The organism is Bariatricus sp. SGI.161, from assembly GCF_050313695.1.
In the GTDB taxonomy this organism is placed as follows: domain Bacteria; phylum Bacillota; class Clostridia; order Lachnospirales; family Lachnospiraceae; genus JAFBIX01.
Genome location: NZ_JBNPLX010000012.1, coordinates 57,672 through 106,936 on the forward strand (window position 1 = coordinate 57,672; position 49,265 = coordinate 106,936).

General features: G+C 40.9%; 41 protein-coding genes and 3 pseudogenes. 7 read left to right on the plus strand and 37 right to left on the minus strand.

Features of this window, described 5'->3' with window-relative positions:
- Positions 1-220 precede the first annotated feature (220 nt).
- From ACQRBH_RS08925 to ACQRBH_RS08940, 4 genes are all read right to left on the minus strand, one after another.
- The gene (locus ACQRBH_RS08925; protein ID WP_154322118.1) at positions 221-538 is read right to left on the minus strand and encodes a winged helix-turn-helix domain-containing protein; all 318 of its coding nucleotides are present in this window, start codon (positions 536-538) and stop codon (positions 221-223) included.
- A gap of 94 nt (positions 539-632) precedes the next feature.
- Complete coding sequence (locus ACQRBH_RS08930) at positions 633-1,055, minus strand: flavodoxin (protein WP_154322117.1); 423 nt, start codon at positions 1,053-1,055, stop codon at positions 633-635.
- Positions 1,056-1,083: 28 nt separating this feature from the next.
- Positions 1,084-1,635 carry a DUF3793 family protein gene (locus ACQRBH_RS08935; RefSeq protein ID WP_154322116.1) on the minus strand — a complete coding sequence of 184 codons (552 nt, stop codon included), beginning with the start codon at positions 1,633-1,635 and terminating at the stop codon, positions 1,084-1,086.
- Positions 1,620-1,925: a DUF2325 domain-containing protein gene (locus tag ACQRBH_RS08940; protein WP_427761415.1), complete on the minus strand. Its 306-nt coding sequence runs from the start codon at positions 1,923-1,925 to the stop codon at positions 1,620-1,622. Before ACQRBH_RS08940 ends, ACQRBH_RS08935 begins: the two co-directional genes overlap by 16 nt.
- 342 nt (positions 1,926-2,267) lie before the next feature.
- Between ACQRBH_RS08940 and ACQRBH_RS08945 the strand changes: the two are divergent.
- Positions 2,268-2,570, plus strand: a pseudogene (locus tag ACQRBH_RS08945) (metal-dependent transcriptional regulator); the annotation flags it as partial.
- A 107-nt stretch (positions 2,571-2,677) separates the two neighbouring features.
- Here ACQRBH_RS08945 and eno read toward each other — a convergent pair.
- From eno to ACQRBH_RS09015, 14 genes are all read right to left on the minus strand, one after another.
- Positions 2,678-3,970 carry a phosphopyruvate hydratase gene (gene eno / locus ACQRBH_RS08950; protein ID WP_427761416.1) on the minus strand — a complete coding sequence of 431 codons (1,293 nt, stop codon included), beginning with the start codon at positions 3,968-3,970 and terminating at the stop codon, positions 2,678-2,680.
- A 1,007-nt stretch (positions 3,971-4,977) separates the two neighbouring features.
- Positions 4,978-5,475, minus strand: coding sequence for an alpha/beta fold hydrolase (locus tag ACQRBH_RS08955; protein ID WP_427761417.1), 498 nt, complete (start codon positions 5,473-5,475; stop codon positions 4,978-4,980).
- A 1-nt stretch (position 5,476) separates the two neighbouring features.
- Positions 5,477-5,968 carry a methyltransferase family protein gene (locus ACQRBH_RS08960; RefSeq protein WP_427761418.1) on the minus strand — a complete coding sequence of 164 codons (492 nt, stop codon included), beginning with the start codon at positions 5,966-5,968 and terminating at the stop codon, positions 5,477-5,479.
- Between the two features lie 80 nt (positions 5,969-6,048).
- Positions 6,049-6,696 (minus strand): class I SAM-dependent methyltransferase, encoded by a 648-nt coding sequence (locus ACQRBH_RS08965; RefSeq protein ID WP_427761419.1) that lies wholly within the window; start codon positions 6,694-6,696, stop codon positions 6,049-6,051.
- 33 nt (positions 6,697-6,729) lie between these two features.
- Positions 6,730-7,347, minus strand: a complete 618-nt coding sequence (locus ACQRBH_RS08970; protein ID WP_427761420.1) for a class I SAM-dependent methyltransferase — start codon at positions 7,345-7,347, stop codon at positions 6,730-6,732.
- Positions 7,348-7,509: 162 nt separating this feature from the next.
- Positions 7,510-9,261 (minus strand): ABC transporter ATP-binding protein, encoded by a 1,752-nt coding sequence (locus ACQRBH_RS08975; protein ID WP_427761421.1) that lies wholly within the window; start codon positions 9,259-9,261, stop codon positions 7,510-7,512.
- Positions 9,254-11,011, minus strand: coding sequence for an ABC transporter ATP-binding protein (locus ACQRBH_RS08980; RefSeq protein WP_427761422.1), 1,758 nt, complete (start codon positions 11,009-11,011; stop codon positions 9,254-9,256). Before ACQRBH_RS08980 ends, ACQRBH_RS08975 begins: the two co-directional genes overlap by 8 nt.
- A 306-nt stretch (positions 11,012-11,317) precedes the next feature.
- Positions 11,318-11,953: a TetR/AcrR family transcriptional regulator gene (locus tag ACQRBH_RS08985; RefSeq protein ID WP_427761423.1), complete on the minus strand. Its 636-nt coding sequence runs from the start codon at positions 11,951-11,953 to the stop codon at positions 11,318-11,320.
- Between the two features lie 199 nt (positions 11,954-12,152).
- Complete coding sequence (locus ACQRBH_RS08990) at positions 12,153-12,410, minus strand: hypothetical protein (protein WP_427761424.1); 258 nt, start codon at positions 12,408-12,410, stop codon at positions 12,153-12,155.
- A gap of 110 nt (positions 12,411-12,520) precedes the next feature.
- Positions 12,521-13,339 (minus strand): class I SAM-dependent methyltransferase, encoded by an 819-nt coding sequence (locus ACQRBH_RS08995; protein WP_427761425.1) that lies wholly within the window; start codon positions 13,337-13,339, stop codon positions 12,521-12,523.
- Between the two features lie 189 nt (positions 13,340-13,528).
- Positions 13,529-14,986, minus strand: coding sequence for an ABC transporter ATP-binding protein (locus ACQRBH_RS09000; protein ID WP_427761426.1), 1,458 nt, complete (start codon positions 14,984-14,986; stop codon positions 13,529-13,531).
- A gap of 16 nt (positions 14,987-15,002) precedes the next feature.
- On the minus strand, positions 15,003-15,740 hold the full coding sequence (locus tag ACQRBH_RS09005) for an energy-coupling factor transporter transmembrane component T (RefSeq protein ID WP_427761427.1): 738 nt from the start codon (positions 15,738-15,740) through the stop codon (positions 15,003-15,005).
- Positions 15,740-16,324 carry an MptD family putative ECF transporter S component gene (locus tag ACQRBH_RS09010; RefSeq protein WP_427761428.1) on the minus strand — a complete coding sequence of 195 codons (585 nt, stop codon included), beginning with the start codon at positions 16,322-16,324 and terminating at the stop codon, positions 15,740-15,742. The genes ACQRBH_RS09005 and ACQRBH_RS09010 overlap by 1 nt, the downstream gene beginning before the upstream one ends.
- A 962-nt stretch (positions 16,325-17,286) precedes the next feature.
- Positions 17,287-18,780, minus strand: a complete 1,494-nt coding sequence (locus ACQRBH_RS09015) for a hypothetical protein (RefSeq protein ID WP_427761429.1) — start codon at positions 18,778-18,780, stop codon at positions 17,287-17,289.
- Between the two features lie 225 nt (positions 18,781-19,005).
- Between ACQRBH_RS09015 and ACQRBH_RS09020 the strand changes: the two genes are divergently transcribed.
- Positions 19,006-19,791, plus strand: a complete 786-nt coding sequence (locus ACQRBH_RS09020) for a ParA family protein (protein ID WP_278999702.1) — start codon at positions 19,006-19,008, stop codon at positions 19,789-19,791.
- A pseudogene (locus ACQRBH_RS09025) lies at positions 19,781-20,389 on the plus strand (ParB/RepB/Spo0J family partition protein); the annotation flags it as partial. The gene ACQRBH_RS09020 and the pseudogene ACQRBH_RS09025, both read left to right, overlap by 11 nt.
- Positions 20,390-20,600: 211 nt before the next feature.
- On the opposite strand, the gene ACQRBH_RS09030 reads toward ACQRBH_RS09025, so the two are convergent.
- The gene (locus ACQRBH_RS09030) at positions 20,601-23,939 is read right to left on the minus strand and encodes an InlB B-repeat-containing protein (RefSeq protein ID WP_427761430.1); all 3,339 of its coding nucleotides are present in this window, start codon (positions 23,937-23,939) and stop codon (positions 20,601-20,603) included.
- Between the two features lie 224 nt (positions 23,940-24,163).
- Between ACQRBH_RS09030 and ACQRBH_RS09035 the strand changes: the two genes are divergently transcribed.
- Entirely contained in the window at positions 24,164-25,207 is a 1,044-nt protein-coding gene (locus ACQRBH_RS09035; RefSeq protein ID WP_278999704.1) for an FAD:protein FMN transferase, read from the plus strand.
- A gap of 88 nt (positions 25,208-25,295) precedes the next feature.
- On the opposite strand, the gene ACQRBH_RS09040 is transcribed toward ACQRBH_RS09035, so the two are convergent.
- A complete protein-coding gene (locus tag ACQRBH_RS09040; RefSeq protein ID WP_334303746.1) occupies positions 25,296-25,544 on the minus strand; it encodes a Fic family protein in 249 nt (82 codons plus the stop codon).
- A gap of 43 nt (positions 25,545-25,587) precedes the next feature.
- Between ACQRBH_RS09040 and ACQRBH_RS09045 the strand changes: the two genes are divergently transcribed.
- Positions 25,588-26,034, plus strand: coding sequence for a helix-turn-helix transcriptional regulator (locus ACQRBH_RS09045; RefSeq protein WP_418903207.1), 447 nt, complete (start codon positions 25,588-25,590; stop codon positions 26,032-26,034).
- Here ACQRBH_RS09045 and ACQRBH_RS09050 read toward each other — a convergent pair.
- The 5 genes from ACQRBH_RS09050 to ACQRBH_RS09070 all read right to left on the minus strand — a co-directional run bounded on the left by ACQRBH_RS09050 (position 25,988) and on the right by ACQRBH_RS09070 (position 31,416).
- Positions 25,988-26,863 (minus strand): ParB/RepB/Spo0J family partition protein, encoded by an 876-nt coding sequence (locus ACQRBH_RS09050; protein WP_278999705.1) that lies wholly within the window; start codon positions 26,861-26,863, stop codon positions 25,988-25,990. The genes ACQRBH_RS09045 and ACQRBH_RS09050 overlap by 47 nt on opposite strands.
- Positions 26,864-27,854: 991 nt before the next feature.
- Positions 27,855-29,246 (minus strand): tyrosine-type recombinase/integrase, encoded by a 1,392-nt coding sequence (locus tag ACQRBH_RS09055; protein ID WP_278999706.1) that lies wholly within the window; start codon positions 29,244-29,246, stop codon positions 27,855-27,857.
- Position 29,247: 1 nt separating this feature from the next.
- A complete protein-coding gene (locus tag ACQRBH_RS09060; RefSeq protein WP_278999707.1) occupies positions 29,248-30,237 on the minus strand; it encodes a helix-turn-helix domain-containing protein in 990 nt (329 codons plus the stop codon).
- 120 nt (positions 30,238-30,357) lie between these two features.
- The gene (locus tag ACQRBH_RS09065) at positions 30,358-30,534 is read right to left on the minus strand and encodes a helix-turn-helix domain-containing protein (protein ID WP_003864535.1); all 177 of its coding nucleotides are present in this window, start codon (positions 30,532-30,534) and stop codon (positions 30,358-30,360) included.
- A 270-nt stretch (positions 30,535-30,804) separates the two neighbouring features.
- Positions 30,805-31,416, minus strand: coding sequence for a class I SAM-dependent methyltransferase (locus tag ACQRBH_RS09070; protein ID WP_278999736.1), 612 nt, complete (start codon positions 31,414-31,416; stop codon positions 30,805-30,807).
- Positions 31,417-31,711: 295 nt separating this feature from the next.
- Here ACQRBH_RS09070 and ACQRBH_RS09075 point away from each other — a divergent pair, with 295 nt between their 5' ends.
- Both ACQRBH_RS09075 and ACQRBH_RS09080 read left to right on the plus strand, forming a co-directional pair.
- The gene (locus ACQRBH_RS09075) at positions 31,712-32,554 is read left to right on the plus strand and encodes a tyrosine-type recombinase/integrase (protein ID WP_004452852.1); all 843 of its coding nucleotides are present in this window, start codon (positions 31,712-31,714) and stop codon (positions 32,552-32,554) included.
- Positions 32,554-33,704 (plus strand): annotated as a pseudogene (locus tag ACQRBH_RS09080) (IS91 family transposase). Before ACQRBH_RS09075 ends, ACQRBH_RS09080 begins: the two are co-directional and overlap by 1 nt.
- 355 nt (positions 33,705-34,059) lie before the next feature.
- Here the strand turns inward: ACQRBH_RS09080 and ACQRBH_RS09085 are convergent.
- The 12 genes from ACQRBH_RS09085 to ACQRBH_RS09140 all read right to left on the minus strand — a co-directional run.
- A complete protein-coding gene (locus ACQRBH_RS09085) occupies positions 34,060-35,778 on the minus strand; it encodes an ABC transporter ATP-binding protein (RefSeq protein WP_427761431.1) in 1,719 nt (572 codons plus the stop codon).
- Positions 35,772-39,050: an energy-coupling factor transporter ATPase gene (locus tag ACQRBH_RS09090; RefSeq protein ID WP_427761432.1), complete on the minus strand. Its 3,279-nt coding sequence runs from the start codon at positions 39,048-39,050 to the stop codon at positions 35,772-35,774. Before ACQRBH_RS09090 ends, ACQRBH_RS09085 begins: the two co-directional genes overlap by 7 nt.
- 16 nt (positions 39,051-39,066) lie before the next feature.
- On the minus strand, positions 39,067-39,771 hold the full coding sequence (locus ACQRBH_RS09095; RefSeq protein ID WP_278999713.1) for an energy-coupling factor transporter transmembrane component T: 705 nt from the start codon (positions 39,769-39,771) through the stop codon (positions 39,067-39,069).
- Positions 39,768-40,346, minus strand: coding sequence for an MptD family putative ECF transporter S component (locus ACQRBH_RS09100; protein WP_278999715.1), 579 nt, complete (start codon positions 40,344-40,346; stop codon positions 39,768-39,770). The genes ACQRBH_RS09095 and ACQRBH_RS09100 overlap by 4 nt, the downstream gene beginning before the upstream one ends.
- A gap of 169 nt (positions 40,347-40,515) precedes the next feature.
- A complete protein-coding gene (locus ACQRBH_RS09105; RefSeq protein ID WP_154322089.1) occupies positions 40,516-41,493 on the minus strand; it encodes a helix-turn-helix domain-containing protein in 978 nt (325 codons plus the stop codon).
- 44 nt (positions 41,494-41,537) lie between these two features.
- Entirely contained in the window at positions 41,538-43,157 is a 1,620-nt protein-coding gene (locus ACQRBH_RS09110; protein ID WP_278999716.1) for an FAD-dependent oxidoreductase, read from the minus strand.
- A gap of 73 nt (positions 43,158-43,230) precedes the next feature.
- Complete coding sequence (gene ahpC / locus ACQRBH_RS09115) at positions 43,231-43,794, minus strand: alkyl hydroperoxide reductase subunit C (RefSeq protein WP_278999718.1); 564 nt, start codon at positions 43,792-43,794, stop codon at positions 43,231-43,233.
- Between the two features lie 212 nt (positions 43,795-44,006).
- Positions 44,007-46,526 (minus strand): ABC transporter permease, encoded by a 2,520-nt coding sequence (locus ACQRBH_RS09120; protein ID WP_278999719.1) that lies wholly within the window; start codon positions 46,524-46,526, stop codon positions 44,007-44,009.
- A 1-nt stretch (position 46,527) separates the two neighbouring features.
- Positions 46,528-47,229, minus strand: a complete 702-nt coding sequence (locus ACQRBH_RS09125) for an ABC transporter ATP-binding protein (protein ID WP_278999720.1) — start codon at positions 47,227-47,229, stop codon at positions 46,528-46,530.
- Positions 47,230-47,313: 84 nt separating this feature from the next.
- On the minus strand, positions 47,314-47,940 hold the full coding sequence (locus ACQRBH_RS09130; protein ID WP_278999722.1) for a TetR/AcrR family transcriptional regulator: 627 nt from the start codon (positions 47,938-47,940) through the stop codon (positions 47,314-47,316).
- 89 nt (positions 47,941-48,029) lie between these two features.
- Positions 48,030-48,383: a heavy-metal-associated domain-containing protein gene (locus tag ACQRBH_RS09135; protein WP_427761433.1), complete on the minus strand. Its 354-nt coding sequence runs from the start codon at positions 48,381-48,383 to the stop codon at positions 48,030-48,032.
- A gap of 1 nt (position 48,384) precedes the next feature.
- Positions 48,385-49,265: ABC transporter permease (locus ACQRBH_RS09140; protein ID WP_427761434.1), on the minus strand; the 881-nt coding region annotated here is incomplete at its 5' end.

Genomic DNA, 49,265 nt, shown 5'->3' on the forward strand with positions numbered 1-49,265 from the left:
CTCTCCCTTCTGCGAATGTTCCAAAATGTAGGCATTTCTTCTGGAATATTCCAAAAGGATTTATCCATACATTTCGGTACATAATTCACGTCTCTTTTTCCATATTCCAAATTGTACACTTTTTGAAATATGCTCTACTTACTCTGTACGTAGCAAAACAGCGAAACGCAACCCACAGAAAAAGAAATATCCCAGAAGATTTTCTCCTCTGGGATTATGCTTATGTAACCAACTTATATCCTCGGTTTACAACCGTCTGAATTATCTCCGGACAATTCAGTTTCTTTCTGATCTGGCAAATTATATTATATACAACATGTTCACAATTCAGCATATCCTCTTTCCAAACAGCCTGATATATTTGTTCTGTTGACAATACCCATCCTGGATGTTTTGCAAGAAGAAGGAGAACATCAAATTCTTTCGGATAGAGAAAAATTTCTTTTCCTGATAATCTGACAACATAACACTGAGGATCAATTTGTAAATCTCCTTGTTGAATCATAGGCACTCGTTCTATATTTATTCCAACTTTCATACACCCCCTAGTAACTTTTATTTTAGAGATAAATGGTATCAAACAGCATATTATTTCAATCTCAATCCATAGTTATTGTCAGAAAACATATCTTTTAATTCAATGCTACTCCAAGCTCTTTGCATGCACTCAGTCCTTCTTCATCCGGAGTTTCATTACATATCACACTGTCGCATACAAGTTCGGCTCCTGCACTTCTACATGTTTCCTCCCAGTTACGCATCCATTCACCGTCACCCCATCCATAGGAACCGAAGAGTGCAATCTTTTTCCCTGACAGCTTCGTTTCGCAGGCATCAAACAACGGTTGAAACTCATCCTCCTCAAGTACTTCTGCTCCCATTGCCGGGCAGCCAAATGCAACTGCATCATAAGAATCCATCATAGATGCATCAAATTCTGAAACCTGAAATAAGGCTGCATCTGCCCCTTTTTCCTTTGCACCCTCCAGAACTGCTGAAGCCATCTGCTCTGTATTTCCAGTTCCACTCCAATAAACTACTGCTATTTTACTCATTTTTTTACCAACCTTTCTGTTTTCTATATCAAACAGCTACTGTGAGCTGTTCAATGCTTTTTCCATTTGCCCATTGAGTGCAATATACACTTGTACATTTTCTATACCGTTCAAACTGCTTTTTCGCATCTTGCTCATTACCATATACTTTCCAACATCCGATACATTTATATCCTTCAGCCCTGTTTTCAATAAATCCTTTTACATCTTCTGATGGATACCCTAAAAACAGGCCTATCTCGTGTGGAAATTCTTCCGCTTCATTTAGTCGTCTGCTCAATTGAGCAATACATTTTCCCAGATCCTCTACGGAATATCCGTATTCTTCTAAAAGATCTGAGGTCTCCTTTACAGCAAAATCCTGTTTCAGCTTACCAGGTCTGTAAATATAAAGAAGAACTCTTTCTTCTGATAGGCGTAAAGGAATAATACGAACTCCTTTTGGCACAAGCCTGCGATTCAAAGAACGCAGGGTATCCAATAATTCTTTCTTGCCCGAGTAAGGGCAATTAAAAAGATTACCCGTTTTCAATCCGGCAAGTGTAGGGGAACCATGGCGAATAATCATTTCATCGGACATACCATTTCCTCCTGTTTTGCGTTTTCTTCCAATATATTTTTCAATGCCGACAAGGAACTTGTATGTGATCGTACAACCTTTACATCCTGTCCTTTCGTCTCAGATAATGCATTACGCACCATTTTATGAGATACTGTACCTGTAAAAAGTACAAGCAGATCCGGATTGCCGATTCCTTTCAGGCTGCTGTTCTGCTTTGGATATACCTTTGCATCACATCGATATTCCCGACACAAGTTCTTATACTGACGCACCATACATTCATTTCCACCAATAATTACTACGCTCATAAGCATTCCTCCTTTCATTAGCTTCGACTAACCGACTATTTTAAATAAAACGCCTTCCAAGGCGTACTCATTTCCTTTCATCTCCTTTTGGGGTTAGTTTTTTCTAACTATCTGTATGATATCCAATTTTCTTTGTATCGTCAACGATTTTTGTTTATATTGAAAAATCTTATCTTCTAGAAAAAAGCAGATTGCTTTGCTGCCAACAATCCACTTTTCTCTCCTATTCCAAATTTTTCAATGCTTCTTCCTATTCTCGCCCAATTAATTTTGCCATCAATGTCAATATTATCAACGCTTTTGTGCTATCACATTGCATAGCGGTTGAAATTCTTCCACTAAATCAGAGGACAGGTTCGTTCAATAGATATTGCAAATGAAATGAATTTCACAAAACCAAGTGTCAGTGTTGCCATGAAGAACCTTCGAGAAAAAGGATACATAACGATGGACAGCACCGGATACATCACGCTGACCGAAGCAGGCAGGCAACGCGCCGAAGATGTATTAGAACGGCATACTATACTTGCTGATTTACTAATGCATATCGGCGTAAGTAAAGAAACCGCTTTGGCTGATGCCTGTAAAGTCGAACACGATTTGAGCGAGGAAAGCTTTGAAGCAATTAAACAAGTGCTCCGTTCCTTAAAATTTTCATCCGACAACAGTTACCTCAAGCAAAAAGGAACCCAAATTGGATCCCTCTTCGCTTGTATGTTTTGTATGTGGTTTATCAAAAATAGGTTATTGTCTTATTTCACATTGAATGCACTATCACCAGGATAAACAGCATTTTCGCCAAGTTCTTCCTCAATACGTAGCAATTGATTATATTTTGCCACTCTCTCACTTCGACTGGGCGCGCCTGTTTTTATCTGGCAAGTGTTGAGTGCCACCGCTAAATCTGCAATAGTAGTGTCTTCTGTCTCTCCAGATCTGTGGGACGCAATTGCAGTATAACCGGCTTTATGTGCCATCTTAATCGCTTCCAGTGTTTCCGATACAGAACCGATTTGGTTTAATTTTATCAAAATAGAATTACCGCAACCAAGTTTTATTCCTTTTGCAAGTCGTTCCGTATTTGTAACGAATAAATCATCTCCTACAAGCTGGATTTTATCTCCCAGTTCTTTAGTTAGTAACTGCCAGCCTTCCCAATCTTCCTCATCCAGTGCGTCTTCAATGGATATAATCGGATATTTCTCCACCAATGCTTTCCAATGCGCAATCAGAGATTCCGAAGTAAAATGTGTTCCCGCTTTCGGAAGTATGTACTCTCCCTTTTTCTCTCCCTTCCACTCACTGGAAGCTGCGTCCATGGCCAATTTAAAATCTTTTCCCGGCGTATATCCCGCTCTTTCAATTGCCTTTAAAATATATTCTATTGCTTCCTCATCGCTTGAAAGATTTGGTGCAAAACCGCCTTCATCACCAACAGATGTGGCAAGCCCCTGTTCTTTTAAAAGTCCAGCCAGTGAATGGAATACCTCTGCACACCATCTTAGTGCCTCTTTGAAACTAGATGCTCCTACCGGCATGATCATAAACTCTTGTACATCTACGGTGTTCGCTGCATGGGCACCTCCATTTAAAATATTCATCATAGGAACCGGCAGTCGATTTCCTGAAACACCTCCCAAAAAGCGATATAATGGAACTCCCAGAGAAAGAGCTGCCGCTTTGGAAGTGGCAATTGACACTGCCAAAATAGCATTTGCTCCCAAGTTCGATTTGTCTTTTGTACCGTCAGCCTTTATCATAGCTTGATCAACCGAATAAATATCAGACGCATCCATTCCGATAAGTGTATTGCAGATGACTGTATTTATATTTTCTACTGCTCTTGTTACACCTTTTCCCAAATATCTCGTTTGATCTTGATCTCGAAGTTCCAACGCTTCAAATTCTCCCGTGGATGCTCCGCTAGGCGCCGTTCCTCTTCCTACGGTACCATCCTCAAGCGTTACCTCTGCTTCTACTGTAGGATTCCCTCTAGAGTCAAGTATTTCTCTTCCAATTACTTTTTTAATCTTCAAATCACTCACGTATCGATTGCTCCTTTCTTTTTCCACAGAATTCTTTGTTCGGGATATTCCTCCCGGAAGGGGAGTTAATCCTTCCGGTTAGAGCAGTCTCAGCAGCACCGCTCAATGAGGAGTCCACATGATTTACTCACAAAGAAGTTAGTTATTTCTAACTACAAATTATAGTATCAATTTTCTTTTGGTTCGTCAACCAAAAAACAGCGTGTAAATTGAGAGTATTTCTCACTATGTCAAAAATCCTTGTATTATCAAACACATAGGACACATAAGCCATGTAACCAACTAGATAAATTGAAATTATGCATTTAACTTTTGGTTAAATAGCTCAGAAAAACGTACATATCCACGCACTTACAGCACAAATGAGAATATAAATAACAAAATGTATCATATGTTCCTTCTTGTTATACCCAAACATATGTGGTCTCACTATGCCTTTAACCTCTGGATAAAAATAGGAAAAGAAGTTTGAGTGACAGAGCAGCACCCAATCAAAAAAGACAATATCATAATTTCCATGATAAGCAAAATACTTGCAAACTGCAAAAAGCTTGGAATAAATCCCCGCGTTCCATTAATTGCAAATACGCATATCGCCGTGTAACCAAAATAAGTAACAAGACCGATTGTCTTGAATTTCTTTGCTGTATTACTTATATTTTCCTGCGTTGTCATTCCAAGCTCAATTGCTCTGTTTTACACATCTTTCCCATATAAATGAACCATATTGACGGCGCCGTTTCGAATACCTGACAAACATAACAGATACAATAATAGGCATAATCCTAATCCTTCAATTACTACTGCCATTTTCTATTTTCCTTCCTCGTATCATTTCCGCATATTTCTCCGGGTTATCATCCAAATAATTCAAGTGTCCATATCTCTCTTTAATAATTATTTCCGTATTCGGAGATACTTTCTTCAGATGTTTTATATTATCCTGATTGTGCTTTTCTTTTCCCCCATAAAGAACCATCGTACCAGACGGAAGTCCCTCGGAAATTTCAAGAGAAACAAAGTCTTTCACAGTCCATATTTCGAGCGCATCTTGTCATCTGTCTTGCCCAATAACGGGAATATGTACAACGCAAGAAATCAATATTACATCTGGATATCATCATAAACACATAAAACTGCACACTAAGAATCAGCCGCTCTTTTTCACCGATTCTGTAACTTTTCAACCCGTCAAGTATCAATCTGTCTGTTTTAATGTTTCCTCTATTCAAGAGTAACACTGCAAGCTGTGCGCCAATTGATGTTCCAAGTACCACATCAAAATCATCTAATCCCTTTGCAACTAGTCCTTTCTCTATTTTTTTAATCTCCTGTTCAAAGCTAATAAATTTAGTGCCTTTATCATGTGCATCATACGTCACAGCCACAACACAAAATTCCGGAAGGTACTTTGACAATGGAACAAAACATTCGCTATTCATAAATAATCCCGGGAGACAAAGCAATTTCTTAGTTTTATCTTTATGTAAAGTATAAATTTTCATTCTATTTTCTCCTCCTTGGAAAAGGAATGCAACGATTTACCCGCCTGCAATATTCTTTATATTCTTCTCCGTATAATTCATACAACCATTTTTCTTCTGTATTTTTCATCAAAATTGTCATGAATATCCAGTATATCAATGGCAAAATCAGCAGGATTAGATTATTTGCCATAAACAGTGTTCCGGTGCACAGCAACATAATGCCGGAATAACAGGGATTACGTACCCACGCATAAATTCCGTCTGTGCAGAGTTTATTCCGTGTAATGTATTTGTCAATGCGGAAAGCAGCACTGTACCACACCCAAAATCCAAACAGGGCAATCACTATGCCAAGGATAACAAATGGAATTTTCAAAAAAGATACTTTTCCTAAATTCAACAATCCATTTAGCGATAGTACTATTCCAAGCACCGTAATCAATATAATTGAGACACCGTAAATTGGTCCCACACCATAAATCGGTAGATGCTCTCTTTTCTTTTTTTTCAAATATATTCACTCCTTCCATTTTGAGAAAAACAATACAATCAGCCAAGCAACGATTACCACTCCCTATTTATATCTGTCATTTATACAGATTTTCTCATAACGCTATGTAATCTAAATCCTTTCCTCTGTTCAAACAGTTCCAATTTCAATCCGGATTCCTGACAGAACCGTTCAAAGTCCTTTCGTCCATAGCAGGCAACATCCCCTTTTCCCATCAAATGCACTAACGGTATTTCCACCGCATTGATTAATTTCAGCATTATCGGCCCCGCTGTCATATCACGGATGATCAAACGTCCGCCCGGCCTGAGCACCCTTTCGCAGCTTCTGAAAAAATCCACAGGATGAGGATAATGATGAAAACTCATGGAACAGGTTATTGCATCAAATGAATTATCTTTAAATGGTAAGTTCTCACAATCACCACAGACAAATACTGCATTTTCCGTCTTCTTTGCTGAAGCAACCTCTATCATCTTAGGTGAAAGATCTATTCCCGTATAATGCTTTTCCGGATACTTTTCTGCTAGTAATGCAATTACCGCACCGGTTCCGCAACCTGCATCCAAAACATCTGTAAACTCCTCTTTTTCCAGTTCCGCAAGTATGTCCGGGTAATCCTTGCGGCATAGATTATATACACTGGGATCATCATTATCAAATTGTTCTGCTGCCTTTTCAAACTCCTTCAATGTCATCGATTTTAATTCTGTTGCCGATTTCGCCATAATTATTCTATCTCCTTTTTCATACTGAACCATTCATCGTTTTTGTGCTATCACATTGCATAGCGGTTGAAAGCCTTCCTCGATTAAGGAATGCTTTTGAATACTAAATCCTTTCTCTGAAATAAAGGAAATCAATTCTCCTTCATCCCATTTATGATAGGTTTTAAACCCTGTAAGCTTTAAGATTTTCATGCGGATCCCCGTTTTTCCGTCAGGCAGCGATACAAAAGTTGGTGCAAACAGATACCCCTGGTCTTTTAGTACCCTATGTATTTCTCTCAGTGCTTTTTCCGGCTCCGGCATAATATGCAGAGCATTGGCTATCATGACTGCATCAAAGCTGCTATCCGCATAGGGAAGATTCGTCGCATCCTGCACAGAAAAATAAAGTTTCTTTGATGCCGACTTTTTCTTTGCTTCCGCAATCATCTGCTCCGAAAAATCAGTTGCTTCCCAATGAGCAGTCTTGGGTGCTAGGGGAAATGATAATTGTCCGGTTCCACAAGCCAGTTCCAACACTGTCATTTTACGGTTCAAAATCGGTTCTACTTCCCTGCAGATTGCCTCATACATTTTTTTATTATTCTTCATGAACGGTGTATAAAATCCCGCCATTTTCTGCCAGTATTCAATATTATTGTCCTGCATCATGCATCATCCTTTTTGTTAGTTTATTCTAACCCATTATACCACCTTGCTATATGAAATTCCAAAATTGATTTGATAATATTTATCATTAAAATGAGCCGGGAGTGTTATTTCTCAGCTCATTTTATTACAGGCAAGAGAAAACAATATAGATAAATATCTGTTTTACAGCTTCCAACTTGCTGCCAGCTCTCTTGACTCCACAAAACGCTTATAAATTCCTTCCTGTTGCATAAGTTCCTCATGCCTTCCCTGCTGCACGATTCTTCCCTGGTCGAGCACCAGAATCCGGTCCGCATTCCGTACCGTTTTCAGTCTGTGAGCTATCATAAAGATGGTCTTTTCTTTCATCAATGCATCAATGGCTTCCATCAATTCCTTTTCATTCTCCGGGTCCACATTTGCTGTAGCCTCATCCATAATGATTATAGGGGCATCCTTCATGATTGCTCTGGCAATACTGATTCTTTGCTTTTCACCTCCGGAAAGACTTGCTCCGCCCTCTCCAATCACAGTTTCATATCCATCCGGAAGCGCCATGATAAAGTCATGACAGCAGGCTTTCTTTGCCGCTTCTATCACTTTTTCCATAGGCGCATCTTCCTGTCCGAATCGGATATTATTGGCAATGGTATCCTGAAACAGATACACATTTTGGAATACGAAACTAAAATTCTTCATTAAGCTGTCCATACTGTAACTTCGCACATCTTCCCCGCCAAGGGTAATATTTCCTTTATCCACATCCCAGAATCTTGCAATCAAGTGGCAGAGCGTTGTCTTTCCGCCACCACTTGGTCCTACAATTGCCGTTGTAGTTCTCTCAGGAATATGTACGGACACACCATCAATAATCTTTGACTTCTTTCCTACGGAATCTTTATCATAGTAAAAATCTACATGATTAATATCTACATCATAATTCTTTGGCGTAATGTCTTTTCCTTCAATATCCATCTCCGGTAAATCAAGGATTGCCTGTGCTTTATCCACGCCCATATCTACTGCTCGTAAAAGAGATGAATAATTTCCTGCAGTTCCTAAACTGTCCAACACTAAGAAGGAACAGATGATCATACCGACACAATTTAAAAGTTCCATACTTCCCTGCATATAAAAATAAATAGATAACAAGGTCATCACTACCCCTGTCAGCTTGATAATGCCACCTTCAATCTGCATCAGCGGCACAAATGCCAATTCCATTTTCGTATTGATACTGCGGTTTTCATCAATGGCCTTATTCAGTTTCTTAGAAGTTCTTCCGGTCAGGTTATATCCGCGCACCTCCGAGATTCCCTGTACATACTCCAGCACTTTTTCTACCACATCGGTATCGGATGCTATCTTAATCGGCGCAAGCTTCTGACTTCTTTTCTGTAAAACACTGTTTAATCCGAAAAATAGCAGAATTCCGACAACCGCAACAAGACCAATTCTCCAGTCGAAGCAGAGAACCATAGCTGTAATAACAAGTGTGGTCAAAATTCCCTGGGTTGTCATCATGACAACTCCTGTAGCAACGTCTGCAAGTTGCTCCATGGTATTCGTGGTGACGCTTGTAATCTGACCAAGGCTGTTCTGATTGAAATAACCCATGGGCAGGTAACGCATATGCTCAGCTATTTCAACACGTTTACCGGCTGCGGTATAATACCCCGCTTCGCACTGCAACATTGTAATATAGTATTTAATAATGGAACCAATAACCACACTAAGCAATAAGATGCCAAAGCACTGCCAAAGGAGTACAGAAGTCACCTTATTTTCAATAATTCCGTTAAGTAAAAGCATAATTGCCGGAATTTTCACAGCTTCCATCAGCGCAAACAGCACGCCTAAAGCCAGTGATTTATAAAATTTTCCTTTATTGACCTTCCCGCAAAAATCAAAGAATTTTATAAATATCTTAAGCATATGCTTCACCTCCCATATCCTTTACTCCAATATGGGATTTCCACATCTTGGAATAAAGTTTTCCATTTTCCAGTAGTTGCTCATGGGTACCTTCTTCTGCAATTCTTCCATCCTCCACAACAAAAATCCTGTCTGCATCTGCGATAGTAGAGAGTCTGTGGGCAATTACAATTAAGGTCTTTCCCTGAACAAGCTTTGCCACGGAAGACTGAATCACTGCTTCATTTTCCGGATCTGTATAAGCGGTTGCTTCATCCAAAATCACAATCGGTGCATCCTTTAACATAGCTCTGGCAATAGAAATTCTCTGTCGTTCTCCGCCGGACAAATGTCCTCCGGCACTTCCCACCACGGTATCATAGCCGTGTTCCAGTCCCATGATAAAATCATGGCAGCCACTTTTCTTTGCAACCTCTTCCACCTGGGCATCCGTTGCATTTAAGTTACCCATACGGATATTTTCCCGAATGGTATCATCAAACAGATAATTATCCTGGGATACATATGCAACTTTCCGGTTGTATTCTTCCAAAGGCAGATTACGGATATCCACGCCACCAATTTTAGTACTTCCGTCCTTCACATCCCACAGAGATGCAATCAGTTTTGCAATCGTAGATTTTCCACTGCCGGAAGGTCCTACCAACGCATTGACAGTTCCTTCTTTTATCTGTAAATTCACACCGTGAAGTACTTGCTTTTCCTTGTATCCAAATATAACATTGTTAAGTGTAACCGAATAATCCTTCACAACTTCCTGAGCATTAGCAGGACGTTCCATTTCCTCCCAAGAGAGAATCCCTGCAACCTCTCCAACAATGGTACCGACTCTCGCAATAGCATCACCATAACTCATTGCAGTGATGATTGGGGAAACCAGACCTAAAGATAAAATCAGACACATAACAAGCTCTGCAAATGTAAGACTTCCGTTCATATAAAACATTCCACCAACAGGCACTACTGCTAAAGAAGTACAAGGTGCAAGTACCATGGCAATACAAAAGAATACGTTACATCTTCGCATCCACTCCACGTAACAATCAGCGCCTTCCTTTGCGGCAACCTCGAATTTTTCATAGGATTTCTGTGCCTTACCAAAAGCCTTAATCACCTCAATACCATTGATATACTCTACTGCTGTATCATTCAGTATCTTTGTTTTATTTACTGTATTCTGATAACTTTCTTCATAACCAAGCATCATTCCCATGTAAGCAAACAATCCAAGCACAAGAGTAACCAGAGAAACCAGTCCCATTCTCCAGTCGATAATCAGAAGATAGATAAACACCGTCAAAGGTGCCATGAGATTTGCCGTAAATTCCGGTAATACATGGGCCAACGTTGTTTCAATGCTGTCAACCCTCTCTACCATAATATTTTTCAAAGAGCCGGATGGTGTATCTTTTACCAATCCCAACGGAACTTTTGCCAACTTATCACATAACCTCTTTCGAATTGTGGCTAACACATGGAAGGTTGCTTTGTGGGAACAGGAAGTAGATATACCATGAAAGGTAACCCTGCCTATCCAAAATACCGCCATGATGATTCCATCCCTTAAATAGTACTGCCAGTCACGGTTCCCTCCAACCAGTTTTGTCACTATATCTCCCATAATGACATAGGGAATAATACTGCAGGCGACTCCGATGATGGCAAATATGACACTTGCAATGTACAGGCTCTTTTTCTCACCTGCGAATTCGGCAAGCCAACTCATCGTGCTTCTTTCCTTTTGTTTCATTGCGATTCCTCCTTGTTTTGCGGAGCAAAATGCGACTGCTTACAGGAGCAGAAGAATTTTCCTCCTTGTTTTAGTTAGTTTTTTCTAACCTACGATTTATTTTTAAGAGAAACCCAAAATGAGTTTCTCTTATTTGCTGTCTATTCAGAGCCATGCGAATTTATACAAATAAGACCGATTAAGCTTGCTTAAATAGGACTGATTTTATAAATTCATATGGCGAGAAGCCATTCATGAGCAAAAGGAAAGCCTCTTAGAGGCGGTTTTGCGAATGAGGCTCTGAATAGACTATTTACAAATCTATAATTATCCTCCGAACTTTACACCTAATAGCTGTTCCCACCCTGCAGTATGAAATTGTTGCAACTGCTGTATATACTCTTTTGCCTCTTCCTTTGGCATATCATGAACAATCGTTTCAAATACACCTGTAAAAAGCCCGCTGGAAACAATATGAATCAAGTTCTTGTTAATTGGTTTCACTTTGATTCCCATCTGTTTTAATGTTCCAATATACGCAAAAGAAGATTCCGTTTCTCGTAGTACCAGCTGATGAATAAAATCTACATATTTTGTTCCTTCTGCACAGAGAATAAGTAATTTAAATTCATCATGATGATCATACATATAGTTGACCATCTGAAACATCGCATCCTCAGATATATCCGTCATCTTCCTCGTTTGCTCTTCACCCGACAGCTTGTTAAAATTTCCAAGGGTTGTATCGAATAAACTTAAAACATGTTCTGCCTGTTCGCCTACCAATGCATCAAACAGTTCTTCCTTACTCTTATAATAGCCATAGAAAGCCCCTGTCGTCACCCCGGCTGACTTCACAATATTACGCAAAGAAGCTAATTGAAACCCTTTGTCCAGGAATTCCTGTTTCGCTGCTATATGAATTTTTTCCAGTGTGGATGTTACATTGTCCTGATTCACCATTTACCTCCAAATATAACAGTGTTATATAACGCAGTTATAAGCATAGCTTTGATATTAGGCATTGTCAAGATAGATAATTGAGTAAATTTATCAAGTATTAATCTCGCTTGCCCTGCTTATTCAACTGTAGCCTTTTCATCTGTCATCTCTGTTCTTCTCAAACAAATAAAACCAACTGCCCCATTTCTACAACCGGAACTTAAGCACTTAACCAGTTTATGATTTCCTCTTCAGATTTAGCAAATGCCTCCATGCATCCTTTTTTATGCTTGCCAAAGCTTTTATACATGAAACCGATAAGCGGAATCAACCGATATAGTTTCTTTTCCCGTTCTTTGTTGGGCATCATGCCTGTCAAGTGGCTCACGTTCGGACAAACAATCACTTTAAAGTCATGAGTATAATTCTTGCGTTCCAGATATGATTTCAACACATTCACGGAATATTCCGCAGCCATGCCTCATCTGCACTTCCTATAAATTCCGATTTATTGGTGCAAATATTATGCTGTCAATTATGAATCCAGTCTTCCCAAAAGTAGCTATCATTAGATTAGTTGCATCTAACTCAGTTGCCAGGCATATTCTTCTTTTCCATTACCAATATTTTATTGGACAGATTACGGATAAACGGTATTTTCCCAAGCACTTTATAAGCAGGAGAAAATACTTTCATCCCTTCGGTCAGACTCACATCTTTTTGATTGGTAAATTCCGGAATAAGCTTCTGCAGTTCTTTTCCGTTTTTTACTCCCCATGTAAATTTCGCCTGACTTCCCTGTATGGATTTTTCCTTTACATGAGCCGACACAAAGGGGGACATTGTTTCCACAAATACAGTAGCCTTCTCAAATTTTTCATAGACAATATGGAAAATCTGCTTCACATCCTCTTCCTGCAGATACATCGTGAGTCCCTCAACCACAACAAGAACCGGTTCATCGTGATAACAGATTTCTTCTGTATAGGAAGCGTCCGTGGCAGATTTTGCGATTTGGAATACAGGTCCGTCTTCTTTCAAAAAACGGTTCCTTATTTCGATAGTTTCCGGCAGATCAATATTGTACCAGTACTTATATTGTCCTTCCACGCGATAGCATCTTGTATCCATTCCGCAGGCGATATTCACCACAATCGTACCCGGATGACTGCTAAGAAACTCTTCAACCATGCCATCCAGCAGAATTGTCCGTGCGATTACTCCAGAACTCATCATACTGTCCTTATCTGCGTTGGAAAAATCATAGTCCAGCCGCGACACGATTTCCACTGCTGCTTTGTCATAAATATAGGGATGTTCTTTCTCTGATTCTTTTGCTCTTGCATACATTGTCTGGAGCATGGTCTCAGGTACACCACTCACAGATATTTTTTCTTTTTTATCCATTTCACTCTTCCTTTCATCATAACAAATGCTATGTTCTATCAAAAGAACCCACATTCATCCAATCTTTCGTATACCTTATCAAAAGCTCCTCGTGTTGCAGCTCATGCCTGAGTATATCTGGATTTATGAATTGCTGTGAAGAATCCGCACTGGTTAAGACCGGAACCTTCCAAAATTCCTGTTCCACTACTAATCGCAGGCAGGAAGGAAAAAATGTTCTATCATATCCGTCCCTTCCTGATTCAATTCGTAAAACTCTTGAACGCTTCCCTTCTCCAAATCAAGAATATGAGTACAACACCTTATAATGAGCTCCGGATCATGTGTCACAATGAATATAGTCTTTTGACCTTTTAGTGATGTGATTAACTTGGCTGTCTGTTCCATATGACAATAATCCAGTCCGCTGGTAGGCTCATCAAAAACAAGGATAGACTTATCTGCCAGAATTGCAGATGCAATGGCAACTCTTTGCTTTTGCCCTCCGGATAAGCTCATTGGATGACGCTCTGTAAGCCCCTCCAAATCAAGGCTTTTTAACACGTCAGACACGTTCTGGCAATTTTCGTCTGCCATTCCAAGCTGTACTTCTTCCTCAACAGACTCACAAAATAACTGATGATTTACATCCTGCATAACCATATAACATTGCTTCAACAATTGCTTACGATGCAGAATCTTTTCGCCAATCATCACCTTTCCTTTAAATTTCTTTTCCAATCCACACAGACAGCGCGAAAATGTAGATTTCCCGGCTCCGTTTTGACCTATTACGGCAATCACTGCACCCTCCTGCAACGAAATCTCAGGAATATTGATCGCATCTTCTTTTTCATAAGAAAAAGAAAAATCTCGAAGTACCATTTTCTCCACATTGCCAGGTACCGATTTTACATCTCTGTGTAGATTCATACGCAGAGTACGCAGTCCCATATCAGAAAGTGTTTCTTCTGAATAATTCTTAAACTCATCCATGGAAATATCAAGGACAATTTTTCCTGCTTTCATATAAACTACCCTGTCGCACAGTTCTGTCAGCCAATATAATCTATGTTCTGCTATCACAATGGTTTTACCCTCGGATTTCCAGAGCATTAGGGTCTTTTTCAAATCCTCTATGGCGTTTACATCCAGATTAGAGGTCGGTTCATCCAGCACAAATATGTCAGGATGAAGTGCAGATACGGATGCACAGGCAACTTTTTGTTTTTCTCCACCGGACAGATTAAAAATATCCCTGTCAAGTAATTGTTCCATATCCAATTCCCTGACTGTCTGTCTCATTCGCTCCCGTATTTCCTGTTCAGGTAATCCCATGTTCTCACATCCAAAAGCAATTTCACTGGTGGTATCGACGCAAAAGAACTGACTTCTTGGATTCTGAAAAACACTTCCTACTATTCTGGCCGTGTCATATAACTCTTCCTGCTTCACGTTCAAACCATTTACCAGTACATCTCCCTGAAGCTCTCCCTCGTAATAATGTGGAATCAGGCCATTCAAAAGACGAGTGATTGTTGTTTTTCCACAGCCGGATTCTCCACAGAGCAGAACACATTGTCCATCCGGAATCTGAAGTGACACATTTACCAGAGATGCCTCCTCTGTATTTGCATATTGAAAACAAATATTATTTAGCTCAATCATGATGTCACCTCTCCTATCATAAAATTCCTATTGTCTGAAATAAAAGAAGTACCAATGGTACAAGGCATAACAGTATCACCAAAATATCTTGTATATGTAATCCAATCCTGCATATGTTGGTTCTATGAACGGTTCCGCCCAATCCCCTTGTCAAAGCCGCTGCCGAAAGCTCCTCACCGATTTTTACACAACACGTCATTAACGGCACGATTCTATATTCAAACATTTTGGAGAAATTTCTTCCGCCAATACGAATATCTCTCATCTTCATTGCAGCGTTGATAGAAGCAAACTCGTCAATAACTGTTGGGAAGAAACGAAACATGACAGAAAGTGGTATGATAATTTTCTCACTTAAATGCATCCTCTGCATCGCCGCTGTAAATTCACTTACGGTAGTTGTGGAAATCATATAGGCTCCCATCATCATACAAGGCAGGAATCTGGCAAGGATACCACATATTCCAAGAAGCAGAAAATTTATGATACCACTGGTTTTTTCGCCCCAAAACACAAACGCCAAAAAGGAAGCTGAATATATCAGGATATATCCAATCGCAGTTTTATACTTTTTCGCGGTTAATAAAAATACCGCCGGTAAAATACAAAAAATCGGGGTCAGAAGCTGTAGCTTTTCTCCGCCCATATAGCCTAAGACAAATACTGCCATGGTAAAAAGGAGAAGCAACTTCGTTCTGGGATCCAGTACAAGCCCTCGATTTTGCACACTGGTTTGTAAAATTCCTTTTCCCATTATGCAATGCCTGCCTTAATAAAATGCTTTTTCAACAATTTCTTTCCAAAGAGTGCCCCAATCACACCTGATACAAAACAGCAGACCAACAACACAGGCGCAGTCCACGGCTGCATTATGTTTGTCAGCGAAGTAATATAATCCTGACCAAAACTCTGTCTTGTAGAAAAATATTTATCCGGATTTAAGTATAAAGGCAGGAAGTTACCAAAAAGGAGAATATGGAAAATACCATTTCCTATCACAGTTTTGATTGCGCTTTGATAATCACCACTCTTATCAACAAAATCAGCAATCAGTCCGAAAACAAGGCCGAATATTGCCGGCCAGAATCCCATACCGGTAATCCATAAATACACACCAATGATAATTCCCATAATCGTTACCATGCCAAATTTTTTCACTTTTGTCATAAACAGCATCATTGGAATACCACATACAATTGGTCCTATAATGGTTAGCAGCGGCATCATAATCGGTATGTAGCCCAACATCGCAACAGCTGTCAAAAGAACACAATAAATTGCGCCATAAATACCAATGTTAATTAAATCTTTTCCTTTGAGTTTTGTTTCACTCTTCATAATATTACCTCTTTCCTTTTTAGTTAGTTTTTTCTAACCATAGTTGCTAAATAAAAGCGGATGTTATAACATCCACTTTTATTCGTCTGATTAGATATATAACATTGTTATACTATCACTCTTTTCTCAAAACTGTCAATAAATCCAGTTGCCCGTAAATGAACAAAATTTCTCAATATAAGAGTTCTGAAACAAGCCTTATGGTTATTCACTTTTTCAACAAAATCACTCTCTATTCTTTAACACTTCCGCTAAATTTACTTTTTTAAGCTTTGAAGTCAATAAGCCATTCATTACAAAATACAGCACCAATACTGCAACATACACAATCACATACATCCGCCATGGATAATTCCTTTTCCCATAGTTCTTCGAAAAAATTTTTTCCCAAGAGCCAGATGTATTTATCAATGAGTTTTCCATTCTACCATAAGCTTATCTTTATTCATCAATTTTTTGATATTTTTCTTTTCCCCCACTGTAAAACAGCCTCTGAGCGTTTCGTTATATAGAGGGATACAAATAAGAGCAAGATCCACCCGTGTTTAACAGTAGTGCCATTTTGGCAACTGTTACACTTACGGGTTTTCATCTTGATGGGGATTCCGGTCTTCGTTCCACTACGGTCCGCGCTAAACGCAGGTCCACTGGACCTGCAGCGCCCCCATGCCCTCGTTTTTGACATCACAGATGTCTTTTGGCTTCCAGTGAAAAAGTGGTCGCAGCAACAATAGTACAAATGGAAGGGACAGCCATTTATACCTATGTTGGCATCACAATGTGATGAAAGATTCCGATAGGCTCTCGGAATCTTTAACCTGCCGACCATGATTCATCGGTCGGATGAACCTTGAGAAGTAAATATTATCCAGAACAGTACAGACGTGTAATAAAATTTGAAAAATGGCGCACTTTAATAGACCATGCGTCAGAAATGGATTATACTGGTATTGCTTATTCAGTTAAGCGGCTTGCTCAAAAAGGTCTTTTAGGCGGGACGATTTTGGCAAAGCCCATGCATCAAGATGTTGACACATCATGATGGCGAAAAGGCGGCAGTACCACATCTTAGATGACCGGTGTCTGCCGTCTTCTAATTTATAGTCGATCTTTTCTCGCTTATTACACCTCTCGGATGACGTCCTTGCGTTGTATTCCAGCTTCCATTCCTTACTGCTTCTGGGCGGGTCATTAAAAAGCCTTGGATTATCCTTTAGAACAAGATGAACGGTACGGCCGTATATAGCATCCGAACAGGGGTGTTCACAGGTGCAGGTCGGTGAGCCTCCGGCAAAACTGATTTTAGGACATTTGAATTTCGTTCGCCCCTTGGCAGTTTCTGTGCCGTCCCGGCGCATTCGAAAACCTTCTTTACAGATGGGGACACCATCGTCTCCGATCGTAAAGTCATCTTTATAAACCGGTGGACGCCCGCCCTTTCCGTTCAGGTCAATGAATGGCTGAATACCATGGTCACGGCAGTATTCGTAGTAGGCCATGGCGTCATGTGCCGATTCGAGCAAAAGCTTGGTGACATGGGCTTCCGGAAGGAACTGCTGCATGGAGAAATAGTTATACAGAAATCCATGTGAATCATGTCGGGAAGCCGGCCCCAGGAGCGGGAACACAGGGAGATCGCATTCCGAATCGGAGGCAGTGAGCATGTAGAGATCATATCCGAAATAGTGACGGTCTCTGTGGGAATCCCAGCCGATGTTACAGTCCGGTTGGTGATAAATGCGGTTGCATTTACAGTCGCGGATCCCTTTTTCAAGGCAATCACAGGTGCGGGTTTTTCGTTCCCGTGCGCCGGTATAAACAGGTGTTCCATCACCAGCGACAGCAAGATTATTGAGGTCAATCAGCCCCCTTTTAACGGATTTATCCAGAAACTGGGAGCAGAAGATATCAAAAAGACGTTTAGCAGGAGAGAAATCCCTGGGTGGTTCAATTTCGAATTTTGCCAAAAGGTCATACACCGTTACCTTCTCGACCGGAGAAGCTTTTTCACCCTTCTTTTTCGGCTTTTTTGGCTTCTCCTTTGGAGGATGGAGCGGATCTGAAATGTTGTTCTTATCTGAGAGCCACAGACGCCGGGTAAAGTCGTAGAAAGTTCCGACACCTGGTGTGTCACCGACCATAAAGCCGGAGAGGATAGCGAAAAGATAATTCTGCTTCAGGGAAGAAGCCCAGGAAGTAAGGGAAGTGACCTTGAACTTCATGGAAAGCAGGTAAGAACGCAGCATGTCGGAGGGAAGCCTTGGTTCCGGGCCGAACACGGAATAACGATCCTGCATGATCTGATCCACAGGTGAAAGATCCAGGTTCCAGAACTGTTCCATCACTTTCCAAGTAGCAGTATCAAAGGAAGTATCTGCATCTGGATAATACTTACGGAGTTGAGTCAGGACACGGTCCTGATAGGCGGGATGTCCGCCGATGTTAACAGGTTTCAAAGTGTGCACCTCCAATCAAGAGCGTATTTGCTTCTTAATTGAAGGGCGCGCCTCGCCGCCTCTGGCGAGGTGGAGTCGACAAGGCGCGCCGCACATTTTTACCCTCATGTCAACTGTTTTTTGTAGAAAATGTGGGGGAATTAAAAAAATGGGACCTCTGAAAGCCATTATTTATGCGGCTCAGAGATTCCGAGAGTCTATAAATAAGAAACGGAGGAATGAACGATGTGTAAAGTAATTTCTGTTACAAACCAAAAAGGCGGTGTCGGCAAGACAACGACAACAGTAAACTTAGGAATCGGGCTGGCGAAAGAAGGAAAAAAGGTGCTTTTGATTGATGCGGATCCCCAGGGAAGCCTGACAGCCAGTCTGGGGTATGTGGAACCGGATGATCTTGGTACTACCCTGGCAACAATCATGCTGGCAGTTATTAATGAGGAAGAAATAAAACCGGAAGATGGAATTCTTCATCATGAAGAGAATGTGGATCTGTTACCGGCAAATATTGAATTGTCAGCCCTGGAAGTAACTCTTGGAAATGTGATGAGCAGGGAAATGATCATGAAAGATTATATAGAAATGATGAGAGAACGATACGATTATATTTTGATTGACTGTATGCCCAGCCTTGGAATGATGACGATCAATGCTCTGGTTGCTTCGGATGCAGTGCTGATTCCAGTACAGGCAGCATATCTGCCGGTGAAAGGTCTCCAGCAGTTGATCAAAACCATTTCTATGGTAAAGAAAAGGCTGAACAGGAAATTGCAGATCATGGGAATTCTGCTGACAATGGTAGATTTCCGCACAAATTACGCAAAGGATATTTCAACGATGCTTCATGTTACATACGGATCAAAGATTACGATTTTTGAAAATGTAATACCCTTATCCGTAAAAGCGGCAGAAACAAGTGCAGAGGGAATCAGCATTTATGCCCACTGCCCTAAGAGTAAAGTATCCAACGCATATAAAAGTCTTACACAGGAGGTTTTGGAAAATGAAAAATAGAAGCGGTGAGAAAATCAAACTGACAAGTATTGATGAACTATTGGGAGTTGTAAATGAAGAGTCTGCAATGGAGATTGAGATTGATAAAATACATCCTTTTGCCGGACATCCATTTAAAGTGATTGATGATGAAAAAATGCAGGATCTGATTGAAAGTATCCGGGAAAATGGTGTACTTACTCCTGTTCTAATTCGTCCTGATGATCATGATGGTTATGAAATGATTTCCGGACACCGGAGAATGCACGCAGCTCAATTAGCAGGTCTTGTAACCATACCGGCAATCGTCAGGGAAATGACGGACGATGATGCAGTGATTGTTATGGTGGATGCCAATATTCAGAGGGAGGAGCTGCTTCCGAGCGAAAAGGCATTTGCTTATAAGATGAAGCTGGAAGCAATGAAACTTCAAGCTGGAAGACCATCCAAAAATAATTCTGGTCAAAATGACCAGAATTTATCGGGAATGGTTTCAAGAGATATTTTAGCTCAACAGGTGGGAGAAAGTTCAAAACAGATTTAACGTTTCATCCGATTGACAGAACTTATCCCAGATTTACTTGAAATGGTAGATACGAAACGTCTTAACTTCACGATTATTTTTATAGCTCAATTCTACGCCTCCGTATTTCACACTAACTTATAAAATTTTTTCTGCCGGTTAATGTTGGTAACCAATATATAGTATAACACATTAACCCTCTGCAAAAGCTACCACCAACAGCTTTTCATGCATACTTTGGTATAACAAAAAGAAGCATCTGGATCCTACTCCAAATGCTTCCTTTTCTGCTATATGATTTATAATCTTATTTTCGTTTTCTGACTGCTACACCTACTCCTGCGAGTACTCCACAAGAAATAACTGCAAGCGCGATCCAGAGTAATACATTTGCGTTATCACCTGTCTTTGGAACATTTTTGTTGTTCTTTGCTACAACGTTCTTTACAACCGGTTTAACATTATTTGTATTATTGCTTACTTTTTTGTCTGTAACGTTCTTATCCCCGTTTGGATTTGAAGGGTTTGTCGGATCTGTAGATGCAGAATTATTTTTACTGATCGTAAATACTGCTTTTCCTGTTGATCCTTCATAGTTTCCGATACCAGTTACAGTTATTGTGTAATTTCCTTCTTTTACAAATTCTGCCCCTGCGAAATCTTTTGTCTCGGCATCCTCACCATATACATAAGAAAGTGTATAATCTGTTCCTTCTTTCAGTACTTTATCTCCGTCTTTTACTGTAACTTCCGGAGTTTTGCTCTTTCCATCATATTTTGCTGAAGATGGATCTGCTACAACCGTCAGTTCTGCTGCCTTTGGCGAGATAGTAAATGTTACGTTCAGGTTCATGCCTGCGTATGTTCCAAGACCGTTAACTGTTACTGTATACGTACCTGCATTTACCGGAGTTTCTGACAATTCATTTCCTTCTGAATCTTTGTAAGTCAGTGTATAATCTGTTTCTTCTGCAAGTACTTTATCTCCTGCTTTTACAACCGGACCATTTACGGCTTTGCCGTCATAAGTCTTATCCAGTGTACCTTCTAATGAAAGAATATTTTCCACTTCTGATGTTACATATTTGTCTAACGGTGGTGTTGCGTCAATTCCTTCTTTCCAGTACAGACCGCTCAAAGCATCATCTGTTCCGTAATTATCGCTTACTTCTCCATCTTTGATATAACGATCCGATGTTATAACTCTGATGTTATCTCCGATTGCTTTTCCTGCTTCTTTGTTTTTTGCTTTACTTGCAGTAGCTCCCTGAAGGAATGCTGATGCAGTCTCAATCGTACCATTTCCGGTTACGGCATTTCCACCATTTCCCCAGAATGTCTTACCACCAATAGCTACAAGTTTTCCATTTCCGGTAATCTTTCCGCTCTTAATATCAATTGCAGTTCCACCGTCATTTTCGTTGATCATACCTTCTCCGCCGGTTGTAACCAGTATTGCCCCGTCTGCCAGGCGCAGTGTTCCATCTACGCGAAGTGCTGTCTGTCCGATTCCGTCTCCATCTCCGGCACCTTTAATAAATACCTGACCTTTGATCGTCACATTACCTGTTGCTGTTACAACCGGTTCTGATGTGTTGCGGTCTGTCCGATCCCCATTTGCCAGATAATTTGCACGAGAATAGATAGCTGCATTTTCTAATATTGCCCCATCTGCCAGACGCAGCTGTCCGCAAATAGAAGAACCTTTTGTAAATGCATTCTTATAAGCGTCATAATTCATAGAGAATGTACCGCCGCTCTGGACATCGATAATTCCCTGAACAACTGAATCTGACAATGTCAGCTTACCGCCGTTTTCTACTACAATACGTACACTGCTGAGAATTTCCATATTCGTCAATGTAAGATTACATCCATTCGGAATATAAAGTGTCTGTGGGATATCTCCACTCATCACCTTCTTCCACGGCAGATCGTATCCCAGATAGCCATATGTACCGCTCTCTTTTGAACCGAACCAGGCTTCTAACCCTGCCGGCACGCGTACGCTTTCTTCTTCACCTTCTACATTCGTTCCGAATTTGCTGATTGCCCATGGTTCCATGATATCCCATGCATACAATCCGCTGTCATATTTCTTAAAATTCTCTTCTTTCAGACGTTCTGCAAGAGTTTCATCTCCTGAATAAACTCTGAACGGCAGTGTATTGCTGACTGCAGTTCGTCCCTGATCATCGGTAATGGATACTGAGACCAGATATGTCCCCGCATCTTTCGGTGTTCCGTTAAGTGTCAGATTACTGCTGATCGTCATATAAACACCTTTCATACCGCTGTCGCTGTCTGCAGGAGTTCCGTTTGCTGTGTCCGGAACGATATCTACTTTACATTTACTTCCGTCTAATTTAATCTTTGATAAGTTATCCAGCTCTTCCCAGTCATTGTCTGCAGGCTCTGTTCCTTTGTTCACAAGGGCGCCATACACTTTTACTGAGCTGTTCTTATTGCTGGATGATCCTCCGACACTTGCACTTGATACACCATCGTAGTTCTTCTGTCCTACAATAGCTGCCTCGAACGAACCATCAATCTTTACATGAAGATCATATGGATCTCCCTGTCCATCGTCTTCTACAAGAGACGCATTGTCATCTTTGATAACAAGTTTGAATGTCAGATCCTCGTATCCATTTGCTGTAATGGTAATGATATCACCACTTTTCAGAACCGGAATTGTCGGATTTGCACTGTACTCTCTTGCTGCACAGACTAATTTATTGCTGCTGGTATTTTTATAATACTGGCCGCCTGACGAAACGCTATAAGATTTTTCCTCCCATGAAGTTCCGTTTACTTTTACATCTGTGATCGCGCTTACATAATCTTCAGCATTTTTAAAAGTGAATTCCCAGTCACTTCCCCAAAGATCTTTGTTGATGCTAACCTGACTCACTTCAATTTTTTTATTTCCGGCTATAGCTTTCTCTTTAAATGTAGCTGATACAGTTACGTTTTCTGCCGGCATCTTAAATGTATAAATTCCTTCTGCATTCTGGACATCAACAGATTTTCCACTTACTCCTTTTACAGTGACTGCAACTACTTCATAATTTTCGTCCGGAGTTGCTGTTACGGTAACTGTGTCACCTTCTTTTATATCTTTTGCGGCATTAAGTGTTATTTTACCATTTACTGCAGGTGTCACGTCAGCAGTATATCTCTTATTGGTTGTCTCCCCAGAATTTGAAACTACTTCCGCTTTATAAGTATCTGTATAATTTACTGTTTCTTTGGTAATTTTAACAGTCAGATCCTTGTATCCGTCTGCCGAAACCTTAACTGTCCATAATTTTCCATCCGGAACTGCCAGTTTCAATGTTTTGTAACTTCCATATGCACCCGTAGCACTGCCAACTTCCCAAATATTTGTATCACTCGAGAAACTGTTGATTGTACTTTTCTTGCATTCTTTATCATTTACAATTACTTTATTAATATTATCCATCCAGGTTGTATCTTCAAACTCCAGATTTAAAACTGTTGTCCAAAGACCACTGGCCGTAACGCTCTTTACTTCTGTCGGTGCCTCTTTTGTCCCCGCTGCCATCGCAGGCGTAACTGCTGTAGAAATAATAACCAGCATGGACAGAATAAAAGATATTACTTTTTTTACATTCTTTTTCATATTTTCCTCCTCGTTAGTATTTTTACATTCTTTTTCCATTCTCACTACCATCTCAATAACAATTAGATATTGAACCCCCGCTCCTTTCATGGTATATTAAATGATAGTTTTGTTAGGTGAATCTAACCTAGGTAGCACAATGCTACCAATATTTTCCTGCCATGTCAATCCAAACTAACACTGTTGAAAATTTTTCATCAATTATAGTCTGAGGAGATTTTGTTATGAAGAAAATTTTATCAATAATACTGATCACTGCCTATCTGGCGTGTGGATGTTCCAGTGCTTCCGGCGCTGGAAAAAACACCTCAAAAAGTACAGCCAGCGAACCGGAAAGCATTGATTTTTTTGCTATGGATACTACCATCAAATTCAGCGCATATGGGGATAAAAAAGTACTAAAAGGTGCAAAGAAAGTACTGACGGATCTTGAAAAGAAAGTATCCGTCACAGATTCCGGAAGTGAGATATATCATATCAATCAGAACGGTTCCGGAACCCTTACCGGCGATGTCTCTGACTTAATGCAGAAGGCACTTCAAATGTGTACCCAGACAGACGGTGCACTCGACATCTCTATCTACCCGATCGTCAAGGCATGGGGATTTACCACCGGTGACTACCAGGTACCGGATGAATCCACGATCCAGTCATTACTTCCTATGGTAGATTACACTAAGGTGGAATTTGATAAGACAACCGGCAACGTAACCATTCCTTCCGGAATGACCATCGACCTCGGAAGCATTGCCAAAGGATATGCCGGTCAGCAATCTGCCCAGTATCTTCGCGATAACGGTGTCAAATCCGCACTCTTAAACCTTGGCGGAAATGTACAGACAATCGGTTCCAAGCCCGACGGTTCTCCATGGAAAGTCGGAATCAAGGATCCGAATGGCGATACGCCTATGATGGTTCTTTCTATCACAGACCAGGCCGTCATTACCTCCGGCGGATATGAACGCTACTTTGAGCAGGATGGGCACACCTACTGGCACATCATGGATCCGGCAACCGGACATCCGGCAGACAGCGGCCTTTGTTCCGTGACAATTGTCGGCGATGATGGCGGAACCTGCGATGCGTTATCCACTTCATTATTTGTTATGGGTCTTGAAAAAGCGGCCGATTTCTGGGGAAAGAGTAATAATTTTGAAGCGGTCTTCGTAACGGATTCCGGTGAAGTCTATATCACAGAAGGCCTGAAAGATAAATTTGCACTAACAGATGATCATGCCGATACAACTGTTAAAGTTATCAGCCGTTAACAAAGAAGGCAGTGAATCAGTTTTGATTCACTGCCTTTTCTATATCGCCATGCGTTCGGAAGAAGCTGCCGGTGGCAGGCTCTGTAGATCAATATCCCATAAATCCATTCTTCCGAATCTGCTCTATGAACGAGATGTTACAAGTACTATTATCCCACCGATGATCAATTCTTCTTATATATCTTTGGTTTCTACTTTTCGGTTTTTCTGGAATTGTCATTTGTACCAACTGAAGTTGCATAGCCGGATTCATGTAATTTTTGCGAAAAGTTTCCTTTGACTTAAGTCCGAGTTTTTCCATCAAAACAGTGCTTGTATATGGCACTTCGTATTCCATAGTTGAACAATGCACCACTTTTGGCGGGTCGTTCAACTACGATGTGAATAAAAACAGAGTCTTGCGACACGATGGAAAGCCGTATATCATTAGCCCATACACAATGATCTGGAATGGTAATTATTACTATGTTGTCGGATTTTACGATGACCGACAGAAAGTTAACGCATTTCGCGTGGACAGAATCAATGCCTGCCCAGAGATCCTGTCGGATGATATTGTTCCGATTCCGGAAGACTTTGATCCTTCTAAGTATTCCGGAGAAGTGTTCAGAATGTACGGAGCTGACAAGGTTGCTGAAGTTTCCCTATTGTGTGATAACAATTTGATGATGCACGTGATTGACCAATTTGGAATTGATGTTGATACTGAAACGGTGGACGATGAACATTTTCGGGCGACAGTTCAGATATATCCATCCTTGACATTTTACAGATGGGTCTTCATTTATCCCAGTATTGTTCCATCCATATTTTTAAGATTGCGATAATTTCACACTTCATCATTTCCGGTGTATAGCTGTTTGGAAAGTATCTGTGAAGCTGTTCATTTGTAAATGTGACCCTTGATATTTCCCCTTTTTTGACCTCACTCAGAATATCTTGCATCTTTTCCAGAGACAGATTTCCTTCTTTACTCAATTTCTTCATCCGTTGCGCCTGTGAGAGAGAAGGAATCGACTGGGCATAATCCATTGCCTCGATCAATTCTTTCTGCTCATTTTCTTTTAAAGCTGCCAGTTCGACAGCCGGATTGAACGAGATCAGTTCATCATCCAACTGCTGTAACAGTTCTGGAATCAGATTCGTAAGAGAAATATATCTCTGGACCTGCTTTGGGCTTTCACCGGTTTCCTCAGCAATAATCTCTACCGTTCGTTTACCTTTTAAATTGTGGTCAATTTGGCTACGCGGTCTTCCGGCAGTTCTTTTCATAGCATCATTTTTCATTTTGTATGCAAATGCTTTCTCACTGTAACTGATCCGTTCTCTTTGTAGATTAGCATCCACCATTTTAATAATGGCTTCCTCATCGTTCATTACCCGTATAATCACTGGTACCTTCCTGTATCCAAGTTGCTGAGCCGCATATTTTCTTCTGTGACCTGAGATAATTTCATAAACTCCATCCGGCACCGGCCTTACAATTAGCGGATTCAATACACCGTACTGTTTGATGCTGTCCTTAAGGAGATTCATTTCCTTATCATCAGTCACTTTAAAAGGATGGTCTTTAAAATATCTGAGTCTTTCAATCTCAATTTCTATGACTTTCTCATCCTCAAACAGCCTGTTTGATTCGTTTCCTTTTCCAGCCATTGAACTCCTCCTTTTCCTGTAATCCAAACAAAAAAATGCCCGTTTAGATTAGATTCTTATATTTGAATCTGATCCAAACGAGCATCCCGTTTGCCATTAGCTACAGCTAATGAAATATTCTATTGTTTCAGCTAATGGATGTTTGCAGAAGTTCCTTTAAGCGAGGGCTTTAACTCCATTTTACCCTGTTTTACATCCCCAATCTGAGGTTTCAACAGGAACGAACCCCGATGTTAGCAGGAAGTCCATTTTTTCCTGTTTGCAAAACAGCATTTTTGATTAGCTGCCAGCTAACGAAAATCAATTCAAATTAGCTGGAAATTCATTCCCTGCTTGTCTTTTCTTATTTCATCACAAAGAAAAAAGCGGCTCATGATATAGCATTTTCTGCTAATCATTACCGCTTTTTTAGTAACCGTCCCCTGCGGGAATCGAACCCACAGCTAGCGCTTAGGAGGCGTGTGCTCTATCCAACTGAGCTACTGAGACATTTATAAGTTTTATGCAATTTTCAAGGCTCGAAGGAATCGAACAATCTGCCGCTTAGGAGAGCTCCAACCTATTGTCACTCTCTGTCAATCTGAGGTAAGGTAAACCCATATGGGACACTATTAAAAACTGTTTCCGATTCAATTTGAGTTATTCTGAATACCCCCTCTGTCAAGCTCTGTAAAGCTCTGAAAGTTAGCTGATTGTTTGCTCCAGCTAATAATTGGGGAATGCCTTGATATTACCATCGATATCTGTTATATGACCACCATGCTTCGTACGTTCGATCATGGTAAACAGTATTCAATTAAACTTCCTATCGAAAGCACAAGATATTTTCTTGTCTATAAATAATATAACGCATACGAGACGGTTTGTCCATGCGTCTTTGACTGGCAAATTTTATTCAGTAAAAATATCTGTAACCTTTTTTGTAACTGAATCTCCATCATTCCATCATCAAATGATGGAGATTCCAATAGATATGATGGAGATAGACTAATTACTTCATCGTCTTCGCCAGTGAATTGAGCAATGCCCGCATCTCTGGATTTGCCAACACTTTTGCCAGAAGTTCCGAATCGACTTCATCAGCAACAGTTGCATTATTATTTTCCTGCTGTACATGCATCTGTGGATCCAGATTCTTTTTCTCATAAAATGCTTCTTCAAAAAGCTCTGCATTTTTCCTTCGGTCATCATCCAGAATATGAGAGTACACATCCGTAACCATATTGACCTGAGCATGACCGGAATCACCCTGTACCGCTTTGATGTCCCCACCATTCAGTTTCAGCTTATAAGTAACGCTGCTATGACGGAAACTGTGAAACACAACCGGTGGGAGATTATAGTCCTCAATCAGTTTCTTTAAAGGACCACGGATTGCTCCATCACCAAGAGGAAGCCCAAAGGTACTTGCCATAACCAGGTTATAGTCCATATATTCATCACCAATGATTTCTTTCATTTCATCCTGTTCAGCTTTCCAGTCTACCAACATATTAGCGACACTCTTTGGTAAGAATATCTTACGCACACTGCTTTCTGTCTTTGGTGTTTTCAGAATACGGACCGTAGAATTCTTCTTATGATTTGTCGGGAATACCAACAACACATCTTTCCCATCCAATGCATTTAAAGATTCTTTTCTTATACGCTGTGATTCTTTGTTGATGAAGACATATGCACGGTTTTCTTCAATTGCCTCAGGAGAAATATCTACACAATCCCAGGTAAGACCAAGCAGCTCACCAAGTCGCAGGGAACATGAGAAAGATAGATTAATTGCAAGCTTTAATCGTTCATCTTCACAGACACTGAGCGCATACATCAATGTATCCGCTGTCCAGATGTCTCTTTTTTGGGATTTATGTTTTGGTACAGTCGCATGAGTACAGGGATTCTTCTCCATCAGTTCCCATTTCACTGCCTGTTCAAAACAGTTTCTGAGCAGCTTATTAACATCCCTGACCGTACTGGACGATACAAATTCATTTCGACTGGTTTTATTTAATGGATTGATAACAGCACGCCTCTTCAAAAGACTCTGATAATATCTTTCGATGAATCGGGTATTAATCTCTGACAGCTTTGCATCACCAATGATTGGAAGAATATAGTTGTTGATAAGAGAGACATTTCCTTCATATGTAGAAAGCGCCCAGTTTTCTTTTCCATACAGTGCAACATACTCTGTAATAAGCTCATCCAGTGTTTTGCATTTACGAACGACAAATGATCCCATCTCTTTTTTATATTCAATTTCTTTTTTTCTTCTCTTTGCTTCGGCTTTCGTTTCATAGGTTTCCCATTTCTGTTTCCTCTCACCTTTTTCATTCGTATAGGAATAGATTACATTAAATTTTCCGTTTCGTTCTCTTATAGATGCCATATTATTGCATACTCCTTTCCAAATCTCTTTGCTCCATCCAGTCCTCAAATTCATCCCGACGGATCCTAACTCGACTGCCAACTTTTATTACTGTGAACTTTCCTTTATCCGCCCACTTGTTGATCATGCTTCTGCTGACCTTTGCCAGATAGGAAGCTTCATCAAAAGTAAGATACTTTATATTTCCATTGCTTCCTCGTATTCCGGTCTGTGATAATTTCTTCCGCCGGAAATTAGCCAGGGCAATATTTTGTTCCTGTGCAAGTTCTTCATAATCATTCGATGGATCCAACTTATACCGATCCTGACCTTCCAGGAATTTTTGAAAACTCTCTTTTGTGATCCTTTTCTTTTCTGCAATCACAATGAATTCAAAAAAATGACTATACTTTGGATTATCAAGAATTGTATATACTGCGCTTCTGGTTGTTCCAAGCAGCTGTGCCATCTCAGGCATCGTAATTGTTGCATCTTCCAGAAGAGCGTCTTTTTCTCTGTCTTCCTTTGTTCGATACCGGGACTGGCTTTTATACCAGTTCTGAAAAGATTCTTTTGGTATTCGTTTCCAGTAATCGACAATAACAGCTTCCATTTGATTTTTCTTGAGTAAATCATAAACAAGATAATCATCAACACCCAACAGATCCGCAACTTCCTTAACGGAATAGGACCAGAATTTCAATTCTTTCCCTGGTTCTTCTCCGGTAACTTTATGGTATTTAATCTGATTGGCGTACCATTTTTCAAAGCTGGCAATATTGATTCGTATCTTTCCGGCAATCTCTTTAGATTCAAAAACATTTTTATGCACCAGCCAGTATCGATCTGTCTTTTTTAATCCCAGCAGCTTTCCCATTTCCGGCACGGTCATCCAGATTCTCTTTTGTGTCGGACGCCGTTTGTAAGGACTGTCTTCTGATATCTTTGAAATGATCTCTTCAACATCGTCCATTTCCGGAACTTCTTTTTGTTTCATAATTGCTGTTGCCATTTATTCTTCACTTCCTGTCTTTTTTAGTGTTAGTGTTTTTTCTTATATCATATCTCAAATCCAGATAAAAATTTAGGATGTCGATTGCAGACAAAATCTGCCTGATCAACACCCTGTTTTTTACTGTTCCAAGTTATCGAGCCAGTCATCGAAACTCTTCTTTGAGATACGATACTTTCCGCCATCCAACTGGATCCACCGGAATTCCTTTTTCTTTAAAAGGTTATAAATAGTAGGTCTGCTGACTCCTAAGATTTCCTGTAACTCTTGAACTGTATAACATCTTTTCTCTGACATTTCTTTATCCTCTTTTCTTTGAAATATGAAAGAAAAATTATTCCTTCATATAACGAAACGCTCAGAGCATGTTTTACAGTGGTCAAAAGCAAATTTTTTTACTTTTTTTCTTGCGAGTTTTTTTAATGCCACTCGTAAGAAACTCGTAACATTAGATTTCTACATTTTTCCTGAAATTAAGTAAAGAAAAAGAGCATATGGAATTGAATCCATACACTCTATGATTACTGGAACTTTATTTCATTTTTAATTCAACAAACTGAAAATTGGCTATTTCGTTGCAACAATACTTATCCAATGATTTTTTGTATTTGAATACGTTTTTATCTCTGTAAAACCTGCTTCTTTCAAAGCAGCAATGAGTTGATCAGATGTGTAAATCTTCATACCATCAATCAACTTTGTCCATTTTTCATCTGCGTCATTCGTTCCGTCAGATTCGTTACAAATCAGGAATGTCCCTCCGTTTTTCAGAACTCGATTTACCTCAAAAAAACATTTTTTCAATCCCGGCCAGAAGTAAACTGTCTCAAAAGCAGAAACATAATCAAAAACCGCATCAGGAAAAGGGATAGCAGATACATCACCTTGAACCACGCAACATTTCCCCTGTTTAATGGCGGTGGCGTTCAGTTTTTGAGATTCTGCCACACTGACCTTCGAATAATCCATTCCTGTCACATGTCCATTTCCGCATTTACCCAACCAGGTTACAATATTTGCACCGCCTCCGCAACCAACATCCAGTACCGCAGCGTCCGGATTCACTGAGATATTTGAGAATCCCCATTGTGATAACTTGGCGTGACCGATGTTCATCATCTTCGTCATCAATTTTCCGCCGAAGCCTTGTGGCTTACGAGTATTTTCAAAGAAGTTCATTGCATTATTCCTCCTCTTTAAATTCAAATTGAACAAAATCGCTGCGCGATGGCCTGCCAAGGCTGTGGCGCAGCTTTTTACTTTTTCCAAAAAAGGCAGTGACAGATCGTCCCAAGATAGTATTGTTAAAGCACCACCAATAACAAACTTCAAACACGGGCTTAGTCCCAACAACTGCCTATGAAAATGATACCACCTTCAGGCTGCTTTCACAAGCAGTTTTATTTTGCAAATGCTCCTCCATGATGGGTAGTTACTGTTGTTATTACTACTTTTATTTCATGGAGGTTATTTTATGTACGAAGATATTTTTGAATTAGTAACTATTGCTGCACAGAAAAAGAATCTTAAGGAATCCACTACAAAGGCGTATTGTCACGCCCTTAGCCCTTTCCTGAATGCTACCGGTAAACCCTGGCAGGAACTTACTGTAGCTGATGCGGATGATTACCTGACCACCAAAAGACGGATGGGCATTTTACCTGAAACCTACAACCATTACTATGGTGCTTTACGCTTCATGTACAAGCGGGTACTCAAACTCAACTGGGACGAAGATGAAATTCCCAGAATGAAACGTGATCGTTCCCTGCCTACGGTTCTATCAAGGGAAGAAGTGAATGCCATTCTTGATGTCACCACAAACCTGAAGTACAAGGCCATCTTTGCTGTTATGTACTCAGGCGGTCTTCGGGTATCTGAAGCAACCCACTTGCATTATGATGATATATCTCGAAGCAATCATTCCATTCACATCCGCAATACCAAAAACAGAATGGACCGATACACCATTCTGGCTGACCGCACTCTCGACATTCTGACTCAGTACTGGTTTCAGTGCCAAAGACCCAGAAATATCCTCTTTCCAAGTCAGACAACCGGAGAATATCTGGATATCTCTGCGGTAAATCAAGTATTAAGAAGAAGCTCTGAACGAGCCGGAATCCCTAAGCATGTCACTTCACACGCATTCAGGCACAGCTTCGCCAGTCATCTTCTGGAAGACGGATGTGATATTAAATATATTCAGGCATTGTTAGGTCACTTGGATCCTAAGTCTACCGAGATTTATCTTCATGTCAGTAACAAAACTTTACTTGGCATTAAAAGTCCTTTTGATATACAGGAGGATTCATAATGAAGCATCCTACTGTACAGGATATATTTCTACGGTTTTATCCTGAATACCTTGATAAATACACACCTTCTTCCAGCAATTCAAAGTTGCAAACTGCATCATCAACTGCAAAACCGGTGCTTATGGTGCCAACGTAAGCATGTGTGAGGACTGTGGCCACTTGCAAATCCATTATAATTCCTGCCGTAACAGATGCTGTCCCATGTGTCAGGCACTGCCAAAAGAAATGTGGATTGACAAACGCCGTGAGGATGTTCTGGATGCTCCTTACTTTCATGTGGTATTTACTGTTCCACAAGAACTCAATTCTTTAATCTACAGCAACCAGCAGCTTCTATATGATGCAATGTATCATTCTGTTTCCGCAACTATAAATGAGCTGACCGAAGATACAAAATATCTCGGAGCAAAGATTGGATATATTTGCGTGTTACATACCTGGGGCTCTGAAATGAATTACCATCCCCATATTCATGTCATTCTACTCGGTGGTGGTCTGACTTCCAACAATCAATGGCGTGATAAAGGAGAAGAATTCTTTCTTCCGGTAAAAGTGTTATCAAAACTGTTTCGGGGTAAATATCTGGATGAACTGAAAACCCTCTGGGAAGAGAGAAAACTTCAGTTTCACGGAAGCAGTGAAAAGTACCGCAACCATTATGCTTTCAAGGAACTCCTAAATACTTGCTATGAAAAGGATTGGGTTCCCCACTGCAAGAAAACCTTTAATGGTGCACAGTCCGTTATTAACTACCTTGGGAAATACACCCACCGGATTGCCATCAGCAACCATCGTATCATCCGCATGGATGAAGATACAGTTACTTACTATGTCAAAGACTACCGAGAAGAAGGCAACTGGAAGGAATTTACCATTTCCGGTGTTGAATTTATTCGCCGGTTTCTTATGCATGTGCCTCCTAAACGCTTTGTCAGAATCAGGCATTATGGGTTACTATGTACCAGAACCAAAGCCAAACATCTGACATTATGTCGGAATCTCCTTGGCTGCAAACAGTATCTTTCCCGGCTGAAAGACCTGGATACTCCACAGATGCTCGAAACCCTCTACGGTATTAAGGTTACTGTCTGTAAATGCTGTGGCGGACACCTTGGAAAACCACAACAGCGGATACCACTACGTATTTAAAGCTTGATATTCATATTTTTTGAAAAGCCTCAGAAATGAGGTCTATTTGTCGTGCTTAGATTCAGAAACGAGTCATCTGCCACAACGGCAAAACCTTTATCTTATAGTAAAGTGTAAAGATTGAAAGTCCATACATATCGGCTCCGGTGACGCGACTTTGTTCACTATAGAAAAATCGAAATTGATGTAAACGATAGGGCAGTTTATCAAATATTGTAAGCTGCTTTATCGTTTACACCAACTTCGATTGGTTTCTAATCAAGTTTCTGTTCCTTACAAACTTCGATTGAACAAACACCGATGTTCCACTTTACCATTACGAAACACCGGTGTCACATTTTTCTGTTTTTTAGTTTTACCGACATGCTGTCTGCGACAAGGCCAAGCGGCTGAATAATCCATTTTTCTCCAAAAGTTCCTCAGGAGTTCCCATCTCTGCGACATGTCCCTGATCCAGAACAACGATTTTATCTACATTTGCAATTGTCCGCATACGATGTGCAATGACCAATACAGTTTTTCCCCGCAGAAGTTCAGACAACGCTTGCTGAACAAGCGTTTCATTCTCTGCGTCCATGGAAGCGGTTGCCTCATCCAAAACTATCACCGGTGCATCCTTCAAAATTGCGCGAGCAATGGAAATACGTTGCCGTTCACCGCCAGAGAGAGTACAACCATTCTCCCCGATATTGCTGTGATAGCCATCCGGCAGTCGAGAAACAAATTCCTCACACCGGGCCGCTTTAGCTGCGGCCATCACTTCCTCATCCGTTGCACCAGCTTTACCAAGACGGATATTCTCCATGATGGAATTGTCAAAAAGCGTCACATTCTGAAAAACAATGGCATAATTCTGAAATAATGTTTCCGGCTCCACAGTCGTTACGTCTACACCACCCAGCAGAACCTGTCCCTCATCCGCATCCCAGAACCGTGCAGCCAAACGGGAAACTGTAGATTTTCCACTACCGGACGGACCCACTAATGCTGTAATCTGCCCCTGCTTTGCCACAAAGGATACCCCCTTCAGCACAGGTTCATCATTATAGGAAAAGAAAACATTCTTAAATTCAATATCATATCCTTTATTCCTGCAAACCGGCTGCCCTTTTTGTTCCACAGTTGCTTCCATCTCCTTTGTACGCCTAATGCTGACAAATGCGGAAAACAGCTCCGCCATTAGCATAAAACAAGAACCAAAAGGTTCATAGACACGACCGGCCACCAACAGATAAAGGATAAACATATTGATGGACAACGCATTTTTTACCACCAGCAAACCTCCAATCAGCAAAACAGCTACCAATCCGAAACGCACCGTCAGTTGCGCCAGTGTTACAGCAGTACCCGGTGCCAGCTCGTTGCGAAACGCACATTTCACGACATTTCCCAGTTTTTTCTCGACCCCATCCAGATACTCCTGCTCCAGTCCGGCAGAGCGCAGCTCCTGAATTGCGTCCAGATATTCCTGCACGCCATCATAGGCTGCACGGTGAGCGTCATAATTGCGGTTCTCCGCCCTGGTCTGTGTTCTCCTTGCTGCAACCAGAATGAGTGCGGCCACAGGCACAGGCAGAACAATACACAGACCCATACGCCAGTCCATAACCAATAACCCAGCTGCCACAATCACAAACATAATAACTGTTCCGAACAGGCTTGGAACTGCATTAGAAAAAATCCGTTCAAGCTTGGAACAATCACCCATCATGGTGGTCGTCAGGTCAGACAGATCTCTCTGCCCAAAAAACGACAATGGCAGACGACGTAGCTTTTCTGCCAGTGTAATCCGCCGATTGGCACTTTCCTCATAAGCCACTTTATAGGTTAGGTTATACTGAATCCACTGAGTTATGAAAATAAGGAGCAGAAATGCCACTGCCATCATAAGGATTGAATATGCATTAATGGTTAGTCCGGTGTCACCGCAGATCTTTTCAAGAAGCCCCATTGTCACCATCATCAAAATAGAAATAGGAGCCATGATACATAAGTGCCCAATCGTTGTGGCCACAATTCCGTGTCTTAATTTGCATGCTCCCTGGTCGCTTAATGCCAGTAGTTTCTTCAGCATAATTCCACCTCCTTTGGTCTATCAATCTTCCAAGTTATAGCCTGACTATAATCAGTCCACATACGGGCATACTCACCGTTCTTATTCAACAGTTCCTGATGAGTTCCCTGTTCTATCAGACGTCCTGTTTTCATCACCAGAATCTGATCTGCATCCTGAACGGTGGATAATCGATGAGCAATCATAATAACGGTCTTCCCCTTCACCAATTCTTTCAGAGCTGCCTGAATCTTTGCTTCATTCTCTGGGTCGGAAAAGGCTGTAGCCTCATCCAAAATAACTACCGGTGCATCTTTTAGAATTGCCCTTGCAATTGCCACCCGTTGCACCTCTCCACCGGAAAGATAGACGCCTTTTCCACCCACAATACTATCAATTCCCTCCGAAAGCTTTGCCAGAATATCATCACACTGTGCCAAATGAGCCGCTCTCAAGATATCCTCTCGGCTCGCATCCTTACATCCGCCACGAATATTTTCTTCCAGTGTAGCCTTCAGCAACTTCGGATTCTGGAACACAAAGGCAACCTTGGCCATCAACTCCTGCTTCGAAAGCTTAGACAGTTCCACACCGCCAAGTGTAATGTGACCTTCCTGCACATCATAAAACCGTGGAATTAAAGTACCGATTGTCGTCTTGCCAGAGCCTGAATGTCCAACCAATGCTGTAACTGTTCCCCTTTTGGAAGTAAAACTGATATCCGAAATAGCAGGCTGCTCCCCGGTGGGATAGGTAAAGGTTACATGTTCAAATTGTACGTCACTGCTCTGCGCCGTCTGTGGATCCCGGTCTTCTGATTGTTCTTTGGTTAGCAATATTGTATCAATACGACGCATAGACTCCATTGCCTGCATTTTATAGTTGCTCATATACATAATCTTATTAAGAACGGAAGCGCAGGCAGGCGTAAAAATCAGATAAAAGAGAAATTTCTCTGTAAATGCAGTCAAATCTCCTGCTGCCCTTATGCCAATTAATCCGGCTGGAATCAATACCAGAAAAGCAGCGTTTACCACTGTGTTGAACCCCACGTATCCAGGCTTGCAGGCCATAGTAAACGCCAGTGCGTCATCCCGATAAGCGTTGATTGCCTCCTTAAATCGGCGAATCGAATGTACCGACTGTCCGAACACCTTGATGACAGAAATTCCACGGACATATTCCACCGCCTCGTGGTTCATCTCCTCCTGAGCATCCTGATAACGCTTCATGAAATTCATGGTTTTTTCTCCCATCATGCTCATCTGAAAGACAAAGCTGGCCAGCATCAACACAATCAATGGAAGACCAATATGCCAATCAATGGCCAGCATCAGCACCAGACTGGCAATGGTTGTTACCTGGGCACTCATCAAATCCGGCATTTGGTGCGCTATATAAGTCTCCACCTGAGCGCTGTTCTCATCAATAATCTTCCTTAGCTTTCCACTGGGGTTTTCCTCAAAATACCCCATAGGCATCTTGGATAAATGGCGAAGCGCCGCCATCTTCAAATTCTTTTCCGTATGAAATGCTACTGTATGGGATAACAGCAATGCCACAAAATTAAGTATCAAGCCAGCCAGTTCCAGGAGCAATGCCCATACCCCCCATTGGACTAATGCCATTGCGCCAAAACCGCCAGCTGTCAAACCATCCAAAAGCTCACAAGCAGCAAAATAAACACATAAAAACGGACCCAACAAAAGCAGAGCGCTGATACCGGCCAGAAGCTGTGCCACACTAAGCAATGGACGATACTGTCCCGCAAATTCCATCAAACGTGGGATACCGATTTTTTGTTTTTTATTTGTCTGTGTATCCTCTTCAAATACTTTCTTCATATAATTCACTCCTCTCTTATCAAACAGCATGAAATTTTTTACTTCTCCTGCGTGAATATGCAGGATATGCGTAGCGCAACGAAGAATCAACTCCGGATCATGAGTTACAATCAAAGTGCATACCGCCTGTTCATTGGCCTTACAAATCATTGCAGCCGTTCGCCGGAGGTTTTCACCATCCTGTCCACTGGTCGGCTCATCATAGAGCATCAGTCTTCTCTTCGAACAAAGAGCAATTCCCAAAGAAAGCCTTTGCTGCTGGCCTCCGGAGAGAGAGCCGGGATGACGGTTCTTCATTCCATTTAATCCAAGTTTGTCTAGAATCTCTTCAGCCTGCACTTCTGTCACCGTCTGTTTGTTCAAAGTCAGCTCTCCAAGCACCGTGTCACTAAACAACTGATGCCCTGCCTCCTGCATGACCAGATACGTCTGTTCCGGCAACTTTTTGTTTGGGATCTTCTCATCATCGATTCGAATGGTTCCGGCATGCTTTAAAAGCCCTGTCAGACAAAGACTGAGGGTGGATTTTCCTGCTCCGTTCTCCCCGATTACCGCTACAATAGCTCCTTTTGGAATCTTTAAATGCGATATATTCAACACCTGACGCTTCTCCCGACAAAACTGTAGCCTGTCTATCTCTAATCCGACATCAGAATATTCCCCTATATTCATATCATAACATGGCTCATAAAGCTGTTTCCGGCTGACTGCCCTAAGTCCCAATTTATCTCGGTTCTCTTTTGATAGCTTCGCTATCATTTCCGGTGTAAACTCCTGGCTGATCTGCCCGTTTTCCAGTAGCACATATCGATCGGCTATCCCCTCCAGATACCACAGCCGATGTTCCGAGAGCAAAACGGTTTTCCCCTCTTCCTTCATAATACAGATTATCTTTTGCAATTTCCGGATACTTTCCATATCCAGATTAGAGGACGGCTCATCCATAACAATGATCGGCGGTAGAGACGCATAGGCAGAACCACAGGCAATTTGCTGTTTTTCTCCGCCTGACAATTCAAAAATATTCCGTTCCATCAGTTCCTGCAGATTCAGCCGACAAACAACCTCCTGCAGACGCTTCTGCATTTCGGAACATGAAATATTCTGGTTTTCCATATTAAAGACCATTTCTCCTGTGGTATCTAAATGAAAGAACTGAGTACGGGGATTCTGGAATACACTTCCAACAATCCGGGCCATCCGGGGCAACGGTGTCTGTGTTGCATCCACCCCTCCGATAAGTGCACTTCCTTCCAGATTGCCGGCATAAAAATGAGGAACAAGACCATTTATAAGCCGAAGCATCGTCGTCTTTCCGCAGCCGCTTTTTCCACAAAATACCACGCATTCTCCTGGTGCTGCCTGAAAGTTCACATTATGCAGAACCTGTACCGATTCACCTGCTTCGCCGGTCTTATAAGCAAATGAAACATGATTCAGTTTAATCAAAATATCCACTCCTTTCTCAAAAGAATAGATTCCAAACCAACAATCCAGCAGAAACCATCACGATGCACCAATCCAGAATTTTCATCCGAACCTCTATATAACTGCTGCGAGGTGTGTCTCTGTCAAACCCACGGGCCATCACAGCCGCTGTCATCTCGTCCACAATAACTGAGCATTGCAGCAAAAAAGGAACCAACATGTATTCCATCATTTGAACCGGGCGACGAAGGATATTCTTCCATGTCAACGCCATTCCTCTCAGGCGAAGAGCCTGATTCACTGTCTGCCATTCCTCCTGTATGGTCGGAACAAAACGCAGCATTACCGCCATTGGAATAATCACCTCATTTGGTAGATGCATTTGGGTAAATGCACTGATATATTCTCCGATTTTAGAAGAATGAGTGACGATATAAAAGGCTGAAAGCAACGGTAAGATAAAGCGGCAAAGATGGCATAGCAGCATAATCATATTCTGAGGTATGCCTGATAATCGATGCGCCAAAAACAAGTCACACAGTAACATAAGCCAAAAAATCAGACATATAAAAAAAGCCCGTTTCCATTTTTGACACAGCAGATTTACTGCTATGCACAGGCCAAGCATTGCGAATTCCTGTGGATGTGTCAATCCAGAAAACGCAGAAAAGCAAGCGGCGATAAACACCGCCAGCTTGCTTCTTGGATCTAATAGACCGTTGGAAGCATATCTGGTGCTCATGCCGTAATCCCTACCTTCGCAAAATGCTTTTTCAGTATCCGTCTGCCGAACAGACCACCAAGCAAGCCACCAACCAAAGCCAGAACTATCAGCACCATAACAATCCAACTAGGTGTCAGTGCATCCAAGGCAGCCACATATCCCTCTCCGTAATATTCGGCACAACTCTCCAAAAAAGCATCCTTAGCTAAAGCAAGGGCGAAGAACGGCCCCATAGAAGTCAGGTTAAACACACAGTAACTAACAGCCAGCGCACCGGCAGATTTGCGTTTTTTACTAACAATGATCTCGGCAATGATTCCCCATAGTACAGCAAACAATAACGGATAAATCGTTGACATCGAGGTAATTATCCCCACCAGTATCGCCAACACCAAGATGGCACCGGTTCGCGGCACCTTGGTTGCATACAGCATGTATACCGTTCCCAAAACAATACCGGCAATCAACGGTGTGGCCAAAAAAAGGACGGGTAGAATGGTCAGTACGGAAGACAATACCGTGAGCAATACCAAATAAATAGCCCCAAAAGCACCTGCGGCAATCAAATCCTTTGTTGTAAGTTTTTCTTTCATATGTAATCTTTCCTTTCTATATTTAGTTAGTTTTTTCTAACTTCGAAAATTTTACTATATTGTCCAAGATTGTACCACTCCAAAAAGCCACGTTCTGTGCAAAACACTCCAAAAAGCCAAAAAAATGATGCCGTCATTACGACGGCATCATTCCACTGCTTATCTCATTTTATTTAGAAGTTATAGTAGCCGATTCATTCACTGCACCATTCATCTCTTTCTTCTTCCGGTAGGCACTCGGACTGCACCCGATTACTGCACAAAATGCCTCTGCAAATTTGCTTGGATTCTGATATCCCAACTCCAGGGCAATCTCACTGACTTTTCGATCAGATTCCTGCAAAAACCGTGTCGCTAGATGCATTTTATAATTACGCAAATATGCATAAGGAGATACGCCATAAATCTGTTTAAAGCCATCCTTCAGTTGTGTCAGACTTAAGTTATGCTCCCATGCCAAGTCCTTCAGGTTAATTCGATGTTCCATATCTTGTATCAAATGCTCTCTCGCATGCTTGATTCGTTCCACGGTTGTGCCGGAAAGATATTCTTGCTTCTCCTCAAAAACAGTTTGTCTGGATTGAAAATGATATAATAGTTCCAATACCTTCAGCCTTAAAAATGTCAAGGACGGATGCTTCAAGTTCGTATATAATTCATGATATACATGCTCTATTTCCGTATTACGACGAAACACGCATGAACCGGTTTTTAACGAATACTTCTCTACTATCTTCTCTGCACTGATTTCAAACACCTGAAGCTCACGTACTGTTTTCACAACCTCCGGATACATAATAATGGTAGAGCCATAATAATAGTTCAGTGGAAAAGATGACGCAATCGGTGGGTGCATCTGACTGTTCAAAGCAATATCCCCCTCCCCCAGGTAAAGATAGTTCTTATTGTCAAAGACACACTCAAATCTTCCCTTCCGACAATGATTGATTCCAATCACATTCTGCCTTTCACTATCTCGAAAACAGCTTTCAGTAGCAAAATTAGCAACCATAAGCTGCACACCTGGGAAGATGTCGTACAGCCACATATCGGCACTGCCATCCTGCACTTGAAAATCTACATAAGTCACAAAAGACTCTCTGCCTGGCACTTTTTCGTCTTGCTTTAAATAATTCAGCTGTTGCATAGTTACACCTTTCTTGGCTAAAGATTAATTTCCAATCCAGTCCTTTAAATCAAATCCAATATCTGCTCAATATTCTTCTTTCCAAAGGATATTTTATCTTCGTTGATAACAAGACAAGGGACACTCATTACGTTGTACTTCTGTTTTTTCTTACCAAAATGATTGATATCATAAACCTCGGCTGCAACAAGAGGATTTAAAGCTGCAATCTTCTGTGCAGCTGTTACCAGTTCCGGACACATGGTGCATGAAAGCGAAACCAGTATCTGAATATGCACCGCTTGCTCAATCTTTGCAATTCTTTCTCTAACTGAATCACTTACAGTCTGACCTTCTCCCGCCGCATTGTATAATCCCAAAACAAAAGACGTAAATTCATGTCCGCCCGGCACACCATGAAAGGCAAGACCTGTATCCGATTGATCCTCCCGAAATACCCTGACACACGGAGTCTCGCTTTCTGTATGGTTTTCTGCAATCTCTACTGAGAGTTTATCCGTGAGTTCTGCCATTGCTTCTACATAGTTTTTTAGTTCCACAGATAACGGCTTTGAATCAAGATAGAGCCTTAATAGCAACGGATGTTCCATCCTGGAAAAGACTGTTTTTAGCTGTGCCGTCATATCTGCATCAAATAAGGAATCAGCTGATTGATTTGCTCCCTCATGTTCTTTTTCGGAATTCTCCTGTCTGACCGCTTCTTTTATCTGAGGCTTTAATCCGGTTATTTTCTGCATTTTCGCTGCATATCGTTCCAATTCTGTGGCTGCCAAAGCTCCATCACCCACAGCCGTAACCACCTGACGCAGATTTTTTACACAGACATCCCCGGCAGCATAAAATCCATCAATATTGGTTTTCTGCTGTTCGTCCGTTTCAACATAACCCTGCTCATTTAATTTTACAAAATCTTTCACAAGTGCCGTTTCCGGCTCATATCCCGCAAACACAAAAACTCCGAAGGTATCTCCTTTCTCCGCCCGATATTCCATCACATCCCCGGTCTGGTTATTTTTATATTTCAGAATACGAAGAGCCGAATCTCCTTCAACGCTGACCACGCTGCAATTGGTAAGCACTGTTATTTTTTCATGGTTCTTAGCTGCATCTGCGGTATTCTTAGCACAGGAAAAATCCTCTCCACGAACCAGAACTGTTACATGCTTGGCATATCTGGTCAGAAACACGCTCTCTTCTGCAGCCGCAAATCCACCGCCTATGACGAAGACCTCTTTTCCGGCAAAAAACTCCCCATCGCAAGTGGCACAGTACGCCACGCCATGCCCTTTGAACTTCTCTTCTCCGTTAAATCCGATTTTTCTGGGATGTGCACCTGTGGCAAGAAGAATCCCAAAACATGAGATTTCCCCTCTGCTTGTGATAACCTTTCTGATTTTTCCTGTCAACTCAAATCCTGTTGCCTCTGCGAGCATAAACTCAGCACCAAAGCTTTCTGCCTGTTTTCGCATGGTTTCTGTTAATTCCCTGCCACTTGTCTTATAAACCCCCGGAAAGTTTATCACCTCGGAAGTAATGGTAATCTGTCCGCCCAACTGCTCTTTTTCTACAACCAGTACTCTGTATTTTGCTCTGGCAAGGTACAAGGCTGCAGTAAGTCCTGCGGGACCTCCACCAACTACAACAACATCGTATAAATTATCCATAACAATTCCATCCTTTCAAAAACGGCATCGGTTTCACTTTCGCTACCGATGCCGTTTTAATTCCTATTTGAGATTAAAGCTGTCCTACCAGATCAAGGCTCGGTTTTAACGTCTTTGCTCCCGGCTGCCACTTTGCCGGGCAAACCTCATCGCCATGCTCATACACAAACTGGCTTGCCTGCACTTTTCGGAATAACTCATCTGCATTTCTGCCGACATTTCCCGCATTTACCTCATATGCCACAATTTTTCCCTCGGGATTTACAATAAAAGTTCCACGCTCCGAAACACCATCTGATTCAATATATACCTCGAAATCTCTGGAAAGCGCATGAGTAGGATCAGCGAGCATAGGATACTGAATCTTTTGAATCCTCTCAGATGCATCATGCCATGCCTTGTGTACGAAATGGGTATCACAGGATACCGAATAAATCTCGCAGCCGATTTTTTTGAATTCCTCATACTTATTTGCCAAATCCTCTAATTCGGTAGGACAGATAAATGTAAAATCTGCAGGATAGAAAAAGAATATACTCCATTTTCCCTGCAAATCAGCTTTTGTTACTGTTTTGAACTCATTATTCTGAAATGCCTGTACTGAAAAATCACTTACTTCTTTGTTGATTAACGACATTGAAATCCTCCTTTTCTATTGATTGTCACAATCAAATTTATTATTTAGATTATTGGTTAGTTATGTCTAACCTATTAAATTGTATCAAATGTTACCTCAGCTGTCAATGTCAGGGACAAGATACCAACTGATAAAATAAATCAACTGTACGAATGTAAGACAATATCAGAGTTCTGAATTAAGCCTTATTGTAATTCACTTTTTCAACAAAATCACTCTCTATTCTTTAACACTTCCGCTAAATTTACTTTTTTAAGCTTTGAAGTCAATAAGCCATTCATTACAAAATACAGCACCAATACTGCAACATACACAATCACATACATCCGCCATGGATAATGAAGATTCATTCCGCAGTTTACATTGGATACCATAAGAGGATACATCAAGTCCATACATTTTTTAGCCATAGGAATACAAACGGCTGCTCCTACCGCAATCACATAGAAATTCCCATCCAGATACAGTTTTTTGATTTCTTTTGTCCTGTAGCCAAACACCTTGACCATGGATATGTGAAACGCACAACGGTCAATCATAACCTTCATCATCAGATACATCACTACCGCAAAAATCAAGGAAGAAACAACCGTCATCATTACTACCATCGGCATCATCTGCTGTATAAATACATCTGCGGACTTTTCAATATCCTTTTTGGTCGTCATACCATATAATCGTCCCGTCGGGATATCCAGTTCTTTGTCTGAAAATACCTGGTTATAATAATCTTCATCTTCACCAAACATTTCCCGCATACAGTCAATATCCATAAAAATATAGAAACTGGTAGCATACTGCGTAATATCATGAACAGTAAATGCATAATGCATTTTTGCCTCTTCATCTTCCACAACAAAAACATCGCCTTTTTTCAGACCATACTTTTCAGCCATAGCAGAGGAAATCACCACATCACTTTTACTGTCTGTTAAATTAACGTCAAAGAACGGGTTGTCTTCCCCAATACCTAAAATAGCAACCTCCAGATTATAGCCCATGTTTTCTTTTTTTACCGTCTTTGTAAATGCCTCATATCCACCTTCCGGAACAGTTTCTTCCGGATATTTATAGGTATACAGATATTCAAATTTTGTATCTGCTTTGTTTTCTTTGCTGATATGCTGACACATTACATAGCAATTTAAGCCCAGCATCAGGATTAGCAATGAAATAAACATTCCCCCTACTACAGTTAAGGATGTACGTGCCTCTCTAATAATCTGACGAATGCGAAACGCTCTGACAAAATTCATTTTTCCTAACTTAATCTGCTTCATAGGTTGACTTTTTTGCTCGTTCTTTATCATTTGCAATGCCGGACGGTTCAATTTTCCACGAATTACAATCCAGTTAATCAGTGCGGAAATAACAGGAGGCAACACTAACCCATATGCAATCAGATAAGGCGGATAAACGCTCTCCATATTCGGAATGGAGAAATATTCGTAACAGCTTCCCATAATGGTACTGCCCCCAATCGACGCAAATCCAATCATACAACCGATTACACCGGCAAGGAACGAGACTACAACCGGAAGACATAAATAATGTAACATCAACTGATTACGATTCACACCCAGGGCATATAAGGCTCCGATAGTAGTATTTTCCTTTTCAATTCCATACACCACAAACACAGAAATCACATAAGCAAATAATACAAGTACAATACCACCGGCAAGTAAACCACCATATTTGTTCAACACCTGATCATTCGCCGCTGCCATGATTCTCGGATTATCTTCCGCCTTTAAAAAGCTTCTCAGATTTGATATTTCAAAATCAAAATACTCATCAATCAATTCATCCGTTTTATTTTGTAACTCTCCTAATCCATCATTTAACTCCTTAGCCCCCTCATAAGCAGATAAAACACCCTGTTCTAATGCAGGAATTCCAAGTGGTATTTCATTTAATTCCGATAAGCCATTGGCAAGTTCACCGGAGCCTTCCACAAGAGAATCGATTCCATCTTCTAATTCGGTTTTATCCGCAGTCATTTCCTCCCAATACTCCTGAAAAAAATCATCCGGTATCGAATCTGCATCCACCTTCAGTTCCTCTACCTTGTCTCTTAACTCTTCATCCGTCATTTCTCTATTCAGAAGATATGCATAAACATATTCCTCCGCTTTCAAGCTACCACCCTCACTAACTAATTGCTTATAAGCTTCTTCCGTTACAAAGACAGTGCCAAATTGAAAGCTATCCACACTGCCATCTGTAAAATCCTTAAGGGGTGCATCATAATCCGGACTGCAGCCAATTCCAACAACCACAAATGTATCATCTCCGATTACAATGCTATCTCCTATCTCAATATCATGTTCTTTAGCGAAACGACGTTCCACCACAAGTTCTGTATCATTCTCTGCCTCTTTTCCTTCTAAGATTTCAATGATATTAATTTTCTTTCTGTTTTGAAATACTCTTATTGTACTGCCATCTTCCATGGCATAATCCAGATAAAACTGTTCTTCCAGTGTAATTCCCTGATCTGTCAATTCCTCCGTTTCTTTATCAGACAGCGGAACAAACAGGCTAAACTCACCGTCCTCCAAAGAATTGCTTTCAGCCAGCTTCTTGGTACCAAGAATGATGGTGTCTGCTGTTCCAATCAATGAAATAATGACATACATACACAAGATAATGAGCGCACTTAACGCAAGATACCGCATACAGTTCTCTTTTAATTCTCTTATAATTCTTTTACCTAATATCTTCTGCATATTACAAATCCTCCAGTTCCATAGCAGGTACTCTTGTCTCATTGTAATATTCCTTGCTGATTTGACCATCTTTAATTCGAATTACCTTATGCACCATATTTCGAATGGAATTATTATGGGTAACAATCAACATTGTTGTGCCATATTTTTCATTAATCTTTTCCAAAAGAGCAAGAATATCTCTCGAAGTCTTAGAGTCAAGTGCTCCCGTTGGTTCATCACATAACAGAAGCTTCGGATTTTTAACCAGTGCTCTTGCAATGGCACATCTTTGCTGCTGTCCCCCGGAAAGCTGTGACGGAAACTTGTTCTGATGTTCCGTAAGTCCAAGTACATCCAGAAGTTCATCCATATCAAGAGGATTTTCGCTTAAATATTCACAAACCTGTATATTTTCACGAATGGTAAGATTGGGAATCAGATTATAAAACTGAAAAATAAAACCAAGATTGTCTCTTCTGTAATCAGAAAGCTTATCTGCCTTCATTCCTACAATTTCCATTCCATCCACCATTATGCTACCGGAATCAAGTATATCAAGACCACCAATACAGTTTAGAAAGGTAGACTTTCCTGAGCCGCTGGTGCCTTCTATCACACACATTTCTCCCTTCTCAACTCCGGTAGAAATTCCTTTTAATACCTGTATATAGCTTCCTCCTTCGCCATAACTTTTCTTCATGTCTTTTACTTGTAAATACATCTTTCTCTTCCTTTCCATTAATGAATTTTACATAACAGTGTTATGTAAGTGTTATGTTTTAAGGACTGATTTCTCAGTCCTTTACTACCTTGACAAAAACATGCCATACCATCCCGACATCATATATGTAACAGCCTGATTGATAAATGGTAAGGCTTCATGTTCGGTTTCTATATGAGATATCATAAAGATAAACGTATCTATCTGCTCATGGGCAAGCCAATGAATGAACTTTTCATCTATTTTTTCCTTTGGATGATGTTTTACCATCGCATCTGCCATTAAACGATAATGCTTCTCCGCCGAATCAATAAACCGATCCGCAATATTTTCATATTTTGTACCCTGACTTTTGGTTAATACAAGCAAGATTTCTTCCCTATGAAGATACATCTGATGAATAACTAGTGCCGTTGTTTCTTCATGTTCAGCCTCTTCCTCTGCATTCGGCAGCATATCCCCGCCTTTTGCAGCCATATTTTTCTCATCTTCAAAGTGTGCCTGCATCATATTGTAGATTACATTTACCGTATCTCCAACTACTGCATCAAACAAATCATCCTTATCTTTAAAAAAGAAATATAAAGCCCCAGTTGTAACGCCTGCATTTTTGCATATGGTTCTGAGAGATGCCTTCATATAGCCTTTCTCTGTAAATTCTTTTCTGGCACTTTGAAGCAGATTATTTCTTGTTTCTTTGTCTTCTTTCAAATTATTACCTCCATAACAGTGTCGAAACATAACACCGTTATGTTACTCTATATGTTATGATATGTCAAGAAATAAATAGTCTTTTTCCATTATCTTATTTCTATAACCTCATATCCTGCATTCTCTATAGCCTTCTTAATCACTTCATCCTCTACATCCTTTTCCATGGAAACCACCGCGGTTTTCCTTTTCAGATTTACCTTGGCTAATACGCCATCCAACGAATTTAATCTGCTTTCCACACGGGCTTTGCAATGTTCACATGTCATCCCATCAATCACAACTGTTCTTTGCTTTACAACCTGTTTCAGTTTCTTTCTTTTCACCTTAACGGAGGAACCGCCACCGCAACAGCCACCCTCACCTTTAAAATGCTTAACACCGGAACGTATGCCTATAATAATCAAAATAATCAATATCCCTATAATAACGAAATCCGCCATTTTACTCAGCTCCTTTCAAAATCTCCACCATATCAAGTTTTCGAATTCGTCCACTAAATAAAAAACTTACCGCCATAGATACTGCTAGCACAAGTATTCCGGCAATCAGATAGCATCCCGGTGTAACCGTGAGAACATAATCAAAATTTTCTCCGTTGGAATTCATCATGGCATTCAGGCTCATTTTTCCAAAGGGCGCTCCGATGATGATACCTATAACCGACAGCCAGAGATTCTGTACTGTAAGGATATTTCGAATCTGCGAAGTCTGTAATCCCAATACCTTCAACGTTGCAAATTCTCCCATCCGTTCATGGAAAGAAAGATTTCCGGAATTATACAGCACAACCACAATCAGTATCACAGAAAAAATCACCATCATCCATACCATAATACTGATTACTTCGTAACTTGTTTCAAAAGCCTGTATCATATCTTCTTTGCTATGCACAGCGGTCACATAGGATTCGTTTTTATACTCTGCAAAGTCCTCATTACTATATGCTGTTGTTGGTGTATACTCCGCTCCGGTCTTTTCATAATCTTCCCGCAGGAAGGCAATCCCCTGTGTCTCCATACTGCGGAAAATATATCCTACCCTAGCTTCATGCCACTGATTTTCGGAATATACATGCCAGTAAAAAGTGTCTCCTACAGAAAGTTCCATGTCTTCACAAAGTTTTCGGCTTACCCCCACTTGTCCTTCTTTCTGTTCCAACTGAATCACATTCAGACTACTATCCAACAAATTGTATAATCCCTTTCCCTCCAGCACGGTCAGCGTTTCCTTTTTCTTCTCTGTCGCTGCGGCATTGGGAACAGTGGCAATCTCAATCTGCCCTGTCATAACAAGCTCACTGTCAGTCTCTTTTGCCATCTCAT

Excerpts from the sequence above, each read along its gene's own strand:
- ACQRBH_RS08925 (WP_154322118.1), bottom strand. The coding sequence starts at position 538 with ATGAAAGTTGGAATAAATATAGAACGAGTGCCTATGATTCAACAAGGA.
- ACQRBH_RS08930 (WP_154322117.1), bottom strand. The coding sequence starts at position 1,055 with ATGAGTAAAATAGCAGTAGTTTATTGGAGTGGAACTGGAAATACAGAG.
- ACQRBH_RS08935 (WP_154322116.1), bottom strand. The coding sequence starts at position 1,635 with ATGTCCGATGAAATGATTATTCGCCATGGTTCCCCTACACTTGCCGGA.
- ACQRBH_RS08940 (WP_427761415.1), bottom strand. The coding sequence starts at position 1,925 with ATGAGCGTAGTAATTATTGGTGGAAATGAATGTATGGTGCGTCAGTAT.
- ACQRBH_RS08955 (WP_427761417.1), bottom strand. The coding sequence starts at position 5,475 with ATGAAAATTTATACTTTACATAAAGATAAAACTAAGAAATTGCTTTGT.
- ACQRBH_RS08965 (WP_427761419.1), bottom strand. The coding sequence starts at position 6,696 with ATGGCGAAATCGGCAACAGAATTAAAATCGATGACATTGAAGGAGTTT.
- ACQRBH_RS08970 (WP_427761420.1), bottom strand. The coding sequence starts at position 7,347 with ATGATGCAGGACAATAATATTGAATACTGGCAGAAAATGGCGGGATTT.
- ACQRBH_RS08975 (WP_427761421.1), bottom strand. The coding sequence starts at position 9,261 with ATGCTTAAGATATTTATAAAATTCTTTGATTTTTGCGGGAAGGTCAAT.
- ACQRBH_RS08980 (WP_427761422.1), bottom strand. The coding sequence starts at position 11,011 with ATGAAACAAAAGGAAAGAAGCACGATGAGTTGGCTTGCCGAATTCGCA.
- ACQRBH_RS08985 (WP_427761423.1), bottom strand. The coding sequence starts at position 11,953 with ATGGTGAATCAGGACAATGTAACATCCACACTGGAAAAAATTCATATA.
- ACQRBH_RS08990 (WP_427761424.1), bottom strand. The coding sequence starts at position 12,410 with ATGGCTGCGGAATATTCCGTGAATGTGTTGAAATCATATCTGGAACGC.
- ACQRBH_RS08995 (WP_427761425.1), bottom strand. The coding sequence starts at position 13,339 with ATGGATAAAAAAGAAAAAATATCTGTGAGTGGTGTACCTGAGACCATG.
- ACQRBH_RS09000 (WP_427761426.1), bottom strand. The coding sequence starts at position 14,986 with ATGATTGAGCTAAATAATATTTGTTTTCAATATGCAAATACAGAGGAG.
- ACQRBH_RS09005 (WP_427761427.1), bottom strand. The coding sequence starts at position 15,740 with ATGGGAAAAGGAATTTTACAAACCAGTGTGCAAAATCGAGGGCTTGTA.
- ACQRBH_RS09010 (WP_427761428.1), bottom strand. The coding sequence starts at position 16,324 with ATGAAGAGTGAAACAAAACTCAAAGGAAAAGATTTAATTAACATTGGT.
- ACQRBH_RS09020 (WP_278999702.1), top strand. The coding sequence starts at position 19,006 with ATGTGTAAAGTAATTTCTGTTACAAACCAAAAAGGCGGTGTCGGCAAG.
- ACQRBH_RS09030 (WP_427761430.1), bottom strand. The coding sequence starts at position 23,939 with ATGAAAAAGAATGTAAAAAAAGTAATATCTTTTATTCTGTCCATGCTG.
- ACQRBH_RS09035 (WP_278999704.1), top strand. The coding sequence starts at position 24,164 with ATGAAGAAAATTTTATCAATAATACTGATCACTGCCTATCTGGCGTGT.
- ACQRBH_RS09040 (WP_334303746.1), bottom strand. The coding sequence starts at position 25,544 with ATGGAATACGAAGTGCCATATACAAGCACTGTTTTGATGGAAAAACTC.
- ACQRBH_RS09050 (WP_278999705.1), bottom strand. The coding sequence starts at position 26,863 with ATGGCTGGAAAAGGAAACGAATCAAACAGGCTGTTTGAGGATGAGAAA.
- ACQRBH_RS09055 (WP_278999706.1), bottom strand. The coding sequence starts at position 29,246 with ATGGCATCTATAAGAGAACGAAACGGAAAATTTAATGTAATCTATTCC.
- ACQRBH_RS09060 (WP_278999707.1), bottom strand. The coding sequence starts at position 30,237 with ATGGCAACAGCAATTATGAAACAAAAAGAAGTTCCGGAAATGGACGAT.
- ACQRBH_RS09065 (WP_003864535.1), bottom strand. The coding sequence starts at position 30,534 with ATGTCAGAGAAAAGATGTTATACAGTTCAAGAGTTACAGGAAATCTTA.
- ACQRBH_RS09070 (WP_278999736.1), bottom strand. The coding sequence starts at position 31,416 with ATGAACTTCTTTGAAAATACTCGTAAGCCACAAGGCTTCGGCGGAAAA.
- ACQRBH_RS09075 (WP_004452852.1), top strand. The coding sequence starts at position 31,712 with ATGTACGAAGATATTTTTGAATTAGTAACTATTGCTGCACAGAAAAAG.
- ACQRBH_RS09085 (WP_427761431.1), bottom strand. The coding sequence starts at position 35,778 with ATGCTGAAGAAACTACTGGCATTAAGCGACCAGGGAGCATGCAAATTA.
- ACQRBH_RS09095 (WP_278999713.1), bottom strand. The coding sequence starts at position 39,771 with ATGAGCACCAGATATGCTTCCAACGGTCTATTAGATCCAAGAAGCAAG.
- ACQRBH_RS09100 (WP_278999715.1), bottom strand. The coding sequence starts at position 40,346 with ATGAAAGAAAAACTTACAACAAAGGATTTGATTGCCGCAGGTGCTTTT.
- ACQRBH_RS09105 (WP_154322089.1), bottom strand. The coding sequence starts at position 41,493 with ATGCAACAGCTGAATTATTTAAAGCAAGACGAAAAAGTGCCAGGCAGA.
- ACQRBH_RS09110 (WP_278999716.1), bottom strand. The coding sequence starts at position 43,157 with ATGGATAATTTATACGATGTTGTTGTAGTTGGTGGAGGTCCCGCAGGA.
- ahpC (WP_278999718.1), bottom strand. The coding sequence starts at position 43,794 with ATGTCGTTAATCAACAAAGAAGTAAGTGATTTTTCAGTACAGGCATTT.
- ACQRBH_RS09120 (WP_278999719.1), bottom strand. The coding sequence starts at position 46,526 with ATGCAGAAGATATTAGGTAAAAGAATTATAAGAGAATTAAAAGAGAAC.
- ACQRBH_RS09125 (WP_278999720.1), bottom strand. The coding sequence starts at position 47,229 with ATGTATTTACAAGTAAAAGACATGAAGAAAAGTTATGGCGAAGGAGGA.
- ACQRBH_RS09135 (WP_427761433.1), bottom strand. The coding sequence starts at position 48,383 with ATGGCGGATTTCGTTATTATAGGGATATTGATTATTTTGATTATTATA.